The following is a 56,291-nucleotide window of genomic DNA, read 5'->3' as shown; positions in this document are numbered from 1 at the left end:
CTGACCGGCCTGACCTTCGCGGTCAGGATGGCAACCACGATCGCGCGCGGTGAGATGCTGCACGATCTCCTGATCGACGAGCTCAACCATCGCGTCAAGAACACGCTCGCCTTGATGCAGGCGATCGCAGTGCAGACCTTCCGCAGCGCCAGCCGCGACGAGCGGACGAAGTTCGAGGGCCGGCTCGGCGCGCTGGCCGAGGCGCATAATTTGCTGAGCCAGGAGAAATGGGCGGGCTCCGAGCTGCGGGACGTGATCGCCCGCGCGCTCCAGCCGTTCCTGCTGAACAATCCAGAGCGCATCCGCATGGCCGGACCCGCCGTGCCGCTGTCGCCGCGGCTCGCCGTCGTGCTGTCGATGATCGTGCACGAGATCGCCACCAACGCTGCAAAATACGGTGCGCTCTCCAACGAGACCGGCCGCGTGACGCTGGAGTGGGAGGTCCTTGCCGAGGCGCCGAAGCCCCGGCTGCGCCTGATCTGGACCGAGATCGGCGGACCGCCGGTGACGGCGCCGGTGCAGCGCGGCTTTGGCTCACGCCTGATCGAACGCAGCGCGCGCGACCAGCTCGGCGGCGAAGCAACGGTCGACTTCCTGCCCCGCGGCGTGGTCTGCACGGTGATTTGCGCGCTGGACGAGGCGCGATGAACGGAGGCCGGCAATGAAGATCACAAGGGTTCGCACGCACATTCTCGAAGCAAAGCTGTCGCAACCCTTCGCCTATTCACGCGCCTGGTACGACACGCGCGCCGCGATGCTGGTCGAGATCGAGACCGATAACGGCCTTGTCGGCTGGGGCGAATGCTACGGTCCGGCACGCATGACGGCGGCGGTGGTTCGCAGCATCGAACCATGGCTGATCGGCGAGGATCCATTGCGCACCGACGTGCTGTGGCAGATGGTCTACGCGCGCTTGCGCGATCATGGCCAGAAGGGCGTCGTGATCCAGGGGATGAGCGGCATCGACATCGCGCTATGGGACATCAAGGGCAAGCATTTTGGCGTACCCGTGCATCAGCTTCTCGGCGGCGCCGCGCGCAAGCAGGTTGCCGCCTATGCGACCGGTCTCTACCGGCGCAAGTCAGGCGATCCGCTGATCTATCTGCCGCAGGAAGCGGCTGGCTATGCCGCCGAAGGATTCCGCGCCGTGAAGCTGAAGGTCGGTTTCGGCGTCGCGGAGGACGCCGCAGTCACCCGCGCGGTGCGCGAGGCGATCGGTCCCGACGTCGCCCTGATGGTCGATGCGAACCATGCCTATGACGCGATCGCGGCGATCCGGCTCGGCCGTCTGATCGAGTGCCATGACATCGGATGGTTCGAGGAGCCGGTGCCGCCGGAGGACGTCGCGGGATATCGCGCGGTGAAATCCGCGCTCACGATTCCGGTCGCCGGCGGCGAGTGCGAATTCACGCGTTTCGGCTTCCGCGAGCTGTTCGTCTCGCATGCGCTCGACATCGCCCAGCCCGACACCTGCGCGGCAGGCGGTCTCTCCGAATGCAAGAAGATCGCCGACATGAGCGAGGCGTTCGGCATCCGCTACAATCCACACGTCTGGGGCACCGGCATCGCGATCGCCGCCTCGCTTCAGCTCCTCGCCGTGCTGCCGTCGCACACGCCTCCCTCGCTGTCGTCGCTCGAGCCGATGCTTGAATTCGATCGCACCGAACATCCGATCCGGCAGGCGATTTTGAAGGAGCCGATCGAGCATGCGAGCGGCGTCGTGCGGGTGCCCGAGGGGCCGGGCCTCGGCATCGAGATAGACCGCGAGGCGCTGGCGCGCTTTGCGGTGGAGGCCTAGCCGATCGTCTGCAACGCCGGAAACGTCTCTAGCAGCCAGATGCTCACATTCGAGACCGCGCCGGTGAGGAATCCAATGCCGGTGATCACCATCAGGACGCCCATGGCGCGCTCGACATTGACGAGGTGGCCCTTCATGCGCGCGAACAGGGTGGAAAACTGTTCGATCATCAGGGCGGCGATCAGGAAGGGAATGCCGAGGCCGGCCGAATAGACCGCGAGCAGGCCGGCCCCCTTGGTCACCGTGGCCTCGGCCGCGGCGACCGAGAGGATCGCGGCAAGGATCGGGCCGATGCAGGGCGTCCAGCCAAAGGCAAAGGCGAGCCCCATCACATAAGCGCCCCAGAGGCCGACGGGCTTGGGCGCGGTCAAGCGTCCCTCGCGCATCAACAGGCCGATGCGCGTCAGGCCCAGGAAGTGCAGGCCCATGACGATAATGACGATGCCGGCGAGGATCGACAGTTCGGCCGACCAGGCGCGGATCAGCCCGCCGATCAGCGAGGCGCTGGCGCCGAGCGCCACGAACACCGTGGAGAAGCCGAGCACGAACAGGAGCGCCGACATCATGATCGCGCGTTTGGAGACTGATGCGGGCTCTTCGCTTTCGACATGCTCGATCGTCGCGCCCGTCAAATAGATCAGGTAGGGCGGGACCAGCGGCAGGACGCAAGGGGAGAGGAAGCTGACGAGGCCGGCAATCAGCGCCGCCGGGATCGAAACATTTTGCATGATGCAGTCGGAGCCATCTCAGGCGCCGGCGCGGCGCGCGGGGAGCGCGCGCGGCGCGGAGCCGGCTCAGATGTAGCCGATGCCACCGAATGCGCAACAGAGGCGCTCAAAACCAGGGCTCCTCCCGATGCCGTCTGTGATCACAGATGCGGCACCGGGACACGCACAAATCTCGCCAAAAAGCGAAACTCGGCGGCGCGGCTACTTCACCACGCGGAGCAGCGGACGCCGGGGCTGGTCCTGCGTCTGCTTGGAAGGGGGCTGCGGTTCGCTCGTGGCCGTCCGCAGCATTTCGTCGCACAGTGCCTTGAGATCGGCACTGTCAATTCCTTTGAGCTTCATCCGCACGTCCAGGATGACAATGGACAGCAGCTCGGCCGACTCACGGCTATTGCTCTCGTTGAGCACCCTGCGGCACTCTTCGAGCGTTTCCAGCACCGACTGCAACTGTTCGTCTGAATGCGACACGGCGTTCTTTCCGCTAATTCGGCCTGTGAGACGTGGTTGTGACGACCCCTTTGGCCCCCATGGAGCGTCGAGGATAACACGAGGCCGCTACGCCCCCGAACATGATTTCAGTGTGTTTCTGCCTTGAAACCGCGGTTCCGGCGCGTATCGCGTCGCGCCGCCGGCCGTCGAAACGCTCAGTCGTAAAGCGCTCGATCGTAAAACGCTCGCTCGTAAAACGCCTGGCGTGCTGCAATTGATCCATCGTGGAAGGCACCTGCTCTCGCGCAAGGACGTTCATTGCGGACAATGCCGACAATCCCGCAGGCAAGTCACGGCTCACAACGGAACTCACGCCACACCCCTTCATACGGGCGATGGTCTGCCCGATTCCTAGCCCTTGTTCCTAGGCTTGGCAGCACCCGAATACCACCTGCGGCGTAGTAAGGATGACGTTCAAAACTCGTCGTTCCCCAACCCGCCGTGGTTGTGGTTTGCCCGAGATTCTGCCAGTTTAGCGACCCGAAGGGACTTGTATGCACTCCTTGGCGGAAAGGGGCGTTCCTCTGGAGGAACGCCCAAAGACAAACGTCAGCGGCCTCTCGGACTGGGATGCGGCGCGCATTTTCCTGGAAGTTGTCCGATGCGGAAGTTTCCGCTCGGCGGCCGAGCGCCTGTCGCTGTCGATCAACGCCGTTCGCCGCCGGATCGATGATTTCGAACGCCAGACCGGCACCACGTTGTTCACCCGCGACGTCCACGGCACCCGTCTGACCGACGAAGGCGCGCTGGTGGTCTCCGCCGTCGAGCAAATGGAGGCGGCTGCCTTCGACGTGCTGCGCACCAGCGATTCGACAGCGAACGCCCTGTCCGGCGAGGTCCGCGTCGCCGTCACCGAGGGACTTGGCACATTCTGGCTCGCCCCGCGACTGGTCGAATTCCAGCAGACCTATCCGAAGATCCTGGTCGATTTGCATTGCGCGATGCGTTCGGCCGACGTCTCCCGCCACGAGGCCGACGTCGCCATTCACCTGTCGCGGCCTTCGGCACTCGACGTCAAGCTGGTGCGGCTCGGCCGCATGCATCTGATGTTCTGGGCCTCCGAGAAATACATTTCAAAACATGGCGCGCCGCGCTCGGCGGCGGAGTTGATCAAGCATCGCCTGGTGCTGCAGTTCGCGGACCAACTCGCCGCCAAGCAAACTTTCGAGAGCTTCTTCCCCGGCGTTCCGGAACGTGACCTTCTGGTCATGAAGACCAACGTCTCGAGCGCCAACTACTGGGCGGTCGCGAATGGCGCCGGAATCGGCGTGTTCCCGAGCTACGCCATTGCGCTTGGCGGGAAGTTGATTCCACTGGAGGTCGAGCTGAACAGACCGCTGGATATCTGGTTGTCCTACCATCCTGGTAGCGGCCGGATTCCGCGCGTACGGCACATGATTGACTGGCTGATCGAAGCCTTCAATCCGGCGCGTTTCCCGTGGTTTAAGGAAGAGTTCGTGCACCCGCATGAATTCAAGGACGAGTATATGGGCGAACCCCTGACCCAGCTCTTCGGGGGGTTTTCAACCGAAGACCGATGAGAAAAAAGATGAAGACAGCGGCGAAGAGAATGAAGCAGCGCAGTGCCGGCAAGCCGGACATTGAGCTGGGCAAGCGAATCCGTCTACGGCGCGTCGAGATGAAGGTCTCGCAGGCCGAGCTCGGCGAGAAGCTCGGCGTCAGTTTCCAGCAGGTCCAGAAGTACGAGAAGGGCGTCAATCGCGTCGGCGCGGCCCGGCTTCAGCAGATCGCCACCGCCCTCGATGTGCCCGTGACCTTCTTCTATGACGGCGACAACAAGGCGCGCGAAGTCGAGAGCCTGCTCTTCCTGGACTCGGCCTTCAGCCTCCGCCTGCTGCGCGCCTACAGCAAGATCAAGGACCAGACGGTGCAGCGTCAGCTCGTCTCGCTGATGGAATCGATCGCAGCGAACGAAGCCTGAGCCGATCGGCGTTCGTGCCTTTCCGCCCGATGTTCAATCCGCCGCGTCACGGGGCGCGGCTGGATTGAACGAGACCCGGACGAGATATATCCGGCCCGCGCTTGCGCGGACTTCTCGGGGCGGCATGACCGCCCCTTTTTGTTGACCATTTTTCCCGCCGTCGCCCGCGGTTTGCGCGAACCCATTCCTGCCCTGTCGCGACCCAATCCAGAGACCGCGTGCCTTGCGCATGGGGCTCGCGATGCGCCGTGCTTGAGGGAGCCGCAACCGGGAGACGCTAGCCTCCCGCCGATTTCTCGAATCAGCCCGACGAACCGGGAATTGCCGATGCGAGCGCCCGTCCGGGCCTCGCTCTCATAGGGAAGATGGGACACATGTCGAAGCGCCATGCGATAATCATTGCCGTCGGCATGCTTGCGAGCGCCTCTGCGCTTGCTCAGACCGAGACCATTGGACAGGCCGGGCCCAAGCCGGCGACTGCGGCTGGCACGGTGCCGGCCACCGCCAATCCGGCCCACGCAGCCGCACCGAAAACCGCCGCGCCGGCGGCCGCATCTACGGCGGAGAGCCGTTCGGCCGCAGCGCTCGCGCTGACGCATGAGCCGACCTATGACGAAGGCTCCGCCCAGCGCATCAAGGATGCGGCGCTGAGCTATTCCGATCTGGCCGTGCGCGGCGGCTGGCCGACGATCCCGGCAGACGCCAAATTCGCGCCCGGCGCCCAGGGCGCCAATGACGATCTCCTGCGCAAGCGGCTGATCGTCTCCGGCGATCTTTCCGCCGACAAGGCGAGCGGCGCCTTCGACCAGGATCTCGCCGACGCCGTGAAACGCTTCCAGGCCCGCCACGGCCTCGCGCCGACCGGAACGATGACGCCGCGCACGATCGCGGCGATGAACGTGCCGGTGCAGAACCGCATCCGGCAGCTCGAGGCTTCGCTGCAGCGGCTCGAGAACATGAATTTCGGCTTCGGCCAGCGCTATGTCGTGGTCAACATCCCCGCCGCCTTTGCCGAAGCGGTCGAGAACGACGTCGTGGTAAGGCGCTATCGCGTGATCGTCGGCAAGACCGAAAAGCCCTCGCCAACGCTCACCGCCCAGATCAGCAGCGTCGTCCTCAATCCCACTTGGACGGTGCCCTCCTCGATCGCCAAGACCGAGATCTCCGCGCATATGCGCAAGGATCCCACCTATCTGTCGCGCATGCACATGGAGGTGCTCGACGCTCACGACAATCCGATCGACCCGAATTCGGTTGACTGGTCGGGCACGCATACGCCGAATTTCACCGTGCGCCAGCACAACGGCACGTTCAACGCGCTCGGCGCGGTCAAGATCGACATGCCGAATTCCTATTCGGTCTACATGCACGACACCAACCAGCGCAATCTGTTCAGCGATGATTACCGCTTCGATTCCCACGGCTGCTCGCGCGTCGACAATGTGCGCGATCTCGCCGCCTGGCTGCTGAAGGACCAGCCGAAATGGAGCCGCGCCGCGATCGACGCGGAGATCGCCAGCGGCCAGCATCTCGACGTCGCCATGGCGAAGAAGGTGCCGGTGGCCTGGATCTACCTCACGGCGTGGATGACCAAGGACCAGACCGTCCAGTTCCGCAACGACGTCTATCACCAGGACGAGCAGTTGCTGGAGGCGACCGCCGAAGAGGCGGCCTTCTTCAGCAATGCCGGCAGCCACCCGCTGACCGCGCACATGACCAGATAGATCGCGCCATGCAATCGCGGCACAGGCGGCTGCAAAGCCAGGTCCGTTGTCGCGGTTGACCCTGGCCTCGCCCCGGCCGAACATTGCGCCTCGCCAACGAAAGCGCCCGCGATGTCCGACATGTCCAGCACGACCGAAATTCCCTACGCCGACGGCAAGATCCTCAAGCACACAGCCAGTGGCGTCGGCGTGATCACGTTCAACAATCCCGACAAGCGCAACGCGATGTCGCTGGAGATGTGGGAGGGATTTGGCGAGGCGCTGACCGCCTTACGCGATGACGCTGCCGTGCGCGTCGTGATCCTGCGCGGCGGCGGTGGCAAGGCATTCGTGTCGGGCGCCGACATCAGCCAGTTCGAGAAGACGCGCCATAACGCCGCCGCTTCCGAGGAATACGCAAAACGCAGCGCCGCCCAGCGCGCGCTGCTCGCCGATTATCCCAAGCCAACGATTGCCTGCATCCAGGGTTTTTGTCTCGGCGGCGGCATGCAGGTGGCGATGCTCGCCGACATCCGCATCGCCTCCCATGGCAGCCAGTTCGGCATTCCCGCGGCGAAGCTCGGCATCGCTTATGGCTATGACGGCTTGCGGCACTTGGTGTCGCTGGTTGGCCCGTCCTGGGCACGGCTCCTGATGTATACGGGCATGCGCATCGATGCGTCGGAAGCGCTGCGCATCGGGTTGGTCGAGCGCGTGCTTCCGGAGGATCAGCTCTGGGGCGAGACCATGGCCATCGCCGAGACGATCTCGCAAAATGCGCCGCTCGCGATCAAGGCCGCCAAGCTCACCATCGCGCAAGTGTTGAAGGACGAAAGCGCGCGCGACATGGACGCGATCAGGGCGGTCGGCACGGCCTGTATGGACAGCGTGGATTTTCGCGAGGGCCGGCAGGCCTTCATGGAGAAGCGCAAGCCGCAGTTCCAGGGACAGTGATTCCGTCGCCAGCGAGCAAAATGAAACAATCCAGAGTGCCTCTGCCTGCTTGGCTCTTCGCGATGACGGCGGGCAAACTGAACATGCATTCAGGAAGATTAAATTCCCACGGCCCCGCAACACCATAGCAACCAGCTGATTTGCTGGAAGTTCTCTCGCCATCAAACGAGGGAGATTGCGATGAAACTGAAATTTGCTGTTGTTGGTCTGGCTGCCCTGGGCGGCGCCGCTCTCGCATCAGGACAGGCACTCGCAGCGATGCCGAACGGCATTCCGCAGGCCGACCGTATCGCGAGCGGCCCGGCAGCCGACGTCGATCAGGTGCGCTGGGTCTGCAACCCCTGGGGTCGCTGCTTCTGGCGTCCGAATTATTACGGCGCCTACGGTTTTTACGGCGGCCCGCGACGCTTCTACGGCGGCCGTCCGTGGGGCTGGGGCGGCCACCGCCACTGGCGTCGCTGGTGAATTGCGAGGGGCCGCGAGGCCTCTCTTCCTTGACTACAGCGCCGCAAGCACCGCCTTCGTGATGTCGGCGGTTCCGTTGCGGCCACCAAATTCCATCGGCTTGAGACCGTCGGCATAGACCTTGTCCACCGCACGCTCGATGGTCTCGCCGGCCTCGGCCGCTCCTTCGACGCCGTGCTTGTCGGCGAGCCAGTCCAGCATCATTGCAGCCGACAGGATCATCCCGGTGGGATTGGCTTTGCCCTGCCCCATGATGTCGGGCGCGGTGCCGTGGCACGGCTGGAACACGGCGTATTTGTCGCCGATGTCGGCCGACGGCGCCATGCCGAGGCCGCCGATCAGGCTCGCGGTGATGTCGGAGACGATGTCGCCGAACATGTTCTCCATCACCATCACGTCGAAATCCCAGGGACGCTTCACCAGCATCGCCGAGCAGGCGTCGACATAGAGCCGGTCGGTCTTCACCTCCGGATGACGCTTGGCGATCTCGTCGAAGATGCCGCGGAAGAACGCAAAGGCCTTGAACACGTTCGCCTTGTCGACGCAGGCCAGCGCGCCGGGCTTGCCGCGCGCCTTGCGCCGCTCGGCGAGACGAAACGAGAACTCGAACAGGCGCTCGGACGTCTTGCGCGTGATCAGCATGGTCTCGCGCGCCTCCTCATGGGTGACGACGCCCTTGCCCATCGAGGCGAACAGGCCTTCGGTGGACTCCCTGATCACGACGAGATCGATGCCGCGCTGGTCGGCGCCGACGATCGGGCTCGGCACGCCCGGAATGAGCCGCGCCGGGCGCACACCGGCATAGAGATCGAAGATGAAGCGCAGCTCGATCTGCGGCGCGATCTCGGTGTTGTCAGGATAGCGCACCGACGGCAGGCCGCAGGCGCCGAGCAGGATCGCGTCCGCCTCCTCGCACAGCTTGATGGTGGTGTCCGGCATCGACTTGCCGGCGGCGAGATAATGATTGGCGCCCGCCGGCGCCTCGGTGAAGCGAAAGCTCAGGCCGGATTTCGTCTCGATCTTGCGCAGGACTTCGATGGCCGGCGCCATGACTTCGGGACCGATGCCGTCACCGGCAAGCACGGCAATGTGGAAGGCGTTATTTGCGGACATCGGTTTCCTACTCTCTCCAACGTCATGCCCGGGATCGTCCCGGGCATCCACGCCTCGATACCAACTCCATGGCAAGACGTGGATGGTCGGGTCAAGCCCGACCATGACGACAAACTAGCAGCGTTGGTTACGGCGTCAGCACCGTGCGGCCAACCACCGCGCCCTGCTGCAGTTGCACCAGCGCGTCGTTGGCCTTGGCGAGCGGCTGCCGCGTCACGGGGATCGGCGCTATGTTCTTCGCTCGCACGAGGTCGAGCAGCTCCTGCGTCTCGCGCAAATTGCCGACATAGCTGCCCTGGATCGTCACCGCCTTGATCGGAATCAGCGGCAGCGCCCAGGTCGCACCGCCGCCGAACAGGCCGACGAGGACGAGCTTGCCGCCCTTGGTCAGGCAGTCGAAGCCGAGTTGCGTGGTGGCGGCGTTTCCGACGAGATCGAGCACGGCGCGGATGGGACCACCGGCTTTCTTGGCAAGCTGCTCCAGCGCGTCGGGCGCCTTGGGATCGACGGTCGCGAGCGCGCCGGCTTGCTCCGCCGCTTCGCGTTTCTTCGCGTCGATGTCGACCATGATCGCGCCCTTGCCGCCCATCGCCTTCAGCAGCGACAGTGCCATCAGGCCAAGTCCGCCGGCGCCGAACATCACGATCGGCGTGTCGAAGTGCTGCTCGAGCTTCTTCAGCGCGCTGTAGGTCGTGACGCCCGAGCAGGCGTAGGGTGCAGCCGACGCGGGATCGAGGCCTTTGAGGTTGAGCAAATAGCGCGGATGCGGCACCAGCATGTGGTCGGAATAGCCGCCGTCGCAATAGACGCCGAGCGAGCGCGGCGTCAGGCACATGTTCTCGTCACCGGCGAGACAGGTCGCGCATTTGCCGCAACCGATCCAGGGATAGACCAACCCGACATCGCCGATCTTCACGTCGCCCTGGTCCGACGACTTCACGTCCGGGCCGAAGGCGAGCACCTCGCCGACCGTCTCGTGCCCCATGGTCAGCGGCAGGTTGATGCCGCGGTCCTTCAGCGAGAGCGGCTTGCGGCCGTGGCCGAGATCGTAGCCGCCTTCCCAAATGTGAAGGTCGCTATGGCAGACGCCGGCGGCCTTCACCTTGATCAGCACCTGCGTGCCGGACGGTTGCGGCGTGGCCTCGTCGAACTCCTGCAGCGGCGCCTTGAAATCGGCGACCTTGAAACTTTTCATTGGCGTCCTCTCGGATATTTTTGTTGTCGTCGCCACCATGGCATGGGCGGCAGGACGAGACAAACTCGGACCTGTCTAATTTAGGCTGACGGATGATGGCAAGCCGGCCACGCGCAACGCCGCATTGCTTGCCACAGCGTGGTATCCGTCAGACTTCCCGTGAGACTTGCCGTCAGCCTTGCCCTCAGCCTTGCACGGCTGTTTTGCCTGACGGAATTGGCGCATTGTCGGTGAGCCCGATCTCCGCGCGCAGTCCGTCCGTGTGCTCGCCAAGAACGGCTATCGTCTTGCCCGGTGTTGTATCAGCACCGGTCATCCGGAACGGCAGATTGAGGACCTGGAACGAGCCGCCTTCATCCTCGACAGACGAGAGCGCCTCTCGGTGCGCGAGCTGCGGATCGGCCAGTGCTTCGGACACAGTGCGGTAGGCCGAGGCCGGCACGCCGGCCGCACCTAACGCGACAAGACAGACATCGGTCGAGAGCTGCCGCGACCAGGCCTCTACACCGTCCATCAAGTCGGCCCAATGATCGCGACGCGCGGCGTAGGTGGAGAAGCGCGGATCGGAGATCCATTCGGGGCGGCCGATCACTCCCATCAGTCCCTGAAACGTCTTCTCGCTGGCAACCGTGATCATGACATAACCGCTCGCCGTCTCGGTCGGCCCGAACATCGGGCGCGGCGGCGGCTTCACGGTGAACTGCGAGTTCTGCAACTCGATCAATGTCAGCGTCAGCATCGATTCCAGCATGGAAACGTCGATATGCTGGCCGAGCCCAGTCAGGGTGCGCTGGTAGAGCGCCGACGCGATCGCGCCGAACCCGTAGGTGCCGGTGACGACGTCGGCATGGTAGATGCCGCAATAATCCGGGCGGCTGCGGCCGGGCTGATAGGCGAGATGCGCCATGTCGTAGCCCGAGGCTGCATGGATCACCGGCGCATAGGCCGGCAGCTCGGCCGACGGGCCGCTCTGGCCGTAGCCGGAGATCGAGCAGTAGATCAACTTCGGGCTGACCGTGCGTATTCTGTCATAGTCGAGCCGCAGCCGATGCATCACGCCCGGGCGGAAGTTCTCGACCAGGATGTCGGCAGTCGCGGCCAGCCGGCGGACCGCCTCCTTGCCGTCCTCGGACTTGAGGTCGAGCACGACGCTCTTCTTGCCGACGTTGAGCTGGCCGAACACGGTGCTGCAGCCCTTGCGCAGCGGCGGCCGGGTCCGCATCGTCTCGCCGCCGTCGGTCTCGATCTTGATGACCTCGGCGCCCATGTCGGCGAGCATCCGCGCACAATGGGGACCGGCGATGGTGGTCGAAAAATCCAGGACCCTGAGGCCGGCGAAGGCCTTTGGCGTGGTCCCCTCATGCTTATCTGATAGCTGCATGCCTGCTTGCGTCCTTGAGTCACTTAGGAACTTATCGAAGTTCTCTGTTGTTGGTGCGCCGACCCTAGAGGGCGGCCGCTGAGTAGGAAAGTCTTTACCGAACAGACACGTCTCGCGGGCGGGCTTGGGAATTCCAGGGCAACTGGACCCGTTCTTGCATAGCAGCAATCGGGCTCCGGCAGAGGGCAGCAGTTCTTGAGGGTCTTGTTCGTTACGACAGAAATGGACGACTTTGTCCGCGTCGGCGGACTTGGAGCCGTTTCCGCTGCACTCCCCCGAGCCCTTCGTCCTTTCGCCGACATCCGGGTCATGTTGCCCGGCTATCGCGACATCATCGAACAACTCACGCATATCCAGGTCGTTGGCCGCTGTCCGGCGTTCGCGGAGATGCCGGCCTGCTCGCTCGGCCGCGCCGCGACCAAGGACGGCCTGCCGGTCTATGTGCTGTTGTGCTCGCAACTCTACGACCGGCCCGGCAACCCCTATGGTGACGAGTCCGGGCGCGACTGGCCCGACAACGACATCCGTTTCGCGCGCTTTGCCTCGGCCGCCGCTGAGCTGGCGATGGGCACGTTGGACAAGGATTGGGCAGCAGACCTGATCCACGCCAATGACTGGCAGGCTTCGCTCGTGCCGGCCTACCTCGCCTGGCGCGGCTCCAAGCTGCCGTCGATCCTGACCATTCACAACCTCGCCTATCAGGGCCTCTTCCCGAAGGACTCGCTGCGGCGGATCGGCGCGCCGGAGAGCTCCTTCCACATCGACGGCGTCGAGTTCTACGACCAGCTCTCCTTCCTCAAGGCCGGGCTGGTCTACGCCTCGCATCTCACCACAGTCAGCGGCACCTATGCGCGGGAGATCACCACGGATGAATTCGGCTGCGGTCTCGAGGGCCTGCTTCGAGTCCGCTCCAACGCGGCCGAACTCACCGGCATCCTCAACGGCATCGACGAGAGCTGGGACCCGCGTTCCTGCGCCCAGCTTGCCCAGCAGTTCGGCGCCGGCGACTGGGTCGGCAAGAAGGCCAATGCGGATTACGTGCGCAAGCAGTTCGGGCTTGCGGTGTCGCGCGGCCCGATGTTCGGCATCGTCGCCCGCCTCGTGCACCAGAAGGGCATCGACCTCGTGCTGGCGGCGGCCGACGAGATCGTCGATGCCGGCGGGCAGATCGTGGTCACCGGCTCCGGCGAGCCGGCGCTCGAGCAGGCGCTAATCGACGCGCATCGCCGGCGGCCTGACGCGATCGGGGTCGTGATCGGCTTCAACGAGGCCCAGGCGCGCCGCATCTTCGCCGGTAGCGACTTCACATTGATGCCGTCACGCTTCGAGCCCTGCGGGCTCAGCCAGATGTACGCCCAGCGCTTCGGCTCGCTGCCGATCGGCCACCAGACCGGCGGCCTCGCCGAGACCATTACCGACGGCGAAACCGGCTTCCTGTTCTCAAAACCTTCGCATGAATCCTTCCTCGGCGGCGTCCGCCGTGCGTTCTCCGCCTTCATGGCGCAGGACCAGCTCGACACCATGCGTCGCAGTGCGATGGGACGGTCGTTCTCCTGGAGCATCCCGGCCGGCAGCTACAACGCGCTGTACCGGAAGCTGGCGGCGGTGTGAGGCCTGCGTGTCCTCGTCATTGCGAGCGTAGCGAAGCAATCCAGACTGTTTCCGTGGCAGCAGCCTGGATTGCTTCGTCGCAAGAGCTCCTCGCAATGACGGTGGTTTGTGGCAACGGCGGAGGACTTCACCCCCTCCCGCGCACATCCATCTGCGACCGTCCGATCCAGGCACGGTTGAGGCACCGCGTCATCCAGTCGGGCTGCGGCTCTCCGCGCAGCCGCGCTTGCGCTTCCTGGTAGGGACCGACATAGCGCAGCCGGTCTGGCAACCTTGGATAGACCCGCCGTATCCATCGCAGCGCCTTCTCGGCGGATCTGGTGTCACGCTCGTCAAGCTCGAACCCGAATCCCACACGCAAGCTTTCCGGCAGCAGGCTCGCGGTGAGCGCGCGATACCAGCGCGGCGGACGCAACCACGGGCGCGCTCCACCAAAGATCTGCGCGGCGATCTCGCGCGCGGCCGGGCTGACGGTCAGCGTATCCGACTGCGTCATTGCCGCGGTGTAGGCCGCAAAGCCGGACCAGTCCGCCGGCAGATCGTGCGCCGTCAACCCGAACAACGCACCGAACAACCGACTCTCGGCCCAGTAGCGTTCGCGTTCGTCCGCCGAGAGCGGCGGCAAGACCAGATCATGCGCCATCAGCGCGGTCTCGACCAGCGTGGCATGAACCCAGCGCAGCGACGGGATGTCGTTGGCACAGTAGCGCGAGCCTGCCGCGAATGGACCGACGGTCTCGGGCATCTCGCCGACGATCATGCTGTGGCGCCGGTGCAATTGCCGCGACGACAACAGCGCGCGGTCAAGCGAACCGAACACCATGGCAAAGACGATGTCGAAGGTGCGGTGAAATCGTCCGATCGGATCAGCGAGGGTTTTCGAATGCTCGGCGATGGCGGCGGCGACCCAGGGATGCGCGAGTTGAAGGAGCAGCGCCCGGCCGGCGCCGAGAAAGATCACGGCCTCGCGGTCGATTTGCCAGGTCACCGTGTCAGGGCCGAACACGCCGGCGACCGGTCCCGCCGCGTTGGCGCGGACGGTATCAAGGGCAGATTCAAGTTCGCTCCCGGACACCACCTGCAGGGACTTTCGATTGCGGACCAGGACCGACAATCCGCAAGGCATGTGGCAATTCGATGAAGGGGACGATCGCTTGCGGCCCTACTCCGCCGCCATCGGCATCTCGTCCATATGTTCGTGCAGCACCACGCTCGCGAGCGGATCGAACTCGCCAACCCACGGCCTTCGCTCAAGCACTGACTTTGTGTGCGAATAGCCGGCATCCCAGCGCCGCATGATGCCGGACGGACTGAAGTCGATATCCTTGGTGTGGCTCTCGCGGTCGAGCTGCGGCGCAAGCAGGCGCACGACATGCATCCTGGTCGGGCAGCCGTAGTCGATCAATTCCCTCACCGCCGGATTGCTGCGCTCGCTTTCAGGCAGTCGCGCGGCGAGCTGGCTAATGACGTGGCGCAGGCGATGGGTTTGCTGCTGGCGCGTGATCTGGCTCGCGATCCGGCTGGAATATTGCACATCCTTGTGCCGGTTCAGCACCTCCGCCATCGTGGTCGGCTCGGCGCCGGCGGGATTCCACAAATGCACGGCGAGGATCAGCGAATTTTTGCGCGGATTGTCGTCGAAGACGGCCTCGGTCGGCGTGTTCGACAGAATGCCGCCGTCCCAATAGAGCTCGCCGTCGATGCGTACCGCCGGAAACGCCGGCGGCAGCGCGCCCGAAGCCATGACATGCTTCACCGTCAGCTCGCCGTCGCGGCTGTCGAAATAGCGCATCTGGCTGCTGCGGACGTGAGCGGCGCCGACCGTCAACCGTGGCGCGCAGCGGTTGATCCGGCCGAAATCGACAAGCTCGAGCAGCGTCCGCTCCAGCGGCGCCGTCGAATAGAAGCCGGCGTGATCGGCTCCGAGCGGATAGGAATCGCCCGCATGCGCCAATGGATTGGGACGGAAGAAGCCGGGAATGCCGTGGGTCAAGGTCGACCAATAGGCGAGCTTTTCATTGAAGCCGGCAAACGGGGTGCGCAGATTCCAGACCGGATTCTGCTCCATCCGTTTCCAGAACTGCTTCAGGCGCAGCAGCCGCTGGTCAGGCGCGTTGCCCGCAATGAGCCAGGCATTGATGGCGCCGATCGAGGTGCCGATGATCCAGTCCGGCTCGATGCCGGCCTCGTGCAGCGCCTGGTACACCCCGGCCTGATAGGATCCGAGTGCACCGCCGCCCTGAAGCACCAGCACCACCTGGCCGGGCAGATCCTTCGACACGCTGGTATCGCGCTTCACATCGTTCATATTCTGCTCCCTGAGAGCCCGTACCCTTGCCATGTTCGCTCCTAGCGACCCTATGTTACGCGCTCGCCTCAATGCGCGGTCCAGCCTCCGTCCACGGGCAACGCAATCCCGGTGATCGTGGCCGCTGCGTTGGTGGACAGAAATACGCTGAGCGCACCGAGCTCCTCGACGGTCGAGAAGCGCTTGTTCGGCTGTTGCGCCAGCAGCACGTCACGGATCACCTGGTCACGCGAGATTCCATGCGCCTTGGCCTGCCCATCGATCTGCGCCTCGACCAGTGGCGTATAGACATAGCCGGGACAGATCGCGTTGCAGGTAATGCCCTCTTCTGCCGTCTCCAGCGCGGTCACCTTGGTGAGCCCGACGATGCCGTGCTTGGCGGCGACGTAGGCCGCCTTGAACGGCGAGGCGACCAGGCCGTGCGCGGAGGCGATGTTGATGATCCGCCCGAACCCGTTCTGTCGCATTGCGGGCAGCGCGAGCCGCGTGGTGTGGAAGGCCGACGACAGATTGATCGCGAGGATCTGGTCCCATTTCTCGACCGGAAACTGCTCCAGCGGCGCAACGTGCTGGATGCCGGCATTGTTGATCAGGATATCCAGGCGGCCGGCCTGCGCAACCGTCGCCGCGATCATTTCGGCGATCGAATTCGGTCTGGTCATGTCGGCCGGCGAAAACCTTGCCTTGACGCCGAACTCCGCCGCGATCTGCTCGCGCGTCCGGTCGAGCTCGGCCGCCACACCAAGGCCGTTCAGCACGATGTCGGCGCCGGCCGCGGCAAGTGCCCGCGCGATACCGAGGCCGATGCCACTGGTTGAGCCCGTGACCAGCGCAACCTTGCCCGCGAGCGCCCGGGAGGCGGACGTCTGCGGTTTGACGGACATATTCACGGGCAAACTCCTTTGACATGACGACTTGTGCTGAGCCGACTGTGAAGCATCGCCGGGTTTGACGGAAATGCCCGTTGGCTTCCGAAACCATGCCTGTGCGCTATTGCGGTCGGGATGTCATTCTCCGCGCCGATCGGCTAGCTTTCGGCTGATCTTGCCGGGAGCCGATCCATGGAAATGCACCAGGTCCGCTATTTCCTCGCGGTGGCGCAACTCTTGAACTTCACGCGTGCCGCCGAGGAATGCAACGTGACGCAGCCTTCGCTGACGCGCGCGATCAAGCAGCTCGAGGCCGAGCTCGGCGGCGATCTGTTTCGCCGCGAACGGCCCGCGGCGCAATTGACCGAGCTCGGCCAGCGCATGCATCCGCTGCTGAAGCAGTGTTTCGAAGCGGCCACCGGCGCCCGATCGCTGGCCTCCTCGTTCCGGAGCGGCGAGATCGGCGCGCTCCGCGTCGCGCTGACGCATGCGATCGACCTGTCGCTCCTCATTCCGCATCTCAACCAGATCAAGCGGCAGTTCAACCGGCTCGAATTCCGCTTCCTGCGCGGCTCGAGTCGTGAAGTGGCCGAGTTCCTGAAGAAGGGCGAGGCCGAGCTAGGGATTGCCGCGGACATCGACGAGGCCTGGGAGCGGCTCGATGTCTGGCCGCTGTTCACCGAGAGCTTCGAGCTCGTGGTCAGCGACGGACATCGCCTGGCCGGCCGCAGCAGCATCGCACTGGACGATCTGCGCGCGGAGCAGCTGCTGAGCCGGACGTTTTGCGAGCATTCCGCCCGTATCTCGGCGAGCCTGCGCGAGCACGGCATCGCGATCGAGCAGGGTCACGAAATCTCGAACGAGCGCGATTTGATCGAGCTGGTCGAGGCCGACATCGGCGTCGCCATGCTGCCGCACACCTCGCCCGTTCCGGAGACGTTGACGCGCGCTGCGGTCGCCGGGCTGGACGCCCGTCGCACCGTCAGCCTCTACGGGGTGGCCGGCCGGCAGCGCACGGCGGTGGCCAATGCCGTTATGCGCATGTTGCGCGGTGCGGATTGGCGGGAGATTGCGGGGTAGCAGCCACGCTCGCTCCTCACTCTTTCAGGCCTCCCTGCTCGCGCCTTCCAACGCTTCAAGCAGATCATCGATCTCGATTCGCTTGCGGAAATCCGGATCGACGAAGCGGGCTTTCACGAGACCGTCGCGACCAACGACGAACACGGCCGGGATCGGCAGCATCCAGCCATCATTGCCGTGGAATTTCGCCATGTCCTGATAGGACAACAGGTGCTGGATCTCGGCACCGAGCCAGATCGCGAGATTGAGCGACAACGCATAGCCGTTGTCGAGGTCGGTCAGGATCGGAAATGGGGCACCAGCTTCCGCCTTGAGCTGCTGGGTGTATTCCTGCGTCTCCGGCATGATCGCGACTATGCGCGCACCCATGGACTCGACGCGGTCCAGCGCCTGGACCACCGCGCGGACATTGAGCCGGCAATAGGGACACCAATGGCCGCGGAAAAACATCACGGCGACCGGGCCGCTCTCCAGCAGTGAGGACAGCGCGACGAGACGCCCGCTCTCGTCCGGCAACATGAACGGCGGCATCGACTCGCCCGGACGCGGCGCGGTCTCGCCGCCGCCGTTTCCATTCAATCTGGTCACCAGATTGTCGACTGCCTCGCCATAGGCCGGGAACACGTCGCGGCTGGCGTCGGCATAGGCGCGGAGCTGCTCGTTCAGCGTGCCATCCATGTCACGGCAGCGCTGGAAGGCGTGTTTAAGCCGCTCGGCATCGGCCGGCGAGAGAGAGGTCATCTTGCGCTCCAGCGTTCAGGGGACGAATATTAGGTGCCCGATCCAGCCGCCCCGCAAGGGGCGGCCGTCATGCGCACGCGATCAGTTCACGTAGAAATTGCCGGTCGGGTCCAGCCGCCCCGAGGTGGAATACAGCGATCCGTTGTCCATGAAGAAGACGGTGTTCTCGGGGACTTTCTTGGCGTTCTTCATCATGGCCTCGTGGTTCTTCTCCGCCGGGGTCATGGCCATCGCCGACATCTTGCCGGGTCCGCCATACATGTAGGCCATGCCGGCCTTGAAGTCCCATGTGGCTTCCGAGAAGGCCGATGTGGCGATGACCACGAACCCAGCCGTGGCAATCAAGGTCTTGGACAATTTCGTCATGAGATGTTCCTCCGGAGTGACGTGAACGCCCGCCAACCGGGCGCCCCACCATCGAACGCCAGTCGCTCGGGAAGCGGAAATGCCAATCCCCAATCGGTTCGATAGCGAGCGCCTATCGGGCCCGATAGCGCCGGTCTATCGCAGCGAGAGCGAAAGAGCATTTCAGAACGAGCGCTCTCTCGACGAAAGTCCCAACATAGCCAGCGACCATTGCGGTTGCGGCCAACACAGGAGACGTCCCGATGTTCAAGCATCACACATTGTCGCGTGCGGTCTGGCCCGGCCTGGCCATCCTCGGCGTATTGACACTCTCGGCGCAGCCAGTCTCCGCCGGCGAATGCCCGGCCGACAAGATCAAGCCGAACGCGCAGCAGATGGTCGACTACAAGCCGGTCGGCGTCACCGACGTCACGCTCGGCGCCATCGACCTCGGCAAACAGCCGGCGCATATCGAAGGCCGCGAGCTGCGCTTCCGCAAGCTGACCATCGAGCCCGGCGGCATCGTGCCCTGGCACAGCCATGACGACCGCCCTGCCCTGATCTTCGTGCAGCAAGGCGAGATCGTCGAACACGTTTCCAACTGCGTCGATCCGATCGTGCACAAGGCCGGCGACATCCGCCCGGAGGTGTCCGGCACCTCGCACTGGTGGAGAAACCTCGGCAAGGAAACGGTCATTCTCTATGTCGGCGACGTCCGCAAGGACCCGCACGACCACAACATGTAACGGGTGCGCGACCCCAGCGCACGCGTGACGGAATGTGGCGCCCGCGATCCCCATGCTGCCCCGCATGCGGGCGCCACATTCATCAAGGGAGGCCTGCCATGACCGATCTTTCCGCGCCGATCAAACCGACCGCGATGACGATGGACGCGCATTCACCAGGTCTTGCGCTTCGCTCTCTCGTGATCGGCCTCACTGCCTTCCTGACGGTCGTCGACCTCTTCGCGACACAGGCAATCCTGCCCTCGCTGACACGTCACTACGGCGTCGCACCGGCGGCGATGAGCCTGGCGGTCAACGCCAGCACGTTCGGCATGGCCGTCGCAGGCCTCGTCGTCGGCTTTCTCAGCCCGCACATCGACAGGCGGACCGGCATCCTGCTCAGCCTGACCCTGCTCGCGATTCCGACGAGCCTGCTGGCGACTGCGCCCAATCTTGCCGTCTTCACCGGCCTGCGGGTCGCGCAGGGCCTCTGCATGGCATCCGCCTTCGCGTTGACATTGGCTCATCTCGGCGAGCAATGCAGCGCAATGGATTCCGGCGGCGCCTTTGCCGCCTACATCACAGGAAACGTCGCCAGCAATCTCGTCGGCCGGCTGGTGTCGGCCGCGATCGCCGATAGCCTTGGCCTGGCATGGAATTTCTACTTCTTCGCGGCCCTCAATCTGGCCGGTGCCGCCCTGGTCTATTTCACCATTGCGCGCGTACAGCCGACGCGTGCAACGACGTCGACGGCATCGGCGTTTGCCGCGACGATCGCGCAGTGGCAGGATGCACGGCTGCGTGCCGCCTACGGCATCGGCTTCTGCATCCTGTTCGCATTCATCGGCACCTTCACATTCGTCAATTTCGTTCTGGTTCGACCACCGCTGTCGCTGGGCATGATGGACCTCGGCTTCGTTTACTTCGTCTTCCTGCCGTCGGTGGTCACCACGTTGCTGGCTGGCAAAGTGGCGTCGCGCCTCGGAACGCGTCCGACGATCTGGGGCTCGCTCGCCATCGCCGGGGTCGGCTTGCCGCTGATGTTGGTCCCGCACCTGGGCGCGGTCCTCGCCGGGATGGTTCTGGTCGGAAGCGGCACCTTTTCCGCGCAAGCGGCTGCGACAGGATTCGTCGGACAGGCTGCGGCTGTAAACCGCGGCATCGCCAGCGGCACCTATCTCGCCTGCTATTTCTGCGGTGGGCTCGTCGGCACCGCCGTCCTCGGCCGGCTGTTCGACGCGTATGGCTGGCATGCCTGCGTGGCCGGGGTGGGCCTGGCGCTCGCTGTCGCGGCCCTGCTGACGCTCGCCTTGAAGCGCTAGCGCTTGGCCGGCGCCTCCTGCGGCGGCTCGTCGTCGGCGATGGCGCGCCAGGCGGCGCCGTCGAGATCGTCGTACTGGCCGCTTCGAAGCGACCAAAGGAAAGCGGCCAGACCGGCGAGACCGAGCATCAGCGCCAGCGGCACCAGGATGACCAGAATTTCCATCACACGATCTCCCGCGGGGCACCGCGCGCACGCAGCGAATTCAGCATCACCAGGATCGACGATCCGCTCATGGCGGCAGCCGCGATCAAGGGCGTGACGACGCCGCTGATCGCGACCGGCACCGCGAGGAAATTGTAGCCGATCGCCAGCCAGAGATTCTGCCGCATCAGGTGCAGCGCCTTGCGCGAAGCATCGATGGCGGCGACGACCGGAGCCAGCGGCCGGCCGAGAAAGACGAGATCGGCGGTCGCCTGGCTCAAATGCGCGGCCGAGATCGGCGACATCGAGACGTGCGCTGCCGCCAGCGACGGCGCATCATTCATGCCGTCGCCGACCATCAGGACCTTCATGCCCCGCTGCTTCAAGACCTCGATCCGCGCGATCTTGTCGGCCGGGGTCACGCCGGCTCGCCATTCGGAGATACCCAGCGCATGGGCCGCCGCGATCACCGCCGGTTCACGGTCGCCGGAGAGAATCTCGATGCCGATATTGCGCGCCTTCAGCGCCGCGATCACAGCCTGCGCATCGGGACGGAGGCCCTGGCGCACGGAGAGGATGAATTTTTCGCTGCCATTGCTGAACGCCACGACGGAGGCTTCGGGATCGAGATTTGTCACGTCGGAGACCAGCGTCTCGGCGCCGCAGAAGGACGGACGGCCGAGGCGAATCTCGATGCCATCGAGCACAGCGCGCACGCCCTGGCCGGCCTCCTCGACCGCGCTAACGATCGGCGATCTGGCGTCGGAGGCCTGCGCGACCGCGGCGGCGACCGGATGATGGCTCGACAGCGCGAGCCGCCCGGCAAGCTCGAAGATATCGGCGGGAATATCGGCCGCATTCATCACTTCGAGATCGGGCAGCGTCAGCGTGCCGGTCTTGTCGAAGATGACGTGATCGGCTTCCGCGAGACGCTCGATGGCATCGCCGGAATTCAGCAGCACACCCGCCTTGAACATCGCGCCAGAGGCCACGGTCTGTACCGTCGGAATGGCGAGCCCGAGCGCGCAGGGACAGGTGATGATCAGCACCGCGACGCCGGTCACGATGGCATCATGCCAGCCGGCGTCCGCGATGACCCAGCCGAGGATGGTGACGAGCGCGGTGGCATGCACCACCGGCGCGTAGAGTCGCGAAGCGCGGTCTGCGAGCCGCATGTAGCGCGAGCGCGCCTGCAGCGCATTGTCGAGCAGCCGCGTGATCTCGGCGAGCAGCGTCGCCTCGGAGGCCGCCGAGACCCGCACCCGCAAGGTCCCTGAGATGTTCATCGATCCCGCATAGACCGGCGTGCCCTGCTCGGCCGTGACATAGAGCGTCTCGCCGGTGATCAGGCTCTGGTCGATCTCGGAACGGCCCTCGATCACAGTGCCGTCGACCGCGCAGCGCTCGCCGGGCCGCAGCAGCACGATGTCGCCGGGATAGATCGCGGCCACCGGCACTTGGGATATCTCGTCGGGCCCGACGAACTTGGCCGCGGTCTCCGCCTTGAGCGCGGCGAGATTGCCCGCGACCGCGCGGGTCCGCCGCCGCATGTTCTGGTCGAGGAAGCGACCGACCAGGAGGAAAGTGAGCAGCATGATCGCCGCGTCGAAATAGGCGTGCTCGGCGTGGTTGATGGTCTCGACCACGGACATGCCGAGCGCCAGCGTCACGCCGATCGAGATCGGCACGTCCATGTTGGTGGTCCTGGCCGACAGCGCGCGCCAGGCCGAGCGGAAGAACGGCTGGCCGGCATAGGCCGCCGCCGGCAGCGCGATCAGCGCCGACAGCCAGTGGAAGAAATCGCGCTGCTCCGGCAGCATGTCCGAGACGTTGCCGGACCACACCGGGATCGACAGCATCATCACGTTCATGGTGGCGAACGCGGCGACGCCGAGGCAGCGCAGCAGGAAGCGCGATTCGGCGACCTCGGTCGCCTCCGCGCTCTCGGTCTCGTAAGGATAGGCCTTGTAGCCGAGCTCTTCGAGGCGGTCGATGAAGCTGATAGGATCGAGCGTGCCCGCCTTCCATTCCAGTGCAACGCGCCGGTCGGTGAGGTTCACGCGCGCCAGCATGACGTCGGGAATCGCGGATAGCCCGCGCTCGATCTTGGCCATGCAGCCGGCGCAGTGCACGCCCTCGACCGCGAGATCGATGTGCTGGACGCCCTCGCCCGCAGTCCGGACGTAATGCGAAAAGTCCCGCGAGACGTGCATGGCAAAATCCTTCAGTTCAGGATCACGCGGTTGCGGGACATGAACACGCGCGTTCCCCGCGCCTCGCCCTCGATCACCAGGTCCCATTGGCCCGGCACGACCGATGCGACATTGCCGCGATAGAGGCCGATGCCGGCCTCCGAGAGCTCGATGGCGAGATCGGCGCGCTTGTCGGTCGGCCGCTCCAGGCGGCCGCCGAATTTCAGTCCGGCGATCGGCTGGCCGCTCGCGTCGCGCGCCTCGACCTGAAGCACGGCGCCGCCATCGGCGCGGCGCTCGACATGGGCGTTGACCTTCCATTTGCGCGCGGCCTGGTCCTGCGCCGCCGAAATTTCGCGGTCATAGGTGAGGCCCGCGGCATAGGGGCTGTCGACGTCCGTCCCTGGCAGCGTCGCGATCGCGAGCTTCATCATGGTCGCGTTGACGCCGATCACGACGCCGAAGAAGGCGACCAGCATCAGAAACACTTTTGATCCGGTCAGCGGCTTGGTTGCCATGGCGAACTCCTGATCCTAGGGCGCGACGAAATTGTCGGTGGCGCTGGCGACTTCGCCGAGGCCGATATCGGTGACGTGAAAGTGAACCGGGATGGACTTTTCCGGATTGCCCTCCACCGGAGCGGTCACGAGCAGCCGCAGCTCGCTGGTGGAGTCGCGCGGAACCACGATCATCGGCCGGTCCGGCGTCACAGAATCGATTCCGATGACATGGATTGTCGCATTGACCGGGCCGCTCGCGTCGATCGCGATGACCCGGTCGTAACCGCTCTTGTTGAGCAGCCGCACCGTGTAGGCATTGCGGATCGAGCCGTCGCTGAGCCTGACCGCGATCGGGTTGCGGTCGTGCAGCACGTTGACGTCGAGCAGGCTGCGAGTCGCCAGCGTATAGATCATGATGCCGCCGACCGCCGCGATGATCGCGCTGTAGGCGACGGTGCGGGCCCGGACGATGCGGTAGATCGGCGCCTTGCCTTCCTGGCGGCGCTGGATGTTGACGTCGTTGTCATAGCCGATCAGCCGCTTCGGCCGGCCGATTTTCGTCATCACATTGTCGCAGGCATCAATGCAGAGCCCGCACTGGATGCATTCCATCTGCGGTCCGTTGCGGATGTCGATGCCGGTCGGGCAGACCGCCACGCACTGGTAGCAATCGACGCAATCACCAACCTGCTGCCCGAGCGCGCGCAGCTCGGCCGCCTTCTTCACCGACGTACGCTTCTCGCCTCGGTCGTAGCGGTAGGTGACGTTGAGCGCCCATTCATCGGTCAGCGCCGCCTGGATGCGCGGCCACGGGCACATATAGGTGCAGACCTGCTCGCGCATGTAGCCGGCGAGCAGATAGGTCGTCGCGGTGAGAATGCCGATCCAGACATAGGCGAGCATCGGCGCCTGGAACGTGACGAGTTCCTTGACCAGCGTCGGTGCGTCGTTGAAATAGAGCACCCAGGCGCCGCCGGTCCACCACCCGATCAAGAGCCAGATCGAATGCTTGAGCACGATCTCGGAGATCCGCTCCAGCTTCATCGGGTCGGACGATTTGTCCTTCTTCATCCGCTCGCGCCGGTCACCCTCGATCAGACGCTCGACCGCATAGAACAGGTCGGTCCACACCGTCTGCGGACAGAGATAGCCGCACCAGATACGGCCGCCGACCGAGTTCATCAGGAATAGCGCCACCGCGGCGACGATCAGCAGGCCGGTGAAGTAGTAGACCTCCTGCGGCCACAGCTCGATGAAGAAGAAATAGAAGCGACTGTTGGGAAGATCGATCAGCACCGCTTGGCTGGGAGCGCCGAGTCCGCGGTTCCAGCGCACGAACGGCAGGAAGTAGTAGACGCCGAGGCAGAAGGCCATCAGGCCCCATTTGATCCGGCGGAAGGTGCCAGAGGTGCTCTGGGGATAGACTTTCTTCTGGGCCACATAGAGCGGCCCGTTGTCATCGTCTAATGGGAGCTCTTTTGGGTTCGCGGTCCTGTTCATCGCCTGCAGCTTTTCGAGAGGTGCGATAAAACCTACACCCGACGCCGCCGCGTCAGTTGATCCAGCGCAAGCGGGGGCTTTTTTTGTTCGCCTCCGCGTGTCCCGGATTGGCTATTTTCCGCCGCCCAGCGAGTGGACGTAAACTGCCATCGCCTTGATGGTGGCGGGATCGAGCCGCCCTTCCCAGGCCGGCATCACGCCCGCGCGGCCCTGGCTGATGGTCTCGATCAGCGTCGCCTCGTCCGAACCATAGAGCCAGATCTTATCGGTCAGGTTGGGGGCACCCATCTCCGGGTTGCCCTTGCCGCCGTCGCCATGGCAGGCGACGCAATTCTCCGCGAAGATCTTCTCGCCCTTGGCCGCGTCATAGCCCTTGCGGGTCGGAAGGCCCGACAGTGCCCGGACATAGTTGGCGGCCGTGACGATCTCATCCGGCTTCAGCACGCCGTCCTTGCCGAATGCGAGCATCTGGCCTTCATGCGTCTTGGCGTGGCCGGAACGTGCGCCGAACTGGATGGTCTGCATGATCTGGTCGAGCGAACCGCCCCACAGCCAGTCGTCGTCGTTCAGATTCGGATAGCCCTTGGCACCCGCGCCGCCTGAGCCGTGACATGGCGCGCAATTGTCGCCGAACACGGTCTTGCCCTTGGCGCGCGCGAGCGCCAGCAGCGCCGGGTCCTTCTCGATGTCGGCGAGCGAGGCCGCGCCCAGCGCAACCATCTTGGCTCCGCGGATCTTCTCGAGATTGGCGAGCTCGACCGCGACATCGGCGCGTGTCGAGTAGCCGAACAGGCCCGTGGTATTGCTGGAGATCAGCGGCCAGGCCGGATACACGATCCAGTAGCCGATCGACCAGACGATGGTGAGGTAGAAGCTGATCACCCACCAGCGCGGCAGCGGCGTGTTGAGCTCCTTGATGCCGTCCCATTCATGTCCGGTCGTGGACTTGCCGGTGACGGAATCGATGTCGCTATGATGATCGGTCATGGTCTCTCACTCCTCCCGCAACGGCAGGTGTGCTGCTTCGTCGAACGCAGCCTTGTTACGGGGCCATAATGCGTAGGCGATGATCGCGAGAAAGATCGCGACGAACACCGGCGTCCAGATCGTGGTCACGAGACCGGACGCGAGATTGTCGAGTGTCAGGATGGCTTTCATCGTGGGTGCCTTCTCAGCGAAAATTGGCTTTCTCGTTGTAGATCTTGAAATCGACCAGCGTGCCGAGCATCTGGAGATAGGCGATCAGCGCGTCCATCTCGGTCGGCGTGCCGGCCTTGCCGTCGAAGTTGCGCACCACGGCCTTGGCGTAGCGCTTGGTGAAAGCGTCGGAGCCGGCATTGTCAGGATCGGCCTGGGCCTTCATGTCGGCGCCCGCATTGGCGATCTGGTCGTCGGTGTAGGGCGTGCCGACGGTCCGCAGCGTGCGCATGTGGTCGGCGATCGTGTCCGGATCGACCTCGGTCTGGCTGAGGAACGGATAGCCTGGCATCACCGACTGCGGCACGATCGCGCGCGGATTGGCCAGATGGGTCACATGCCAGTCGTCGGAATATTTGGCGCCGACGCGGGCAAGGTCGGGACCGGTGCGCTTCGAGCCCCACTGGAACGGATGGTCGTACATGCTCTCGGCGGCCAACGAGAAATGTCCGTAGCGCTCGACCTCGTCGCGCAAGGGCCGGATCATCTGCGAATGGCAGAGATAGCAGCCCTCGCGGATGTAGACGTTGCGCCCGGCGAGCTCCAGCGGCGTATACGGCCTGATCCCGTCGACCGCCTCGATCGTGCTCTTGAGGTAGAACAGCGGGGTGATCTCGACGAGACCGCCGGTCGCGATCACCAGCAGGATGCCGACGATGAGGATGATCGAGTTCTTTTCGAAGATTTGGTGGCGTGTCCAGAACGACATGGAAGACTCCTCATTCCGCCGGCTGAAGAGCGACGGGCATCTGGACTTCCTGTTCGCCGACGCGAACCGTCATCCAGAGATTATAGGCCATGATCAGCGCGCCGATCAGGAACAGCCCGCCGCCGGCGGCGCGGATGATGTAGAACGGATGCATCGCCTCGACGGTCTCGATGAAGGAATATTCGAGGAAGCCGAGCGAGGTGTAGGCGCGCCACATCAGGCCCTGGAGGATGCCGGACACCCACATCGCCGAGATGTAGAGGACGATGCCAAGCGTCGCGATCCAGAAGTGCCAGTTGACGAGCTTGAGGCTGTAGAGGCCCTTCCGATTCCAGATCCAGGGCACGAGGCAGTAGAGCGCGCCGAAGGAGACGAAACCAACCCAGCCGAGCGCGCCGGAGTGCACGTGGCCGATGGTCCAGTCGGTGTAGTGGCTGAGCGAGTTGACCACCTTGATCGACATCATCGGGCCTTCGAAGGTCGACATGCCGTAGAAGGCGATGGAGACCACGAGCATGCGCAGCACGGGATCGGTGCGCAGCTTGTCCCAGGCGCCCGACAGCGTCATCAGGCCGTTGATCATGCCGCCCCAGGACGGCATCCACAGCATGATGGAGAAGGTCATGCCGAGCGTCTGGGTCCAGTCCGGCAGCGCCGTGTAGTGCAGATGGTGTGGGCCGGCCCAGATGTACAGGAAGATCAGCGCCCAGAAGTGGATGATCGAGAGACGGTAGGAATAGATCGGCCGCTCGGCCCGCTTCGGGATGAAGTAATACATGATGGCGAGGAAGCCGGCGGTCAGGAAGAAGCCGACCGCGTTGTGGCCGTACCACCACTGGAACATGGCATCCTGGATGCCGCCCCAGGCGATGTAGGATTTCGAGCCGAACACCGAGACCGGCAGCGCCGGGTTGTTGCCGAGATGCAAGACAGCGATCGTCACGATGAAGGCGAGATAGAACCAGTTCGCGACAAAGATGTGCGGCTCCTTGCGCTTGATGATCGTGGCAAGGAAGACCAGCAGATAGGTGACCCAAACGATGGTCAGCCACAGATCGGCGTACCATTCCGGCTCGGCATATTCCTTCGACTGGGTGACGCCGAGCAGATAGCCGGTGCCGGCGATCAGGATGAAGAAATTGTAGCCTACGACGACGAACCAGGGCGCGAGATCGCCTGCAAGGCGCACGCGGCAGCTCTTCTGGACGACGTAGAACGACGTCGCGATCAGGACGTTGCCGCCGAAGGCGAAGATCACTGCGGACGTGTGCAGCGGACGCAGGCGGCCGAAGCTGGTCCAGGGCAGATCGAAGTTCAGCGCCGGCCACGCCAGTTGCGAGGCGATGATGAGGCCGACGAGAAAGCCGGCAATGCCCCAGAACATCGCCATGACGGAGGAGAACTTGATCGGCCCCATGTTGTAGTTGGGCCGGCCGTTGATCTCCGCAGGCGGCAGCGCCGCCGGTCGGTCGAGGTAACGGTTGATGATGCAGAAGACCGCGGCCAGGCTCGCCGCCGCGCTCAGCGCGGCATGGAAGGCGAAGGGCGCATCGAGCGCCTTGGCCGAGGCAATCACGCAGAGGAAGGCGGTGACCGCGAACACGACAGCCAGGCCGCTTTCACCTGACGTCATGGACTTGGAGATGGAGGGCTGGCTCATGCGGACTCTCTCTGAAAGAACACAGGGCCAGAAACCACATTCGCCCTCGCGGGGAATTGATTGAAATCAAGCTATGTGGATTTCTGTTAATGTGAGACCGATGTAGATCGCAGAGCGATATCAGTCGCTTGGGCACCGCAGAGCATAAACGGCAGCCCACCGCCTGCGTGACATGGCGGAGTCGAGAATTGCGAATCTGCAGCCGCCTCCTCAGTCGCGTGCCGTCGCCTTGAGCGCCGCGATGACGTCCTCGCGCGCGACGATTCCGATCAGCTTCTGCGCGCCGTCGAGCACGATGATGCTCCTGATGCGGTGCTCGACCATGATCTGGAGCACGCGCGTCAGCCGCGTGTCGGGGCTGACATAGATAAAGTCGGGCGTCATGACGTCGCCGATTTTGCGGGTCATCAGGTCGTGGTAGCGCGGCAGCATCTGGCTCGGCGTGAAGGCGAAGCACTTCAGGATGTCGAACTTGGTGACGATACCGACGACCTGTCCGTCGTCCTCGACCGGATAGGAATTGAAATCATCGCGCTCGAACATCTCGCTCAGCGCGAGCAGGTCGAGGTCGCGCCTCACTGTCCTGACGTCCTGCGTCATGTAGCTTTCGACGGTCTGTTCAAGGAATCTGTACACGGCGCGTCCTCTTTGATTGGTCTTGTATCGCTCCAGCGTCAGTGCGACAGCAGCACGCAGCGGGCAGATTGAGTGACCAGATATTGGGTGACGCCGCCGAGGATCAGTTCGCGGAAGCGCGAATGACCGTAGGCACCGGCGACGATCATGCTGGCGCCGACGTCGCCGGCAATTTTCTCCAGTTGCCCGACGACGGTTTCGTTCCGGGCCGCTTCGGAAACGCGCGTGATCGCGGTCACGCCGTGGCGGGCAAGCCACGCCGTCACGTCGGTCGCGCCAGCGACCGCGGCAGTGCGGTCGTCGTCACCTTCGGGAATTGCGAGGACGGTGACATCCCTGGCCTTGCGCAGTAATGGCAGCGCATCGGCGAGCGCCCGCCGCGCTTCCGGCGTATCCTTCCACGCCACCAGGACGCTGCGCAGATCGAGCCAGTTGATCCCGTCAGGCACGACCAGGATCGGTCGGCCGGCTTGCATCACCAGATCCTTTGGGCTCGCGAGCGCGAAGGCGTCGGAGAAGGCCGGGCTCTGCCCGCCGGCGACGACGATGTCGGCGCAACGTGCCTGAGCGAACGTAAAGCGCGCCGGGAAATCCATGGCGCTGCGCCATTCCACATGCCCGCCGCGATTCCTGATCGCGGCGCGGAATTGCGCCTCGAGCCTGCTCAGGCGTCGCTTGACCGAGGCTTCTCCCTCATCGATCAGTCCCTGCGCTGCGGCGCCATCGCTGTAGTAGAGCGGCGGGGCGAACTGCGCCGCAGCAACGCCGATGATCGACGCCTCAAATCGTTCGGCAAGCTCGCCCGCGACCTGAAGCCGCGCCTCGTTGGGCTGATCGAGCGCCAGGCTGACCATCACGGTCGCGTATGTCATCGGAGTCTCCGGGGCAATGAGCTTTGATCCGATCGTAAGCCCACCGCCGCCGGGGCAGGATGAGATAGATCAAAACCTTGGATCACCGCGCCGGCCGGAAATCTGCCGATGGTATAAGACATCGGAACTTGCCTCTGGCCCCTCCTTGGGTACATTGCCAACGGTAACGCTGTGCGGTTCCCCGCATCAGAATGGGAGTGATCGTTTGGCGCCGACCCGCGTGATTCATCCGCAAGATGACGGCCGGGGCGAACATTTCCGCGTTCGAATCGAAGGATTTGGCGTCGGGACCTGGGACCTCGATCTCAAGACACTGGAGTTGGAGTGGTCGGAGACGGCCAGGATCCTGTTCGGAATCGAATCTGGCCAATCGGTGAGTTACGCGCTGTTCCTGTCCCGGCTGGAGCCGAACGACCGCGAGCGGATCGAGAGTGCGATCCGACACGTCTCCGAACGGGGCGGCAGCTTCGACGTGTCGTTCAGGGTCGCGGGGGCGTTGGGCAGAGCGCAGTGGATCCGTGCGCGCGCGGGGCTGATTCGGGACGACGCCGGCGCCGCCCGACATCTCAGCGGCATCTTTCTTGACGTCGATGAAGAGAAGCAGGTCGAGGAAACCCTGCGCACGCGCGAGAGTCACCTCCGCTCGATCCTCCAGACGATTCCAGACGCCATGATCGTCATCGACGGCCACGGCGTCATCCAGCTCTTCAGCGCGGCGGCCGAGCGCCTGTTCGGCTGGGTCGAGTCGGAGGCGATCGGCCAGAACGTCCGCATCCTGATGCCGGAGCCCGACAGCTCACGTCACGACGGCTACATCGCGCGCTACCGGACCACCAGCGACCCACACATCATCGGCATCGGCCGCATCGTGACCGGCAAGCGCCGCGACGGCACGACCTTTCCGATGCACCTGTCGATCGGCGAGATGCAGTCGGGCGGCGAGCCCTATTTCACCGGTTTCGTCCGCGATCTGACCGAGCATCAGAAAACCCAGGCGCGGCTCCAGGAACTGCAGTCCGAACTTGTCCACGTCTCGCGGCTGAGCGCGATGGGCGAAATGGCGTCCGCGCTCGCTCACGAGCTCAACCAGCCGCTGGCAGCGATCAGCAACTACATGAAGGGGTCGCGGCGGCTCCTCGCCGGAAGCCAGGATCCGAATACGCCGAAGATCGAGAGCGCGCTGGACCGCGCCGCCGAGCAGGCGCTGCGCGCCGGCCAGATCATCCGCCGCTTGCGCGACTTCGTCTCCCGCGGCGAATCGGAGAAAAGGGTCGAGAGCCTGTCCAAGCTGATCGAGGAGGCCGGCGCGCTCGGGCTCGCCGGCGCGCGCGAGCAGGACGTGCAGCTTCGGTTCAGCCTCAATCCAAATGCTGATCTCGTGCTCGCCGACCGGGTGCAAATCCAGCAGGTGCTGGTCAACCTCTTCCGCAACGCGCTGGAAGCGATGGCGAAGTCGCCACGGCGCGAGCTCGTCGTCACCAACACCCGCGCCGCCGACGACATGATCGAGATCGAGGTCTCCGACTCCGGCTCCGGCTTCCAGGACGACGTCATGCCAAACCTGTTTCAGACTTTCTTCACCACCAAAGACACCGGCATGGGCGTGGGACTGTCCATCAGCCGCTCGATCATCGAGGCTCACGGCGGCCGGATGTGGGCCGAGAGCAATGCATCGGGTGGGGCGACATTCCGCTTCACCTTGCCGGCAGCCGACGAGAACTGATCCATGACGACCAAGGGAACCATCTACGTCATTGACGACGACGAGGCGATGCGGGATTCGCTGAACTTCCTGCTGGATTCAGCCGGCTTCGGCGTCACACTGTTCGACAACGCGCAGAGTTTTCTCGATGCCCTGCCCGGCCTCGCCTTCGGCTGCGTCGTCTCCGACGTGCGGATGCCCGGCATCGATGGGATCGAGCTTCTGAAGCGCCTGAAGGCGCAGCGCAGCCGGTTTCCGATCCTGATCATGACCGGTCATGGCGACGTGCCGCTCGCGGTCGAGGCGATGAAGCTCGGTGCGATGGATTTCCTGGAAAAGCCGTTCGAGGATGACCGCCTCGTCGCCATGATCGAATCCGCGATCCGCGAGGGCGAGCCGGCCGCCAGGAACGAGGCCATGGGCCAGGACGTCGCCGCTCGCGTCGCGTCCCTGAGCCCCAGAGAACGACAGGTCATGGAGGGGCTGATCGCGGGCCTCTCCAACAAGCTGATCGCTCGCGAGTACGACATCAGCCCGCGCACCATCGAGGTCTACCGGGCCAACGTAATGACCAAGATGCAGGCCAACAGCCTGTCGGAGCTGGTCCGGCTAGCGATGCGCGCCGGAATGCTCAATGATTGAAGTCAACAGGAGTTGAGGCAAGTCAAAACCCTCCGCTCGCCCTGTGCTACCAGATCGGAATGATTGCGATCAGCTCCCATCCCGAGCGGCTCCAGATGTCGTCACCCGCAAAGCCAACTGTCTATGTGGTCGACGACGATGCCGCTGTGCTTGGCTCGCTGAGGTTTTTGCTGGAAACCGACGGTTTTGCCGTACGGACCTTCAGGAACGCCACGGCGCTGCTCAATGCGGCGCGCCCGTCCGGTGCAGACTGTTACGTGATCGACTACAAAATGCCTGACATCAACGGCATCGAGCTGGCCGGGCGACTGCGCCAGTCCGAGGGCGATACCCCCGTGATCCTGATCACCGGCTATCCCGACTCGAATATCTCGGCCCGGGCGGCGGCCGCAGGCGTGAATGAAGTGATTCTGAAGCCGCTTCTGGACGAAAACCTGGTCAAACGCATTCGCCACGCCATCCAGAACCGGGTCCATAGCTGACCTACGGGATTCTACGTAAGGCAATCTCCTTAAGATATCTCGCGAAATTTTCGAGGCACCCGATACCGCGTACCTAAGCGTCATCACAACGGAGATGGCGCAGATGCTGACCCAGACCTTCAACGCCCCGGCGATCAAGACCCAGATCGGCGGCAAGATCGCACCCGCCCATCCCGTCTCCGACCAGTTCGGTGCGATCGCCGGCCATGTCGGCCTCGTTGCCACCGAGTTCTCCTACCGCAAGGAAGAGGAAATCTATGGCGAGGACGAGTCGGCCGAGTATGTCTATCAGGTCGTCACCGGCGCCGTGCGCAGCTACAAGCTTCTCTCCGACGGCCGCCGCCAGATCGGCTCCTTCCACCTTCCCGGCGACGTGTTCGGCCTCGAATCCGGCACCACCCACCGCCTTGCTGCTGAAGCTATCATCGACACCACTGTGCGCCTCGTGAAGCGCGCGAGCCTCGAGAAGGCCGCAGCCACCGACGTCCAGGTCGCCCGCAAGCTTTGGGCGATGACCGCCGGTGAGCTTCGCCACGCCGAGGACCACATGCTGCTGCTGGGCCGCAAGACCGCGATGGAGCGCGTCGCAACCTTCCTGCTCGAAATGGACCGCCGCCTCGCGGTTGCAGGCATGATGGCGCTGCCGATGTGCCGCCGCGACATCGGCGACTATCTCGGTCTCACGCTCGAGACCGTCTCGCGCGCGCTGTCGCAGCTTCACGCCCAGGGCATTCTCGGCTTCTCCGGCGCCCGCCATATCGTGCTGCGCAACCGCGCACGCCTGCACAATCTCGACGCCTGATCTCCCCTCTCCCACCCCCTCATGGCCGGCTGATTGATTCAGCCGGCCATTTCTTTTGCTGCGATCATGCCCTTGCGCCGCGTCTCCGGCATGACAAGCAGAATAAGCAGAAGTCCCGTCGCCGCGACGCCGGACAGTCCGGTGAACGCCATGGCATTGCCGAATTTATCGCTGACATAGCCGCCAAGCGCGGTGCTCAGCGACGCGCCGACGCCCATTGCCGTGCCGACAATGCCCTGCGCGAGGTTGAAATGGCCGCTGCCGAAGGCGACGTCGGCCACGATCAGCGGGATCATCACCGCGAACACCGCCGCGGTGAGGCCGTCGAACACCTGCACCAGCACCAGCAGATACGGATCGCGCACTGTCGCGAACAGCAGACCGCGAATCGTCAGCGCCGCGAATCCGATCAGCAGCAGCGGCCTGCGGCCCCATACTTGCGCCTTGCGCCCGACGCTCGGCGACAGCAGCGCCACGATCGCCTGCGGCACGACGATGCAAAAAGCGACGAGCACCGTCGCCCACTCGCTCGATCGCGCTGTCACCGCGCTTGCCATCAGCGGCATCATCGAGGCGTTCGCGAGCTGCAACAGGAGCACGCTGAGTGCAAAGACAATGAGCGGCCGCTGCCGGATCAGATGCCAGATATTGGTGTCGCCGCGATCCTCCGCCTCGCGCGGCATCTCGCCGTGACAGCGCGCGATGTCGACTTCGTGCTCGCGGATGCGAGAGAGTGCGATCAAGGTGGGAATTGCGAGCAGGAAGGTGACCAGGAACACCGACCGGCTCGACAGCAGATAGCCGGCAGTACCCATCACGGCGGCCGCAACGCCGTTGCCGAGCGAAGCAAAGCGCGCGTTGCGGCCGAGACGCTCGCCGATCGCGAGCGGGCCGACCAGACCGAGGCTGATCGCCGCGATCGCCGGTCCGAGCACGCAGCTCGCTGCCGCGTGCAAGGTGGCCGCAGCCACCACCACGGGGAAGATCGGCATCGCCGCATAGGCGAGCGCGCAGCAGCCGATCGTGGCGATCGCGAGGCCGGCGACCAGCCGCTCGGATTTCGCGGCATCGATGATGGCGCCGCCCGGCATCTGACCGATCAGGGCAACGATGCCGCCGATCGACAGCACGAGGCCGATCTCGACCTGGGTCCATTTCTGGGTCGTCAGATAGACCGCGATGAACGGCCCGAATCCGGTCTGAACGTCGGCAAGGAAGAAGATGAACCAGTCGAGGCCGCGCAGGCTCTGGCGCGACGGCGCCGGAATGCCGGCAGGCGACGGCGCCGCAAATTTGTCCTGCTCAACGCGGTCCTCGCGATCCGCATGATTCGGCTTCCTCGACAACAGCACCGGCGGCCATCCCTCCCCGCGCCTCACTGAACAGCTTGCAGCGGCTGCAGGCTGCCGGACGCGCCGAGCACCACCATCGGCGTGTCCTCCTTGTATTCCGGCGCGGCTGCGACCTGTGCCTTGGTCAATTCCAGCGTGATGCTGTCCTTCTTGTTGACGATCTTGCCGAACCGCATCGCGTTCCAGTCCACCACGATCTTGCGGCTGCCGACGCCGAGGAAGCCGCCGAAATCGATCACGGCAGCGCGCACGTGCCCGCTCCGATCGACGATGACGTCGACGATGCGGCCCATGTCCTCGTTCGCCGCGCTGAGCACGTCACGGCCAAGCACACCGTGCGCATCGCTCGCGCCGATGATCGTGACCGACGGCGGTGGCGCGGCATTCTTTGGCGTGACGGGGACCGATGACGCCGGCGGCTGCGCCGTCGGCGGTGCATTCGCTTCCGTCGAGGGTGCGGGCGACTCCTCCGCGGCGCGTGACACGGCGAGAGTCGTTCCGCAGACGATCACGACGCCCAGAGCCAACCATCCGGCGGTACGCATGCACCCTCCTTCCGGCGCGCCGCTAGCGCGCCAGCACGATCGAGACCTGAATCTGGCCACGCGTGCGCAACACCTCCAGCGCCACGTCGTCGCCATGGCGGCTGACGCGCAGGTCCACGCTGGACTCGCCCAGACGCAGATCGCGCAAGATCACCTCGTGCAGGAACGCCGGCAGATGCGGATTGCGCAGCCGGATCTCGCCGCGCGCCACGTCGAACTCGATGCCCAGCGCCGCCTCCAATAGCGTGAACGCCGTTGCGCTGGCCCAGGCCTGCGGCGCGCAGGCGACCGGATAGAGCGTCGGGCCGCGCCGCTTTTCGCGCCGGAAACCGCAGAACAATTCGGGCAACCGGCGCAGGTCCATGTAGGTCGCGGCGTCGAACAATCCCTTGAAGACATGCGCGACCGAATGCTTGAGCCCATAACGCGCGAGCCCGAGCGCGATCAGCGCATTGTCGTGCGGCCAGATCGACCCGTCATGATAGGACATCGGATTGTAACGCACCTCGCCTTGCGCGACGGTGCGGATGCCCCAGCCCGAGAAGAAATGCGGCCGCATCAAATCGGCGGCGACGAGGCGCGCGCGGTCCTCGCGGATCATGCCGCTGAACAGGACCTGGCCGGCGTTGGAGGTCCGCACCTTGCAGGGCCGCTTCTTGCCGTCGAGCGCAAGCGCATAGGTACCGAGCTCCTCGCACCAGAACGCGGCCTCGAAACGCTCGGCCAGCGTCTTGGCCTCGGCCTCGAGCTTCTTGGCGAGATCAGGCTTGCCCAGGCGGAGCGCGCAGCGCGCGGCGAGCCGCTTGGCCGCAACGACGTAACCTTGCACTTCGGCCAGCGCGAGATTGCCTTCCGCGAGCTGGCCATCAGCATGGAAGATCGCGTCGTAGGAATCCTTCCAGCCCTGGTTGGCGAGGCCCTTTTCCGTGGCGCGCTGATATTCGACGAAGCCGTCCTTGTCGGGATCACCGGGGCCGTCGATCCAGGCCAGCCCCGCCTCGATCGCCGGCCACAGCTCGGTCAATGTCGCCTCGTCGCCGGTGCGTTCGAAATAGCTTCCTGCCAGCAGGACGAACAAGGCCGTGGAATCGACGCTGCCGTAATATTGCGCGAACGGTACCTCCCGCAGCGCCGCCATCTCGCCGCCGCGCATCTCATGCAGGATCTTGCCCGGCGCGGCATCGGCGAGCGGGTCGACCGCCTTGGCCTGGAAATGGGCGAGCCGCCGCAGCACGCCCTTGGCGATTCGCGGATCGACCCACAGCATCTGCAACGCGGTGATCAGCCCGTCACGGCCGAACGTCGTCGAGTACCAGGGAATTCCTGCATAGGGATAGCGGCCCTGCGGCGTCTCCGTCATCAGCATGTTGAGGTCGGCCATGGCCTGGCACAGCACCTCGTTGAAGATGTTGTTGGAGGTCTCGATGCTGGCCGCCCCCATCGTCGATTGCCGCATCTCGCGGCGATGGGCGAGCAGGCTCCTGAAAAAGCGCGCCGGCTTCTCCGCGACCGGCCGGTTGCAGGACACGGCCACGAACAAGGATTTCGACTCATGCGGGTCGAGTTCGAGCTGCCAGGTCGCGGCATTCACCGACAACTTGGTTGGGCGCGGGTCGAAATGCAGGCCCGTGGTGCGCTCGGCGTCATCGAGACCGCGGTAATCGAACAGCACGTCGGTCGGTCCCAACAGCCGGCTCGAGCCGATGCCGCGGCGCGGGCGCCGTTCGCCGCGGACCTCGAACAGATCGGCGAAATCGTTGTCGAACAGCAGCGTCAGCGCAAAGCCGGCCGGGCGGTCGCCGTGGTTCTGCACGCCGATGCGCTGATACGCGGTGCCGCGCCACAGGAAGATCGTGCGCACGATGTGCAGCAGGTCCTTTTGCAGCACGAGGCTGCCCTGCCGGTAGATGTCCGGATTGGTGAGATCGACGGTCAGGGCTGAGTTGTCGTCGCGCAGGTTCGAGCCCAGCAGTAACGGCTGGAGATCGTCGAGCACGAGCTCGAGCCTCGCAAGGTAGCGCGTGTCGTGATGAAACAGGCCATCGGGCCCGCCGGCCGAAGCGCCGATGTCACCATGGCTGTCGAGCACGATAAAGGTGTCGTCGTGCTTGAGCGAACGCCGCGGCCGCGCTGACGGTCCCGTCATCGGAATATAGAAAGGCTGCTCCGCGACCTGGTCCACGGTCCGCGTCACAGAGACGAATTGGGTAACGGCTTCAGCCGACATCAGCAGCTCCCCTGCGCTTGTTTCGACACGCAACCGACTCGAACGCGACTATTGGTTTACGCGGCGGCTTGGGCGAGCCGGCTCATTTCCTGCGTGACCAGCTCACGATAGGGCCCGTGGCCCTGCATCAGACGCTCGGGCGACCCGTCCTCGATGATCTTACCACCCCTCAACACGACCACGCGATCGAAATTGCGCAGGGTCGCGAGGCGATGCGCGATCGCGATGACCGTCCGGCCGCGCATCAGCCGCGACAACGCCTCGCGGATCGCCTCCTCGGATTCGCTGTCGAGCGCGGCGGTCGCCTCGTCCAGCAGCAGGATCGGCGCGTCCTTCAGGAAGGCGCGCGCGATTGCGATGCGCTGGCGCTGGCCGCCGGACATCTTGACGCCGCGGTCGCCGACCATGGTGTCGAGACCACCAGGCAGACTCTCGACGAAATCGCAGCGCGCCGCAATGGCTGCGCGCAGCACCTCGTCGTCGGTCGCGTTCGGGCGACCATAGCGGATATTCTCGCGAATCGAGCGGTGGAACAAGGAAATGTCCTGCGGCACGACCGAGATGGCCTCGCGCAGGCTCAGCTGCGTCACCTTGGAAATGTCCTGGCCGTCGATGGTGATACTTCCCTCGTCGGTATCGTAGAAGCGCTGGAGCAGCGTGAACAGCGTCGACTTGCCGCCGCCGGACTGGCCGACCAGGCCGACGCGCTGGCCGGGTTGCAGCCGCAGGCTGAAGCGCTCGAAGATCTTTTCGCCGCCGGGATAGCCGAAGGTGACATTGTTGAACGCGATCGCGGCGCCGCTCTTCACCAGCGGCTCGGCCTCGGGGTGGTCGCGCAATTCATGCGGCACCAGCAGTGTGGCGATCGCCTCGGTCAGCCGCGCAACGTGCTGGGTGACGTCGACCAGCGCCACCGCGAGATCGCGCGTCGCGTTCAGTATGGAGAGACCGAGGGTGCAGACCAGCACGACGTCGCCGGTCGTTGCCCTGCCATCCTGCCAGAGCATGATCGCCCAGGCCATCAGGGCGATCGTGAGCACGACTGTGACGCCGGCATGGATAAGCCGCAGCTTCTCCAGATAGCGCAGGCTGCGGCCGCGCGCGGTGAGCTCCCGGTTCACGGTCGCGTCGAACCGCTCATGCTCGTGCCCGATGCCGCAGAAGGCGCGCACCAGCGGCATGTTGCTGATGACGTCGATCATCTCGCCGTCGACGACGGCGGCTTTGTCGGCGAAGTCGTCATGCAGCGGTTTCCCTGCGGCCGCAAGGCGGAACATCGCAAGCACCATGCCGCCGGCAATCACCATCAGGCCGAGTGCCATGTAAGGGCTGACGGTTCCAATCAGCGCGATGGCCGCAACTGTTGCGATGCACGGCGGCAACACATTCCAGACGAACATGTTTTCGACCGTGAACACCGCATTGGACGTCGCCGTGATGCGGCTCGTCAGCATGCCGGGCATCCGGTCGGAGAAGTAGCTCGGCGCGTGGCCGGTCAGATGACGAAATATGTCACGGCGTAAATCACCCGTGACACGGACGAAGGTGAAGCTGGCGGTCCAGCTCGCGATCCGCCAAAGCAAATTATCGGCGGCGATCAACGTCATGAGGAAAATGAATGCCAGCCATACGCTCCCACCATGCGAAGCGCCGGCCGACAAGCTGTCGACCAGGGATTTGACGCCATACTGAGTGCCTACTGAGCAGGCAACGGCCGCCACCACAGCGGTCAGGATCACGAGATGCGACGCGAGCCGACGCCGAAGATAGCGCAAAACAAAGGCAAACGGCCGGTGCGCATACCCAGAAAGATGATCCATGTGACTATTGACCCCGTCGTGATGATTCAAACTTTTGTTGTTAGCCGACTGAACATCGACCACTTCGCCTCGGTTCCCGGGCAACGCCATCACGACATGCGGATGCGGGCGTTCTGCGAAGATGTGATGGCAGCATCGCGACAGGCGTCCGACGTGTCGAATAAGTAACGTTCGGAAGGAGGAACTTCGCAAGTGCGGGAACGTTCCCTTGTCTGGCGTGCCGGTGCAGAACAGGCGGGGGCTTTCTACAATCATGATCGCACAGAGGAGATGGTGAGATGCGCATCGCGCAGGTAGCTCCGTTGACGGAGGCTGTTCCACCCAAGCTGTATGGCGGCACCGAGCGGGTGGTGCATTGGTTGACGGAAGAGCTGGTGGCCCTTGGGCACGACGTAACGCTGTTCGCCAGCGGCGATTCGCAGACCTCGGCGAAGCTGGACGCGTTATGGCCCCGGGCGCTCCGCCTCGACGGTTCCGTGCGCGATCCCAATGCGCTGCACATGGTGATGCTGGAGCGGGTGCGGCAGAAATGTGACGACGAGGAGTTCGACTTCCTCCACTTCCATCTCGATTATTATCCGTGGTCGCTGTTCTACCGGCAGCCGACACCGTTCCTGACCACGCTGCACGGCCGGCTCGACCTGCCGGAGCATCAACCGGTCTTCAACACCTTCTCGAAGGTCCCCGTCATCTCGATCTCGAACGCGCAGCGCCGGCCGGTGCCGCAGGCGAACTGGGTGAGGACGATCCACCACGGCCTGCCGGAGAACCTGCTGACGCCGAAGCCGGCGAAACAGGAATACCTCGCCGTGCTTGGCCGCATCGCACCGGAAAAGGGCGTCGACCGCGCCATCAAGATCGCGACGCATTGTGGCATTCCGCTCAAGATCGCCGCCAAGGTTGATCGTGCCGACCAGGATTACTATGACGAGCTGATCCGGCCGATGATCGAGAACAATCCGCTGGTGGAATTCATCGGCGAGATCAGCGATCACGAGAAGTCGGACTTTTTGAGCGGCGCGCTGGGCTTATTGCTCCCGATCGACTGGCCGGAGCCGTTTGGCCTGGTGATGATCGAGGCCATGGCTTGCGGAACGCCGGTCATCGCCTTCAACCGCGGCTCAGTGCCGGAGATCATCGACGAGGGCCTCACCGGCTTCGTCGTCGAGGACGTCCTCAGCGCGGCCGGCGTCGTCGGCCGCCTGCAGCAACTCGACCGCTCCGTCATTCGCAAGCAGTTCGAGACGCGTTTCACGGCGCGTCGCATGGCGCTGGATTATCTCGCGGCCTATCGCAGCCTCGGCGAGGAACAGGCGCCGCGGATCAAGCTGGTGAGCAGCGCGGAGTAGCCACTGTCATGCCCCGCGTAGGCGGGGCATCCAGTACGCCGCGGCAGCAGTTTGCTCACGCAACTCCCGCCGCGGAGTACTGGATCGTCCGGTCAAGCCGGACGATGACAGTAGGAACGCGGTGGCGGCTGCCCTACCTCACCACGGCCCGCTTCGGCTCGACGATCTCGAACATGCGCGGGAATTCGTCCATCAGGCCCATCAGCTCGGCGAGGCGCATCGGGTTGCCGGCGAATTTGACCTTGCCGGCGGCCACGGCCTCCGGGAAGCTGGTCAGTTTTGCGATCACCTCGTCGAGCGTCGACCGCGCCAGCGTGAAGCTGGCATCGGCATTGTGCGCCTGCATGCCCTCTGTGTAAGTCAGCGCGCAGTTCTCCAGATTGAGCACGAAGCTCTCGCCGGTGTCGGAGAAGCTCCAGTACAGCACGATGTGCTTTCCTTCCGCCTTTGGTCCGTTCAGGCGGATGCCGAGCACGTCCCAGAGCTGTGAGGTGCGCAGCGCCGCCAGCGTCTCGCGCGGCATCGGCGGGCGCGCCGGCACCTTCGGCATGCCCTGGCGCAATTCCTGCGCGCCGAACAGATAGGCATTGCGCCAGGTCGCGCTTTCAGCAGCGTAGCCGAGCTGCTCCAGCGTATCCGCCAGCAACGCACGCGCAGCCTGATTGTCCGGCTCGGCAAAGACGAGATGGCCGAGCGCCTGCGCCACGAAGCGGAATTCGCCCTTGTCGAAATCGACACGCGCCCGCGCGAGGATGACGTCGGCGCCGCCCATGTACTCGACGTACTTCTTGCCCGACTCCACCGGCGGCAGCGGGTCGAGATTGACCGGATTGGCGTCGTACCAGCCCAAATACTTTTGATAGATCGCCTTCACATTATGCCGGATGTGGCCGTAATAGCCGCGGCCGTGCCAGGCGCCCTCCAGGCTCTTGGGCAGCTGGATCGTTTCAGCGATCTCGGCCGCGGTGAGGCCGTGGTTCATCAGGCGGATGGTCTGGTCATGCGCGAATTTGTAGAGGTCGCGCTGCTGCCGGATCATCGTGCCGATGCGTTCGTGTCCCCACACCGGCCAGTGATGCTGGCCGCACATCGCCTCCGCCTTGCCATCCCAGAGCTGCAAGGCCTCGCCCAGATATTTCGACCAGGCCAGCGCGTCGCGCACATCGGCGCCGCGGAACGGCAGCAGATTGTGGAAATTGTGGGTGCAGTTCTCGGCGAGGTTCAACAGCTTGTAGCGCGGGATGAAGAAATGCATCTCCGCCGGCGCTTCGCTGTTCGGCGCCATCTGGAATTCGAATTCAACGCCGTCGATTACGCGCCGGTCGCCGGTCGCCATGATCAGGTCGGTCGGTCGCAGCAGCGCCACCGAACCTGCCGCCATCGACTTGCCGAGGCCGCAATCGACCTGCCCGCGCGCGCCCTTGGCGAGGAGCGGCCCGAACTGGTACTGCGCCCGGCGCAGCATCGCAGGTCCCGCGATGATGTTCTCGGAGACGGCATGCTCCATGAACAAGTTCGGCGCGATGATCGGCACGCGGCCGCTCGCGAGTGCATCCTCCTCCAGCACGCCGCGCGCACCACCCCAATGGTCGGTGTGGGTATGGGTGAAGATCACGGCCGCGACCGGCCGCTGGCCACGATGCCTGTAGTAGAGATCGAGCGCGGCGCGCGCGCCCTCGATCGAGGTCAGGGTGTCGACGACGATGACGCCGCTGTCGCCTTCGATCAGCGTCATGTTGGCAATGTCGAGCCCCCGCACCTGGTACACGCCGGGCACGACCTCGAAAAGGCCGTGCTGCATGTTGAGCCGCGACTGCCGCCACAGGCTCGGATTGACCGTGGTCGGCGCCTGCTCGGCGGCAAGAAAGGCGTACGGCTCGAGGCTCCAGACCGTCCGCCCTTGCGGATTGGTGATCTCCGCGTTCTCGATCGTGCCGAGGAAGCCGCGCGCGGCGTCGTCGAAATCGCGCGTGTCGGAAAACGGCAGTGCATTCAGCATCGCCGTTTGCTGCGCGATGACGGACGGCGTTGCGCCCTTCGGCTCGTTGCTGGACGTGTCCGTCATCTCGATCTCCTCCCCGCCTGTTGCGCGGCATCTAACCGCATCCCGCGGCCGATTGCCATGACGGGAGGGCGCAGCAATGCGTAGCCCCGCGCCCACAGGTGGAGAGAAGCAGCGTGTTCGCGGGCTACATGCCCAACAGCCTCGGCAGCCACAGCGACAGGCCGGGCCAATAGGTCACGACCACCAGGAATCCCAACATCGTCAGCAGCCATGGCCACACCGCGACCGTGAGCTCGGTGATACCCATTTTGGCGATGCCTGAGGCCACGTAGAGATTGAGGCCGACCGGCGGATGGCACAGCCCGACCTCCATGTTGACCGTCATCAGGATGCCGAAATGGATCGGATCGATGCCGAGCTTGATCGCAACCGGAAACAGGATCGGCGCCATGATCAGGATGATCGAGGATGGCTCCATCACGTTGCCGGCTAATAGCAACAGGAGATTGACGACGAGGAGGAAGCCGATCCAGCCGAGGCCCTGGTCGATCATCCATTGCGCGAGCGCTTGCGGCACGTTCTCGTAAGTCATCAGGAACGAGAACAAGACGGCGTTGGTGATGATGTAGAGCAGCATCGCTGAAAGATTTGCCGACGACAGCAGCACCCGCGGCACGTCTCGCAGCTTCAGATCCTTGTAGATGAACACTGCGACGATGAAGGCGTACACCGCGCTGACGGCGGCAGCTTCGGTCGGTGTGAACAGGCCGCTGTAGATGCCACCGATCACGATCACGATCAGCAGGATACCCCAGATCGACTTGCGGAACGCATCGAAGCGTTCGTAGAGGGTTGCTTTCGGCATCCTCGGATAGTCGTTACGCCAGGCCCGGTAGAACGTCGTGGCGCCAAGCAGCATGGCGAGCACCATTCCCGGCACGATGCCGGCGATGAACAGCTTGCCGACGGAGGTGTTGGTGGAGACGGCAAACAGCACCATTGGAATCGACGGTGGAATGAGAATTCCCAGCGAGCCGGAGGTCGTGATCACGCCCGCCCCGAACTTCTTGGGAAATCCCTGCGCGACCATCGCGGGCAGGATCACCGATCCGATCGCCACCACGGTGGCCGGCGACGAGCCGGAAATCGCGGCGAACAGCGCGCAGGCGACCACGCCCGAGAGCGCAAGGCCTCCGTACCAATGGCCGACCAGCGAAGTCGCGAACGTGATCATCCGGCGCGCCACGCCGCCATGGGTCAGGAAGTTGCCGGCAAGGATGAAGAACGGGATCGCCATGATCTCGAAGCTCTCGATGCCGGTAAACAGCTTCAGCGCCACCGATTCCGTCCGTACGTCGGTCAACGTGAACATGAAGCTGAGCACGGTCAGGCCGAGCGCGATCGAGATCGGCATGCCCGTGAGCATCAACGACAGCAGAAGGCCGAAAACCACGGCGACACGCAGGCCCTGCGGCATCGTGATCACGTGCGCCGAATGGGCGAAGCACACGGCGACGATCAGGACCGGCAACAACATCAGGACCCAGCCGAGCGGGCTGCGTTCGTCGCGGACGACCTGACTGCGCGTGACCGGGGCCGGATGGACCGGGTCTATTTCGACGCCCTCGACGCCTGCCATGTCGTGATGCGGCAGTTCGCCGGTGCGATAGAACGACCAGGCGACCTGCAGGAAGCGGAAGCACATCAGCCCGGAGCCGAGCGGGATGGTGAGATACACCAGCCACATCGGTGCTTCCAAGTCGTTGGATTGCTGGCCGGTCTGCCACATCTGGCCGACGAACGCGGCCCCGAAATAGCACACGATGGCAGTGAAAAGGGCGCCGCACATCAGGCCGAACGTGATGACGCGGCGGCGCGATCCGCCGGGAAGGACATTGACCAGGACGTCGACGCCGACATGGATGCCGGTGCGCACCCCGTAGGCCGCACCGAACTTCGCCATCCAGATGAACATGTAGATGCAGAGTTCCTGCGCCCAGGACAAGTCGAGAGCGGCAAGCCAGACGAACGCCGCTCGCGCGGGCGCGGCCAGCAAGGACAGGTTGCGCGCCTCCGCCCATTTGGCGATGTCGATCGACAGCCCGGCGCCATATCGGTGCAGCACGGCAACGAAGATGAGCAATGTCGCGGCCGCGATCATCGTCGCGATCAGCCATTCCTCGAGATGATCGAGCACACGATTCAATGCACGCAGCAACTTGGTCCCCTCAGCTTGGCTCATCATTCAAGAGCAACGGCCGGGAGTGCGATCACCCCCGACCGTTCATGGTTGTTCTCAAAGCGCGCCGGCGTCAGTTCATCTTGACGTCGAGTTCCTTGGCGAGGAGATCGAGCACCTCCTGCCCGACCCGCCCCTTTGCCCATTTGTAGGTCGGCTGCATCGCCTCCTGCCACGCCTTGCGATCGGCGTCAGTCAGATAATGCAGCGTGGTCTTGCCCGTCTTCTTGATCTCGGCCAGCGCATCCTCGTTTTCCTGACGCGCGATCGAATTGGTGTAGTCGGTCGCCTCGTTCATCGCCTTCTCGAGCTGGGCGCGGATATCGGGCGGCAGGCCGGACCAGAATTTCGAATTGACGATGACGGCATATTGCAGGTGCGCGTGATAGGACACCGTGATGTCCTTCTGCACCTCGTAGAACTTCTGAGTCAGGTAATTGGACGCGGTATTCTCGCAGCCGTCGACCACGCCCGTCTGCAAAGCCTGGTAGACTTCGGAAAACGCCATGATCTGAGGGATCGAACCCATGATACGGAGATATTGGTCGGCGACCTTCGATCCGGAGATGCGGAATTTGAGACCCTGGAAATCGGTCGGCTTTATCAGGGCACGGTTGGCGGAGAGCATGTGGAAGCCGTTGTCCCAATAAGCGAGCCCGGTGATGCCCTTGGTCTCGAGCTTATCGAACAGCCACTTGCCGATCGTGCCCTTCATCGCGTTGGAATAGGTTTGATCGTCCTTGAACAACCAAGGCAGGTCGAGCGCCTCGAACTCCTTGATACCGAGCGGTGCGAACTTCGCGGTCGAGGGGGCGAGCATGTGCACCGAGCCGAGCTGCAGCGCCTCGATCTCCTCCTTGTCCTTGTACAGCGTGGAGTTCGGGTAGATTTCGACCTTGACCTTGCCGTCGGTGTACTTCTCCGCAAGTTCCTTGAACTTCAGGGCGCCCTTGCCCTTGGGAGTATCGTTGGCGACGACGTGGCTGAATTTGATGACGATCGGGCTCTGGGCCTCGGCAACGGCGGGCCCCACGAGAACAGCTGCGGCGGCGACCGCAAGAAGCAGCTTGCGCATGAACGAACCTCCCAACAACCTCTAAAACCGGGTCTTTTTTGTTTTCCGATTTCAGTACTGACAGCAATCCGCCACCCGAACAACTAGACCTAAGCCCAATTTGCCGCAGCCAAGCAACCTTCAAGCTATCTTGGCCGCTGCTGAATGCGCAACCCGGCACCTGCTGCCGCTCCCGGAAACGAGCGCTTATGTCGCATTGCGGCAGTGCGATCAGCCGTTGCGCTGGGCGACCATGAACAGACGCCGGAACGGAAACAGCGTCTGTCCCGCGGCGTTCTTCGGATAGGCTTTCGCGACCCGCATCCCATAGGCGGCTTCGAACGCGGCCTTCTCGTTGCCCTGCAAGATGTCGAGATAGCGCGTCAGCCAGGTCCCCTTGGTCCACTCCTTCACGGGATTCTCGCCTTCCAGCACCTGCAGATATTCGGTCTCCCAGATGTCGATATTGGCCGACATCGGAGCAAGAAGACCGTGATAATAGGCCGGCGCTTCGACCGGCGGCGGCGTGACGAGATGCTCGACCTTGGACCGCCAGGGACCGTTCAGCGCGGTCTCGCCGATCAGCACATGCGAGGGCGCCAGAAAGTTGCGCGGCATCTGCACAGCGAGCATTCCGCCGGGCGTCACCTTCTCCATGATCGACGGAAACAGGGCCGCATGATTGGGCAGCCAGTGCAGCGCGGCATTGGAGTAGACGACGTCATATTGCTTCGTCGGACGCCAGTGGCCGAGATCCTCGTGTGACCATTCCACGTCCGGCGCCGCCTTGCGGCCGGCGGCGACCATCTCGGCCGAACCCTCGACACCGGTCACCGTCGCGTCCGGCCAACGCTCCTTGATCAGCTTGGTGACGTTGCCGGCGCCGGCGCCGAGATCGGCAATCGCACGCGGACCAGAATCCGGGATCCGCATCAAGAGGTCGACGGCGGGCCGGAGCCGGTGGCCGGAGAATTTCAGATATTGCTGCGGATCCCAGACCATCGCTCGACGCCTTTTCTTTTTCGTGTTCCCTTCAACGCGGCTCTTGGTTACCACTGCTCCTCCCGGTCGGGCAAATCAGGCTGACGGGGACAGGGCAGGAAAACGAACAGAAGAACGAACAGCCCAGCGACAAGCAGAAAAGCGAACAAGAGGGCGTGTCACCATGGATCTCGGGCTCAAATCGAAAACCGCCGTCGTCACCGGAGCGAGCGTCGGCATCGGCCGTGCCATCGCCAAGGGCTTGGCTGCCGAAGGCGTGCGCGTCGTCGGCGTGGCACGGCGCACCGACCTGCTGGCCGAGCTGGTAACGGAAGTCGGCTCCGGTCTGATCACGCCATTCGAGCAGGACGTGATGGCCAAGGACGCGGCCGAGAAGATTTCGGCGTTCGCGCTCAAAGAGCTCGGCCATGTCGACATCCTGATCAACAATGCCGGCGGAAGCCGCCCCCTCCCCGTCGATGCGCCTGACAGCCAATGGGACGAGGCGATCGCGCTGAATTTCACCAGCTACCGCCGCATCGCGCATGCGCTGCTGCCGCAGATGATCGAGCGCAAATGGGGCCGCATCGTCAACATCACCGGCAAGTCCGAGCCGGAAGGCCTCAACGCCGCGTTTGCCGCCAAAGCCGCCGTGCACGCCTGGGCCAAAGGCCTGTCGCGCGAGATCGGCGAGCACGGCATCACCATCAACTGCATCCCGCCCGGCCGCATCATGAGCGAACAGATCCGCCGCAACTACGCGCCTGATTATCGCGAGCGCTTCGCGGAAGAAGAGATCCCGGTCGGCTATTGGGGCGAGCCGGAAGACCTCGCCGCGCTCGCGGTGTTCCTGGCATCACCCGTGGCGCGCTACATCACGGGCACGGTGATCCCGGTGGATGGGGGGTTGCGGAGGTATCAGTTCTAGAACCGATTGGACTTCGTAGGATGGGTAGAGCGCAGCGAAACCCATCGACAGCATACGACGTGAACCTGATGGGTTTCGCAAGTGCTCTACCCATCCTACGGCCTACCGCCTTACTCATGCAGCAGCGTGTGCCAGTCCGGAGGCACCGCGCCGTCCGGTCCGGGCACCGGCTGATCCAACGGATGCGCGTGAGGACCTTGAAGCTTCGGGCCGGCGAAAGCCTCTCCCGTGCGATAGTCGTAAAACCATCGTTCGCCCGGCTCGAAGCTCGTGATGATCGGATGACCTGTCGCCGCGCTGTGTTTCGTTGCGTGCTGATTTGGTGACGCATCACAGCAGCCGATGTGACCGCATTCGACACATCTGCGAAGGTGAAACCACCACCCGCCCGCAGCCGAGCATTCCACGCACCCCGTTCCGCTTGGTTTGGCCGCGAGATTGATGCCACCCCTCTCAGACTTCATAGGTCAGCTCACTGAAATTGCCCGCAGCCACCACTGATGCATTCACGCCGCGATCTCCGCCACGATCGCATTTTGCCAGTGTTTTGCCCGACGGGTCAACGTCATGGCAGCGGCGAATGCCGCCGCTGCGCGGTTCGGAAATCCCTTATTAATCAAGGGGCCTTCTACTGTGCATGGGGTTGTTTTCGCGCTTTTTGTTTTGAGCCCTTAAAAAAAACAAGGCCCCCGTGACCACTCACCCCGCCTGCAAGATCTCCGCAATCGCCGCCCCCGCCGCGATCGTGCCTAGCTCGCCGCCGACATCGCGCGTTGCCCTGCCCTCGCCGATCGCTTTTGCCACCGCCGCCTCGATCGCACGTGCGGCTTCCTCGTAGCGCACCGCGCCGCTATTCTCGCCGTGCCATCCGAGCAGCAGGGCCGTGGACAGGATCAGCGAGACTGGATTGGCAACATCCTGTCCGGCTATGTCAGGCGCCGAGCCATGCGCGGCCTGCGCCATGGCGAAGCTGTCGCCGACATTGAGCGAGCCGCCGAGACCGAGGCTGCCGGAGAGTTCGGCGGTGAGATCGGACAGGATGTCGCCAAACATGTTGGTGGCGACGATGACGTCGAAGCGGTCGGGGTTGCGCACCACATGCGCCATCATGGCGTCGACGAGGATGTCGTCGACCTCAAGGCCGGGATAGGCCTTCGCCGCCTCGCGGCAGATCTCGAGGAACATGCCGTCACCGAGCTTGAGCACATTGGCCTTGTGCACGATGGTGAGATGCTTGCGCCGCTTCATCGCCAGCCGGCACGCCGCATGCGCGATGCGCTCGCAGCACAGGCGCGTGATCCGGCGCAGCGAGATCACGACATCCGATGTGACCAGCATCTCGCCATTGCCCTGCTCCATGTTGCGGTCGGCGTAAAACCCTTCCGTGTTCTCGCGCACCACGACGAGGTCGAAATCGCCGACCCGGCCGGACAGCCCCGCATAGGTGCGTGCCGGCCGGACATTGGCGTAGAGGTCGAGGTTCTTGCGAAAGTGCCGCGACGGGTTGATCTCGCCATGGGCTTCGTCCTTGAAATCGAAGGTCGCGGTCGGCCCGAGCACCAGGCCGTCGGCGGCGCGGACGATGTCGAGCAGCTCGGGGCGCACCGTCGTGCCAAATTGTTTAAGGCTCGCATGGCCAACTGCGTGCTCCTCCAGGCGCAAATCGAGCTGGAAGCGCTCAGAAGCGGCACGCAACACGCCTGATGTCGCGGTCGTGATCTCGGGCCCGATGCCGTCACCGGGCAAAACGACGATGTGCATGGCGGTCCCCTGACATTGCAGCAGCTCGCGCGATCATACGCCGGCGCGCAGGTTCATCGCCCAGCCTTCGCGCATACACAGCATGCAAGCATATGCCTGTGGAAGGCGGCCGCGCCGTAGTACATGCCAAGTCCCCTGGAGCCGGCCGCCGGAGCAACGCGCTAACGCAATGACAATCACGTTACCCGCCGGCGCGCGCGAGCCCGACCACACCATTTCCGACGGCCTTCCAGCCGCACAGCGGCGCTGGGCCATTGCCGCGATCTTCACCGCGCTGGCGATGGCGTCGCTCGACACCGCGATCGCCAACATCGCGCTGCCCGCCATTGCCGGCGACCTGCATGTGAGCCCGGAGCAATCGGTCTGGGTGGTCAACGTCTACCAGATCGCGCTGGTGGCGACGTTGCTGCCGTTGGGAGCACTCGGCGAGATCGTCGGGCACCAGCGCATCTATCTCGGCGGCCTGATCCTGTTCACCATCGCCTCGCTGTTCTGCGCGGTGGCCTGGTCGCTGGAGAGCCTGCTGGTTGCGCGCACGCTGCAAGGGTTAGGTGCGAGCGGCATCATGAGCGTCAACACGGCGCTGGTGCGCTTCGTCTATCCCGGCCGGATGCTCGGCCGCGGCTTCGGCCACAACGCGCTGGTGGTCGCGACCGCCTTCACCTTTGGTCCCTCGATCGCTTCCGCTATCCTCGCGCTCGGCCCGTGGCCATGGCTGTTCGCCGTCAACATCCCGTTCGGCCTGGTCGCGATCGGCATCGGATTTGCGATGCTGCCGAAGACGCCGCGCGCCGATCACGGCTTTGACTTTCTCGGCGCGGCCTTGGCGTCGGCCTGTCTCGGGCTGTTCATCACGGGCATCGGCAGTGCCGCGCACAATCTCTCACCGGTTGTCGTGGGCATCGAGCTGGTCACGGCCCTGGTGCTCGGCTTCATCCTGACGCGCCGCCATGCCGACCATCCGGCGCCGATGCTGCCGATCGACCTGTTCAGCCGGCCAATGTTCGCGCTGTCGGCCGCGACGGCCGTGTGCTCGTTCGCGGTGCAGGGCCTCGCCTTCGTCTCGCTGCCGTTCTATTTCGAAGACGTGCTGGGGCGTTCGCAGGTCGAGACCGGCTTCTTCATGACGCCATGGCCGCTGGTGGTCGGCATCATGGCGCCGATCGCCGGGCGCCTCTCCGACCGGCACGCGGTCGGACTGCTCGGCGGCATCGGGCTCGTACTGCTCGGCCTCGGCATGGCGCTGCTGGCGATGCTGCCGGCCAATCCTGCGATTCCCGACATTATCTGGCGGATGGTGATCTGCGGCATGGGATTCGGCTTCTTCCAGGCGCCGAACATGAAAGCGGTGATGTCGAGCGCGCCGCCGCATCGCAGCGGCAGCGCCTCCGGCATCGTCGCCACCGCGCGCCTGACGGGGCAGACGACAGGGGCGGCGCTGGCCGCGCTCTGCTTCTCGCTGGCCGGTCACGACGGCGCAGTCGTGGCATTGGCACTCGGCGCCGGCTTCGCCGTACTCGGCAGCGTGATGAGCTTTTTGCGGCTGGCGGTGGAGTAGACGGTCAAGCCAGATGTCGGGCCGCCGTCACCTCGACTGTCGCGGCCGGAATGACAGTCTCCTCGTCGAGCGCAGCGAGGCGCTCATCGATGGCAGCGATGACCTTGCGCGAGAACGGCCCGAGATGCGCATAGGCAGCGATCATCTGCACGGCGATCCGCGCCGATGTTGTGTCGCGCTTGGCGCAGTTCATGAAGGTCTGCCACAGCGGCCCGCGCGCCTCGGGAAGGGCTGTGACCACCTTGTGCACCGTTTCCATCGCGCCGATCCGGGCACGGATATCGCCTTCCGCGAGCTCCTGGCGCTGGCGAGAGCGGTCGAGCAGCGTCATCAGTCGGTCGATACGCCTTGCATAGGCGGCCGGGCTGTAGATGTGCTCCAGCACGCGCTTGTAGTCCGTCAGAATGTCGCGCAATGGACGCACCGGATCGAAGTTGATCCCGGCGGTGCACTGATCCGCGCCGATGGTCGGCGCCAGGTCGTGGCCCGGATGCAACCGGCCTTCGCGCTCCAGGCGGCGCGTCAGCTGCGTGTTCGGCAAGGCATAGAGCAGGCCGACCATGCTGACCGGGATCGCCGCCTCTTCGATGAAGTCGATCATGGCATCCGCCATCGAGAGCTTCTCATTGTCGAAGCCGACGATGAAACCCGCGGTGACGAGCATGCCCGCGGCGTAGATCTTGTGGATGCTCTCGGCGATGTTGCGCCGCGTGTTCTGCTTCTTCCGCATGGCGACCAGCGTCGCCGGATCCGGACTTTCGATACCGACGAAGATGGCGAAGAAATTCGCCTGGCCCATCAGGTTCAGGAGCTCGGGATCGTCGGCCAGATTGACCGAGGCCTCAGTCGACAATTCAAAGGGATAGCCGTGAGCACGTTGCCATTCGGCCAGCTGGGGCAGGAACAGCCGCAACGACTTCTTGTTGCCGATGAAATTGTCGTCGACGAAGTCGAGATGGCCGCGGTAGCCCATGGCATAGAGCCTGTCGAGCTCGACCAGCATTTGCTCGTTCGTCTTGGTTCGCGGCACCCGGCCATAGAGCTCGATGATATCGCAGAACTCGCAGGTGAACGGGCAGCCGCGGGAATACTGCACACCGAGATAAAGGTAGTCCTCGAACTTCAGCAGATCGAAGCGCGGAACCGGCGTCTTGGTGACGTCGGCCTGGAATTTCGGCGCAATGAAGACGCCGGAGCGTGCGCCACTGTCCCAGGCCGCGACGAATTCGTGGAGAACGCTTTCGGCCTCTCCGAGCACCTGGAAGTCGGCCCTCTCATAGATATGGGGGCTCGAGGTGGGATCGGGACCGCCCACGACCACCGGCTTGCCCGCGGCACGGCAAATTTCGATCAGGCGCAGCGTGTCGGCCTGCTGCGGCATCATTCCGCCGGTGAAGACGACGTCGGCCCAGGAAAGATCCTCGTCGCTGAAGGATTCCGTGTTGCAATCGATCAGCCGGACCGTCCAGCTCTCGGGCAGCATCGCGGCAACGGTGATCAGCCCCAAAGGGGCCGCGGGCCGCTTCACACCCAACACTTTGCAGGATTCGCCAAAGCTCCAGAAGGACTCTGCCGAGAACAGCGGATAGAGCATCAGGACTTTGCAAGGCTGCGGTACGTTCATGGAACCCCTTTTTGGCTGATTCCACTGTAGCAGAGCATTCTCGACTTGCACCCTGCCAAAAGGGACAAACTGTCGCTCACGGTTCCGGGGGCGTCGGCGCGGAAGCCAGTAGACGTCGCTCCAAGCCGTGCCGCGGGCGCCCGGGGAAGGAATCCCCGCCGGTTACCCCTCGGACTATTGATTTGAACGTTTCCAATTTGCCGGACACATTGCGCCGCTGAGTCCAGTCGGTGGATTGGGCCAATCAGGGGACTGCGATGGCAAACCTAACAATCAACGGAAAAACCTTCACGCTCGACGTCGAGCCGGATACGCCCCTGCTCTGGGCGATCCGCGAGAATGCCGGCCTCACCGGCACCAAATATGGCTGCGGCATTGCACAATGCGGCGCCTGCACCGTTCACATCGACGGCGTCGCCACCCGCTCCTGCGGGGTTTCGGTCGGCGAAGCCGCAGGCAAGAAGATCACGACCATCGAAGGGCTCGCCTCCGGCAACGCGCTGCACAAGGTGCAGGAAGCCTGGATTGCCCAGGACGTTCCGCAATGCGGCTATTGCCAGAGCGGCATGATCATGGCGGTGGCGGCGCTGCTGAGCGAGAAGCCGAAGCCGACCGACGCCGACATCGACGAGGCCATCACCAATATCTGCCGCTGCGGCACCTTCCAGCAGGTGCGCGAAGCGATCCACACGATCGCAAGCGCTTAAGGAGCCGCCACATGAACAAGCATGTCTCTCCCAGGATGAACCGCCGTGCCTTCGTCATCGGCACCGCCGCGGTCGGCGCAGGTCTCGCAATCGGCCTCGATATCCCCTTCGGCGGTCCCGCCGTGGTCCGCGCGGCCGACGGCTCCCCGGAGATCGGCGCCTGGGTCGTGGTCAGGCCCGACGACACCGTCGTCATCCGCATCGCCCGCTCCGAAATGGGCCAGGGCTCCCTCACCGGCCTTGCCCAGCTCGTCGCCGAGGAACTCGAATGCGACTGGTCGAAGGTCTCGACCGAATATCCGACACCGGGCCAGAGCGTCGCCCGCAAGCGCGTCTGGGGCGATTTCTCGACCGGCGGCAGCCGCGGCATCCGCTCTTCGCAAGACTATGTCCGCAAGGGCGGTGCCACCGCACGCGTGATGCTGATCCAGGCCGCCGCCGAGGCGTGGAAAGTGCCGGCGTCCGAATGCACGGCCGCCAACAGCGTCATTACCCACACGCCGTCCGGCAAGACCACGACCTACGGCAAGGTCGCCGAGGCCGCGGCCAAGCTGACGCCGCCGGCCGAGGTCAAGCTGAAGGACCCCAAGGACTGGAAGCTGATCGGCAAGGGCGTGAAGCGGCTGGACACCGCCGAGAAGACCACCGGCACCATGGTCTACGGCATCGATGTCAAGCTGCCGGGCATGCTGAACGCCGCGATCAAGGATTGCCCGGTGTTCGGCGGCAAGCTGAAAAGCTATGACGAAGCCAAGATCACCGGCATGAAAGGCGTCAAGAAGGTCGTCAAGGTCGGCGACACCGCGGTCGCCGTCGTTGCCGACACCTGGTGGCACGCCAAGACCGCACTGGAGGCGCTGCCGATCGTCTGGGACGAGGGCGACAACGCCAAGGTCTCGAGCGAGTCGATCGCGAAATGGCTGACCGAGGGCCTCGATAACGGGCAGCCGGCCTATGTCGGCAACAAGAACGGCGACGCGAAGGCGGCGATTGCCGGTGCCGCCAAAAAAATCGAGGCCGTCTACAGCTATCCCTACCAGAACCACGCCACCATGGAGCCAATGAACGCCACGGCGCTCTACACGGCGGACAAATGCGAGGTCTGGTGCGGCACGCAGAATGGCGAGGCAGCCTTCGCGGCCACGTTGGAAGCGTCGGGCCTGCCGGCGGAGAAGTGCGACGTGCACAAGGTGATGCCGGGCGGCGGCTTCGGCCGGCGCGGCCAGACCGACTATGTCCGCCAGGCCGTCTTGATCGCCAAGGAGATGCCGGGCACGCCGATCAAGCTGTTGTGGTCGCGCGAAGAGGACATGGCGCACGGCAGATATCACCCGATCACCCAGTGCAAGATGACCGGCGCGTTCGATGCCGACAACAATCTGGTCGCGCTGCACTACCGCCTGTCCGGGCAATCGATCCTGTTCTCGCTCCGCCCCGAAGCGCTGCAGAACGGCATGGATCCGGCCGCATTCCAGGGCGTCGCCCAGTCCGGCGAAGCCGCGTTCGGTTACTCCGTGCCGAACCTCCTGGTCGAGCATGCGATGCGCAACCCGCACGTTCCGCCGGGCTTCTGGCGCGGCGTCAACGTCAATCACAACGCGATCTACATGGAATGCTTCATGGACGAGCTGGCCCAGGCCGCAGGCCAGGACCCGCTCGAATTCCGCCGCAAGCTGATGGGCAATCACCCCAAGCATCTGGCGGTGCTCAATGCCGTGGCCGAGAAGATCGGCTGGAGCACTCCGGCGCCACAGGGCATCTATCGCGGCATCGCGCAGGTGATGGGCTATGGCAGCTATGTCGCCGGCGCTGCCGAAATCTCGGTGACCGACGGCAACAAGATCAAGGTGCATCGCATCGTCGCCTCCACCGATCCCGGCTACGTCGTCAATCCGGCCCAGGTGGAGCGGCAGATCGCGGGGTCCTTCGTCTATGGCCTCTCCGCGCTGTTCTACGGCGGCTGCACCGTCAAGGACGGCAAGATCGAGCAGACCAACTTCGACACCTACAATTCGATGCGCATCAACGAGATGCCGAAGGTGGAGTCGGTGATGGTGCCGAGCGGCGGGTTCTGGGGCGGTGTCGGCGAGCCGACCATCGGCGTCGCGGCGCCGGCGGTGCTCAATGCGTACTTCGCGGCGACGGGCAAACGCATCCGTTCGGTGCCGCTGCGCGACCAGAACATCACCTTCGCCTGAGAAACGCCGCCGCGGCCCCCCAAACCCCCCCCGGCCGCGCCCGCGGGCCGGGCGCGCCCCGGCCGACACTTGGGAGAACCCAAGTTGGCAGAAGTTCGTGAAGGACTATCAGGACGCCTTCCCGCCCAACAAGCGCT

General features: G+C 64.3%; 52 protein-coding genes and 1 pseudogene (1 of these 53 running past the window's edge). 21 read left to right on the top strand and 32 right to left on the bottom strand.

Annotated features, from left to right (window positions below):
* Both AC0L23_RS04545 and AC0L23_RS04540 read left to right on the top strand, forming a co-directional pair.
* Positions 1 to 648 carry the 3' portion of a sensor histidine kinase gene (locus AC0L23_RS04545; RefSeq protein ID WP_085362258.1) on the top strand. 810 nt of this gene lie to the left of the window's left edge, so only the last 648 of its 1,458 coding nucleotides appear in the window; the start codon falls outside the window, past its left edge; it ends in the stop codon at positions 646 to 648.
* 13 nt (positions 649 to 661) lie between these two features.
* Entirely contained in the window at positions 662 to 1,798 is a 1,137-nt protein-coding gene (locus tag AC0L23_RS04540) for a mandelate racemase/muconate lactonizing enzyme family protein (RefSeq protein WP_085362257.1), read from the top strand.
* Here AC0L23_RS04540 and AC0L23_RS04535 read toward each other — a convergent pair.
* Positions 1,795 to 2,526 carry a cytochrome c biogenesis CcdA family protein gene (locus AC0L23_RS04535; protein ID WP_085362256.1) on the bottom strand — a complete coding sequence of 244 codons (732 nt, stop codon included), beginning with the start codon at positions 2,524 to 2,526 and terminating at the stop codon, positions 1,795 to 1,797. The two genes, AC0L23_RS04540 and AC0L23_RS04535, sit on opposite strands and share 4 nt — an antisense overlap.
* Before the next feature lie 201 nt (positions 2,527 to 2,727).
* Positions 2,728 to 2,994 (bottom strand): hypothetical protein, encoded by a 267-nt coding sequence (locus AC0L23_RS04530; protein WP_018457109.1) that lies wholly within the window; start codon positions 2,992 to 2,994, stop codon positions 2,728 to 2,730.
* A gap of 515 nt (positions 2,995 to 3,509) precedes the next feature.
* Between AC0L23_RS04530 and AC0L23_RS04525 the strand changes: the two genes are divergently transcribed.
* From AC0L23_RS04525 to AC0L23_RS04505, 5 genes are all read left to right on the top strand, one after another.
* Entirely contained in the window at positions 3,510 to 4,556 is a 1,047-nt protein-coding gene (locus AC0L23_RS04525) for a LysR family transcriptional regulator (protein WP_018457111.1), read from the top strand.
* A gap of 29 nt (positions 4,557 to 4,585) precedes the next feature.
* Positions 4,586 to 4,957, top strand: coding sequence for a helix-turn-helix domain-containing protein (locus tag AC0L23_RS04520; RefSeq protein ID WP_026233304.1), 372 nt, complete (start codon positions 4,586 to 4,588; stop codon positions 4,955 to 4,957).
* A 374-nt stretch (positions 4,958 to 5,331) separates the two neighbouring features.
* Positions 5,332 to 6,681, top strand: coding sequence for a L,D-transpeptidase family protein (locus tag AC0L23_RS04515; protein WP_018457113.1), 1,350 nt, complete (start codon positions 5,332 to 5,334; stop codon positions 6,679 to 6,681).
* Positions 6,682 to 6,792: 111 nt separating this feature from the next.
* The gene (locus AC0L23_RS04510; RefSeq protein WP_018457114.1) at positions 6,793 to 7,614 is read left to right on the top strand and encodes an enoyl-CoA hydratase; all 822 of its coding nucleotides are present in this window, start codon (positions 6,793 to 6,795) and stop codon (positions 7,612 to 7,614) included.
* A gap of 180 nt (positions 7,615 to 7,794) precedes the next feature.
* On the top strand, positions 7,795 to 8,079 hold the full coding sequence (locus AC0L23_RS04505) for a hypothetical protein (RefSeq protein ID WP_085352111.1): 285 nt from the start codon (positions 7,795 to 7,797) through the stop codon (positions 8,077 to 8,079).
* Positions 8,080 to 8,112: 33 nt separating this feature from the next.
* On the opposite strand, the gene AC0L23_RS04500 is transcribed toward AC0L23_RS04505, so the two are convergent.
* The 3 genes from AC0L23_RS04500 to AC0L23_RS04490 form a co-directional block, all read right to left on the bottom strand.
* Positions 8,113 to 9,192 (bottom strand): isocitrate/isopropylmalate dehydrogenase family protein, encoded by a 1,080-nt coding sequence (locus AC0L23_RS04500; RefSeq protein ID WP_085362255.1) that lies wholly within the window; start codon positions 9,190 to 9,192, stop codon positions 8,113 to 8,115.
* A 127-nt stretch (positions 9,193 to 9,319) separates the two neighbouring features.
* Complete coding sequence (locus AC0L23_RS04495) at positions 9,320 to 10,387, bottom strand: alcohol dehydrogenase (RefSeq protein WP_018457117.1); 1,068 nt, start codon at positions 10,385 to 10,387, stop codon at positions 9,320 to 9,322.
* Positions 10,388 to 10,571: 184 nt separating this feature from the next.
* Positions 10,572 to 11,768 carry a CaiB/BaiF CoA transferase family protein gene (locus AC0L23_RS04490; protein ID WP_085362253.1) on the bottom strand — a complete coding sequence of 399 codons (1,197 nt, stop codon included), beginning with the start codon at positions 11,766 to 11,768 and terminating at the stop codon, positions 10,572 to 10,574.
* Between the two features lie 195 nt (positions 11,769 to 11,963).
* Between AC0L23_RS04490 and glgA the strand changes: the two genes are divergently transcribed.
* Positions 11,964 to 13,379 carry a glycogen synthase GlgA gene (gene glgA / locus AC0L23_RS04485; protein ID WP_085362252.1) on the top strand — a complete coding sequence of 472 codons (1,416 nt, stop codon included), beginning with the start codon at positions 11,964 to 11,966 and terminating at the stop codon, positions 13,377 to 13,379.
* Between the two features lie 127 nt (positions 13,380 to 13,506).
* On the opposite strand, the gene AC0L23_RS04480 is transcribed toward glgA, so the two are convergent.
* The 3 genes from AC0L23_RS04480 to AC0L23_RS04470 all read right to left on the bottom strand — a co-directional run bounded on the left by AC0L23_RS04480 (position 13,507) and on the right by AC0L23_RS04470 (position 16,571).
* Positions 13,507 to 14,505, bottom strand: coding sequence for an oxygenase MpaB family protein (locus tag AC0L23_RS04480; protein ID WP_210350865.1), 999 nt, complete (start codon positions 14,503 to 14,505; stop codon positions 13,507 to 13,509).
* Positions 14,506 to 14,541: 36 nt separating this feature from the next.
* Complete coding sequence (locus AC0L23_RS04475) at positions 14,542 to 15,687, bottom strand: patatin-like phospholipase family protein (protein ID WP_018457121.1); 1,146 nt, start codon at positions 15,685 to 15,687, stop codon at positions 14,542 to 14,544.
* 68 nt (positions 15,688 to 15,755) lie between these two features.
* Positions 15,756 to 16,571: a 3-hydroxybutyrate dehydrogenase gene (locus tag AC0L23_RS04470; RefSeq protein ID WP_094183368.1), complete on the bottom strand. Its 816-nt coding sequence runs from the start codon at positions 16,569 to 16,571 to the stop codon at positions 15,756 to 15,758.
* 177 nt (positions 16,572 to 16,748) lie between these two features.
* On the opposite strand from AC0L23_RS04470, the gene AC0L23_RS04465 reads away from it, so the two are divergent.
* Entirely contained in the window at positions 16,749 to 17,636 is an 888-nt protein-coding gene (locus AC0L23_RS04465) for a LysR family transcriptional regulator (protein ID WP_018457123.1), read from the top strand.
* A gap of 24 nt (positions 17,637 to 17,660) precedes the next feature.
* On the opposite strand, the gene AC0L23_RS04460 is transcribed toward AC0L23_RS04465, so the two are convergent.
* Positions 17,661 to 18,377 (bottom strand): peroxiredoxin-like family protein, encoded by a 717-nt coding sequence (locus AC0L23_RS04460; protein ID WP_085362251.1) that lies wholly within the window; start codon positions 18,375 to 18,377, stop codon positions 17,661 to 17,663.
* Between the two features lie 81 nt (positions 18,378 to 18,458).
* Complete coding sequence (locus AC0L23_RS04455; protein WP_085362250.1) at positions 18,459 to 18,743, bottom strand: hypothetical protein; 285 nt, start codon at positions 18,741 to 18,743, stop codon at positions 18,459 to 18,461.
* Between the two features lie 242 nt (positions 18,744 to 18,985).
* Between AC0L23_RS04455 and AC0L23_RS04450 the strand changes: the two genes are divergently transcribed.
* Complete coding sequence (locus tag AC0L23_RS04450; protein ID WP_085362249.1) at positions 18,986 to 19,468, top strand: cupin domain-containing protein; 483 nt, start codon at positions 18,986 to 18,988, stop codon at positions 19,466 to 19,468.
* 98 nt (positions 19,469 to 19,566) lie between these two features.
* Positions 19,567 to 20,769: an MFS transporter gene (locus tag AC0L23_RS04445; protein ID WP_085362248.1), complete on the top strand. Its 1,203-nt coding sequence runs from the start codon at positions 19,567 to 19,569 to the stop codon at positions 20,767 to 20,769.
* Here the strand turns inward: AC0L23_RS04445 and ccoS are convergent.
* From ccoS to AC0L23_RS04395, 10 genes are all read right to left on the bottom strand, one after another.
* Positions 20,766 to 20,933 (bottom strand): cbb3-type cytochrome oxidase assembly protein CcoS, encoded by a 168-nt coding sequence (gene ccoS / locus AC0L23_RS04440; RefSeq protein ID WP_007594007.1) that lies wholly within the window; start codon positions 20,931 to 20,933, stop codon positions 20,766 to 20,768. The genes AC0L23_RS04445 and ccoS overlap by 4 nt on opposite strands.
* A complete protein-coding gene (locus AC0L23_RS04435) occupies positions 20,933 to 23,125 on the bottom strand; it encodes a cation-translocating P-type ATPase (RefSeq protein ID WP_085362247.1) in 2,193 nt (730 codons plus the stop codon). Before AC0L23_RS04435 ends, ccoS begins: the two co-directional genes overlap by 1 nt.
* An 11-nt stretch (positions 23,126 to 23,136) precedes the next feature.
* Positions 23,137 to 23,622: a FixH family protein gene (locus tag AC0L23_RS04430; RefSeq protein ID WP_085362246.1), complete on the bottom strand. Its 486-nt coding sequence runs from the start codon at positions 23,620 to 23,622 to the stop codon at positions 23,137 to 23,139.
* A 15-nt stretch (positions 23,623 to 23,637) separates the two neighbouring features.
* Entirely contained in the window at positions 23,638 to 25,104 is a 1,467-nt protein-coding gene (ccoG, locus tag AC0L23_RS04425; RefSeq protein ID WP_085362245.1) for a cytochrome c oxidase accessory protein CcoG, read from the bottom strand.
* A gap of 111 nt (positions 25,105 to 25,215) precedes the next feature.
* On the bottom strand, positions 25,216 to 26,091 hold the full coding sequence (gene ccoP / locus AC0L23_RS04420; RefSeq protein WP_018457131.1) for a cytochrome-c oxidase, cbb3-type subunit III: 876 nt from the start codon (positions 26,089 to 26,091) through the stop codon (positions 25,216 to 25,218).
* Between the two features lie 6 nt (positions 26,092 to 26,097).
* A complete protein-coding gene (locus AC0L23_RS04415; RefSeq protein ID WP_018457132.1) occupies positions 26,098 to 26,262 on the bottom strand; it encodes a CcoQ/FixQ family Cbb3-type cytochrome c oxidase assembly chaperone in 165 nt (54 codons plus the stop codon).
* Between the two features lie 13 nt (positions 26,263 to 26,275).
* A complete protein-coding gene (ccoO, locus tag AC0L23_RS04410; RefSeq protein ID WP_085362244.1) occupies positions 26,276 to 27,010 on the bottom strand; it encodes a cytochrome-c oxidase, cbb3-type subunit II in 735 nt (244 codons plus the stop codon).
* A gap of 10 nt (positions 27,011 to 27,020) precedes the next feature.
* Positions 27,021 to 28,670: a cytochrome-c oxidase, cbb3-type subunit I gene (gene ccoN, locus AC0L23_RS04405; RefSeq protein ID WP_085362243.1), complete on the bottom strand. Its 1,650-nt coding sequence runs from the start codon at positions 28,668 to 28,670 to the stop codon at positions 27,021 to 27,023.
* Between the two features lie 210 nt (positions 28,671 to 28,880).
* On the bottom strand, positions 28,881 to 29,306 hold the full coding sequence (locus AC0L23_RS04400; protein WP_085362242.1) for a CBS domain-containing protein: 426 nt from the start codon (positions 29,304 to 29,306) through the stop codon (positions 28,881 to 28,883).
* Positions 29,307 to 29,344: 38 nt separating this feature from the next.
* Positions 29,345 to 30,178, bottom strand: a complete 834-nt coding sequence (locus AC0L23_RS04395) for a universal stress protein (protein ID WP_085362241.1) — start codon at positions 30,176 to 30,178, stop codon at positions 29,345 to 29,347.
* 205 nt (positions 30,179 to 30,383) lie between these two features.
* Between AC0L23_RS04395 and fixL the strand changes: the two genes are divergently transcribed.
* The 4 genes from fixL (at position 30,384) to AC0L23_RS04375 (ending at position 33,806) form a co-directional block, all read left to right on the top strand.
* On the top strand, positions 30,384 to 31,901 hold the full coding sequence (gene fixL / locus AC0L23_RS04390; RefSeq protein WP_085362240.1) for a sensor protein FixL: 1,518 nt from the start codon (positions 30,384 to 30,386) through the stop codon (positions 31,899 to 31,901).
* A 3-nt stretch (positions 31,902 to 31,904) separates the two neighbouring features.
* Positions 31,905 to 32,522, top strand: coding sequence for a response regulator FixJ (gene fixJ, locus AC0L23_RS04385; RefSeq protein ID WP_018457137.1), 618 nt, complete (start codon positions 31,905 to 31,907; stop codon positions 32,520 to 32,522).
* 59 nt (positions 32,523 to 32,581) lie between these two features.
* Positions 32,582 to 33,004 (top strand): response regulator, encoded by a 423-nt coding sequence (locus AC0L23_RS04380; protein WP_018457138.1) that lies wholly within the window; start codon positions 32,582 to 32,584, stop codon positions 33,002 to 33,004.
* A 103-nt stretch (positions 33,005 to 33,107) separates the two neighbouring features.
* Complete coding sequence (locus AC0L23_RS04375) at positions 33,108 to 33,806, top strand: helix-turn-helix domain-containing protein (protein WP_026233309.1); 699 nt, start codon at positions 33,108 to 33,110, stop codon at positions 33,804 to 33,806.
* Positions 33,807 to 33,844: 38 nt separating this feature from the next.
* Here the strand turns inward: AC0L23_RS04375 and AC0L23_RS04370 are convergent, their stop codons facing one another.
* Genes AC0L23_RS04370 through AC0L23_RS04355 form a run of 4 tightly spaced genes read right to left on the bottom strand, consistent with a single transcriptional unit; the run spans position 33,845 to position 39,750 of the window.
* Positions 33,845 to 35,158 carry an MFS transporter gene (locus AC0L23_RS04370; protein ID WP_085385888.1) on the bottom strand — a complete coding sequence of 438 codons (1,314 nt, stop codon included), beginning with the start codon at positions 35,156 to 35,158 and terminating at the stop codon, positions 33,845 to 33,847.
* Between the two features lie 23 nt (positions 35,159 to 35,181).
* On the bottom strand, positions 35,182 to 35,703 hold the full coding sequence (locus AC0L23_RS04365) for a PRC-barrel domain-containing protein (RefSeq protein WP_085385889.1): 522 nt from the start codon (positions 35,701 to 35,703) through the stop codon (positions 35,182 to 35,184).
* Between the two features lie 22 nt (positions 35,704 to 35,725).
* Positions 35,726 to 37,930, bottom strand: coding sequence for an amylo-alpha-1,6-glucosidase (locus AC0L23_RS04360; protein WP_085352219.1), 2,205 nt, complete (start codon positions 37,928 to 37,930; stop codon positions 35,726 to 35,728).
* Positions 37,931 to 37,986: 56 nt separating this feature from the next.
* Positions 37,987 to 39,750, bottom strand: a complete 1,764-nt coding sequence (locus tag AC0L23_RS04355; protein WP_085362238.1) for an ABC transporter ATP-binding protein — start codon at positions 39,748 to 39,750, stop codon at positions 37,987 to 37,989.
* On the opposite strand from AC0L23_RS04355, the gene AC0L23_RS04350 reads away from it, so the two are divergent.
* Both AC0L23_RS04350 and AC0L23_RS04345 read left to right on the top strand, forming a co-directional pair.
* Positions 39,673 to 39,918, top strand: coding sequence for a hypothetical protein (locus AC0L23_RS04350; protein ID WP_018457144.1), 246 nt, complete (start codon positions 39,673 to 39,675; stop codon positions 39,916 to 39,918). The two genes, AC0L23_RS04355 and AC0L23_RS04350, sit on opposite strands and share 78 nt — an antisense overlap.
* 110 nt (positions 39,919 to 40,028) lie before the next feature.
* A complete protein-coding gene (locus AC0L23_RS04345; protein WP_018457145.1) occupies positions 40,029 to 41,099 on the top strand; it encodes a glycosyltransferase family 4 protein in 1,071 nt (356 codons plus the stop codon).
* 133 nt (positions 41,100 to 41,232) lie between these two features.
* Here AC0L23_RS04345 and AC0L23_RS04340 read toward each other — a convergent pair whose 3' ends face one another.
* The 5 genes and pseudogenes from AC0L23_RS04340 to AC0L23_RS04320 form a co-directional block, all read right to left on the bottom strand.
* On the bottom strand, positions 41,233 to 43,164 hold the full coding sequence (locus AC0L23_RS04340) for an alkyl/aryl-sulfatase (RefSeq protein WP_085352090.1): 1,932 nt from the start codon (positions 43,162 to 43,164) through the stop codon (positions 41,233 to 41,235).
* A gap of 124 nt (positions 43,165 to 43,288) precedes the next feature.
* Positions 43,289 to 44,581: a TRAP transporter large permease gene (locus AC0L23_RS04335; protein WP_039799985.1), complete on the bottom strand. Its 1,293-nt coding sequence runs from the start codon at positions 44,579 to 44,581 to the stop codon at positions 43,289 to 43,291.
* Positions 44,582 to 44,785: 204 nt separating this feature from the next.
* A pseudogene (locus AC0L23_RS04330) lies at positions 44,786 to 45,265 on the bottom strand (TRAP transporter small permease); the annotation flags it as partial.
* Positions 45,266 to 45,416: 151 nt separating this feature from the next.
* A complete protein-coding gene (locus AC0L23_RS04325; RefSeq protein ID WP_018457148.1) occupies positions 45,417 to 46,418 on the bottom strand; it encodes a DctP family TRAP transporter solute-binding subunit in 1,002 nt (333 codons plus the stop codon).
* 210 nt (positions 46,419 to 46,628) lie between these two features.
* Positions 46,629 to 47,399, bottom strand: a complete 771-nt coding sequence (locus tag AC0L23_RS04320; RefSeq protein ID WP_085352089.1) for a methyltransferase domain-containing protein — start codon at positions 47,397 to 47,399, stop codon at positions 46,629 to 46,631.
* A 163-nt stretch (positions 47,400 to 47,562) separates the two neighbouring features.
* Here AC0L23_RS04320 and AC0L23_RS04315 point away from each other — a divergent pair, with 163 nt between their 5' ends.
* Positions 47,563 to 48,306 (top strand): SDR family NAD(P)-dependent oxidoreductase, encoded by a 744-nt coding sequence (locus tag AC0L23_RS04315; RefSeq protein WP_085352088.1) that lies wholly within the window; start codon positions 47,563 to 47,565, stop codon positions 48,304 to 48,306.
* Between the two features lie 110 nt (positions 48,307 to 48,416).
* Here AC0L23_RS04315 and AC0L23_RS04310 read toward each other — a convergent pair whose 3' ends face one another.
* Both AC0L23_RS04310 and AC0L23_RS04305 read right to left on the bottom strand, forming a co-directional pair.
* The gene (locus tag AC0L23_RS04310; RefSeq protein WP_085362237.1) at positions 48,417 to 48,770 is read right to left on the bottom strand and encodes a UBP-type zinc finger domain-containing protein; all 354 of its coding nucleotides are present in this window, start codon (positions 48,768 to 48,770) and stop codon (positions 48,417 to 48,419) included.
* Between the two features lie 235 nt (positions 48,771 to 49,005).
* Complete coding sequence (locus tag AC0L23_RS04305) at positions 49,006 to 50,067, bottom strand: isocitrate/isopropylmalate dehydrogenase family protein (RefSeq protein ID WP_085362236.1); 1,062 nt, start codon at positions 50,065 to 50,067, stop codon at positions 49,006 to 49,008.
* A gap of 169 nt (positions 50,068 to 50,236) precedes the next feature.
* Here AC0L23_RS04305 and AC0L23_RS04300 point away from each other — a divergent pair, with 169 nt between their 5' ends.
* The gene (locus AC0L23_RS04300; protein ID WP_085362235.1) at positions 50,237 to 51,625 is read left to right on the top strand and encodes an MFS transporter; all 1,389 of its coding nucleotides are present in this window, start codon (positions 50,237 to 50,239) and stop codon (positions 51,623 to 51,625) included.
* Positions 51,626 to 51,629: 4 nt separating this feature from the next.
* On the opposite strand, the gene AC0L23_RS04295 is transcribed toward AC0L23_RS04300, so the two are convergent.
* On the bottom strand, positions 51,630 to 53,249 hold the full coding sequence (locus AC0L23_RS04295) for a B12-binding domain-containing radical SAM protein (RefSeq protein ID WP_018457153.1): 1,620 nt from the start codon (positions 53,247 to 53,249) through the stop codon (positions 51,630 to 51,632).
* A gap of 257 nt (positions 53,250 to 53,506) precedes the next feature.
* Here AC0L23_RS04295 and AC0L23_RS04290 point away from each other — a divergent pair, with 257 nt between their 5' ends.
* Together AC0L23_RS04290 and AC0L23_RS04285 are read left to right on the top strand one after the other, a co-directional pair.
* A complete protein-coding gene (locus AC0L23_RS04290; protein ID WP_007594050.1) occupies positions 53,507 to 53,956 on the top strand; it encodes a (2Fe-2S)-binding protein in 450 nt (149 codons plus the stop codon).
* A gap of 11 nt (positions 53,957 to 53,967) precedes the next feature.
* Positions 53,968 to 56,154, top strand: coding sequence for a xanthine dehydrogenase family protein molybdopterin-binding subunit (locus AC0L23_RS04285; protein ID WP_085352085.1), 2,187 nt, complete (start codon positions 53,968 to 53,970; stop codon positions 56,152 to 56,154).
* Positions 56,155 to 56,291: the final 137 nt, after the last annotated feature.

The sequence above is a fragment of the Bradyrhizobium sp. MI1.4 genome (assembly GCF_055811315.1).
The sequence above is the reverse complement of the archived record's forward strand: the minus strand, read 5'-3'. Positions and strand labels throughout refer to the sequence as shown.

Excerpts from the sequence above, each read along its gene's own strand:
- AC0L23_RS04540 (WP_085362257.1), top strand. The coding sequence starts at position 662 with ATGAAGATCACAAGGGTTCGCACGCACATTCTCGAAGCAAAGCTGTCG.
- AC0L23_RS04535 (WP_085362256.1), bottom strand. The coding sequence starts at position 2,526 with ATGCAAAATGTTTCGATCCCGGCGGCGCTGATTGCCGGCCTCGTCAGC.
- AC0L23_RS04525 (WP_018457111.1), top strand. The coding sequence starts at position 3,510 with ATGCACTCCTTGGCGGAAAGGGGCGTTCCTCTGGAGGAACGCCCAAAG.
- AC0L23_RS04520 (WP_026233304.1), top strand. The coding sequence starts at position 4,586 with ATGAAGCAGCGCAGTGCCGGCAAGCCGGACATTGAGCTGGGCAAGCGA.
- AC0L23_RS04515 (WP_018457113.1), top strand. The coding sequence starts at position 5,332 with ATGTCGAAGCGCCATGCGATAATCATTGCCGTCGGCATGCTTGCGAGC.
- AC0L23_RS04510 (WP_018457114.1), top strand. The coding sequence starts at position 6,793 with ATGTCCGACATGTCCAGCACGACCGAAATTCCCTACGCCGACGGCAAG.
- AC0L23_RS04505 (WP_085352111.1), top strand. The coding sequence starts at position 7,795 with ATGAAACTGAAATTTGCTGTTGTTGGTCTGGCTGCCCTGGGCGGCGCC.
- AC0L23_RS04500 (WP_085362255.1), bottom strand. The coding sequence starts at position 9,192 with ATGTCCGCAAATAACGCCTTCCACATTGCCGTGCTTGCCGGTGACGGC.
- AC0L23_RS04495 (WP_018457117.1), bottom strand. The coding sequence starts at position 10,387 with ATGAAAAGTTTCAAGGTCGCCGATTTCAAGGCGCCGCTGCAGGAGTTC.
- AC0L23_RS04490 (WP_085362253.1), bottom strand. The coding sequence starts at position 11,768 with ATGCAGCTATCAGATAAGCATGAGGGGACCACGCCAAAGGCCTTCGCC.
- AC0L23_RS04480 (WP_210350865.1), bottom strand. The coding sequence starts at position 14,505 with ATGCCTTGCGGATTGTCGGTCCTGGTCCGCAATCGAAAGTCCCTGCAG.
- AC0L23_RS04475 (WP_018457121.1), bottom strand. The coding sequence starts at position 15,687 with ATGAACGATGTGAAGCGCGATACCAGCGTGTCGAAGGATCTGCCCGGC.
- AC0L23_RS04470 (WP_094183368.1), bottom strand. The coding sequence starts at position 16,571 with ATGTCCGTCAAACCGCAGACGTCCGCCTCCCGGGCGCTCGCGGGCAAG.
- AC0L23_RS04465 (WP_018457123.1), top strand. The coding sequence starts at position 16,749 with ATGGAAATGCACCAGGTCCGCTATTTCCTCGCGGTGGCGCAACTCTTG.
- AC0L23_RS04460 (WP_085362251.1), bottom strand. The coding sequence starts at position 18,377 with ATGACCTCTCTCTCGCCGGCCGATGCCGAGCGGCTTAAACACGCCTTC.
- AC0L23_RS04455 (WP_085362250.1), bottom strand. The coding sequence starts at position 18,743 with ATGACGAAATTGTCCAAGACCTTGATTGCCACGGCTGGGTTCGTGGTC.
- AC0L23_RS04450 (WP_085362249.1), top strand. The coding sequence starts at position 18,986 with ATGTTCAAGCATCACACATTGTCGCGTGCGGTCTGGCCCGGCCTGGCC.
- AC0L23_RS04445 (WP_085362248.1), top strand. The coding sequence starts at position 19,567 with ATGACCGATCTTTCCGCGCCGATCAAACCGACCGCGATGACGATGGAC.
- ccoS (WP_007594007.1), bottom strand. The coding sequence starts at position 20,933 with ATGGAAATTCTGGTCATCCTGGTGCCGCTGGCGCTGATGCTCGGTCTC.
- AC0L23_RS04435 (WP_085362247.1), bottom strand. The coding sequence starts at position 23,125 with ATGCACGTCTCGCGGGACTTTTCGCATTACGTCCGGACTGCGGGCGAG.
- AC0L23_RS04430 (WP_085362246.1), bottom strand. The coding sequence starts at position 23,622 with ATGGCAACCAAGCCGCTGACCGGATCAAAAGTGTTTCTGATGCTGGTC.
- ccoG (WP_085362245.1), bottom strand. The coding sequence starts at position 25,104 with ATGAACAGGACCGCGAACCCAAAAGAGCTCCCATTAGACGATGACAAC.
- ccoP (WP_018457131.1), bottom strand. The coding sequence starts at position 26,091 with ATGACCGATCATCATAGCGACATCGATTCCGTCACCGGCAAGTCCACG.
- AC0L23_RS04415 (WP_018457132.1), bottom strand. The coding sequence starts at position 26,262 with ATGAAAGCCATCCTGACACTCGACAATCTCGCGTCCGGTCTCGTGACC.
- ccoO (WP_085362244.1), bottom strand. The coding sequence starts at position 27,010 with ATGTCGTTCTGGACACGCCACCAAATCTTCGAAAAGAACTCGATCATC.
- ccoN (WP_085362243.1), bottom strand. The coding sequence starts at position 28,670 with ATGAGCCAGCCCTCCATCTCCAAGTCCATGACGTCAGGTGAAAGCGGC.
- AC0L23_RS04395 (WP_085362241.1), bottom strand. The coding sequence starts at position 30,178 with ATGACATACGCGACCGTGATGGTCAGCCTGGCGCTCGATCAGCCCAAC.
- fixJ (WP_018457137.1), top strand. The coding sequence starts at position 31,905 with ATGACGACCAAGGGAACCATCTACGTCATTGACGACGACGAGGCGATG.
- AC0L23_RS04380 (WP_018457138.1), top strand. The coding sequence starts at position 32,582 with ATGATTGCGATCAGCTCCCATCCCGAGCGGCTCCAGATGTCGTCACCC.
- AC0L23_RS04375 (WP_026233309.1), top strand. The coding sequence starts at position 33,108 with ATGCTGACCCAGACCTTCAACGCCCCGGCGATCAAGACCCAGATCGGC.
- AC0L23_RS04365 (WP_085385889.1), bottom strand. The coding sequence starts at position 35,703 with ATGCGTACCGCCGGATGGTTGGCTCTGGGCGTCGTGATCGTCTGCGGA.
- AC0L23_RS04360 (WP_085352219.1), bottom strand. The coding sequence starts at position 37,930 with ATGTCGGCTGAAGCCGTTACCCAATTCGTCTCTGTGACGCGGACCGTG.
- AC0L23_RS04350 (WP_018457144.1), top strand. The coding sequence starts at position 39,673 with ATGCGACGCGAGCCGACGCCGAAGATAGCGCAAAACAAAGGCAAACGG.
- AC0L23_RS04355 (WP_085362238.1), bottom strand. The coding sequence starts at position 39,750 with ATGGATCATCTTTCTGGGTATGCGCACCGGCCGTTTGCCTTTGTTTTG.
- AC0L23_RS04345 (WP_018457145.1), top strand. The coding sequence starts at position 40,029 with ATGCGCATCGCGCAGGTAGCTCCGTTGACGGAGGCTGTTCCACCCAAG.
- AC0L23_RS04340 (WP_085352090.1), bottom strand. The coding sequence starts at position 43,164 with ATGACGGACACGTCCAGCAACGAGCCGAAGGGCGCAACGCCGTCCGTC.
- AC0L23_RS04335 (WP_039799985.1), bottom strand. The coding sequence starts at position 44,581 with ATGCCGCAGGGCCTGCGTGTCGCCGTGGTTTTCGGCCTTCTGCTGTCG.
- AC0L23_RS04325 (WP_018457148.1), bottom strand. The coding sequence starts at position 46,418 with ATGCGCAAGCTGCTTCTTGCGGTCGCCGCCGCAGCTGTTCTCGTGGGG.
- AC0L23_RS04320 (WP_085352089.1), bottom strand. The coding sequence starts at position 47,399 with ATGGTCTGGGATCCGCAGCAATATCTGAAATTCTCCGGCCACCGGCTC.
- AC0L23_RS04315 (WP_085352088.1), top strand. The coding sequence starts at position 47,563 with ATGGATCTCGGGCTCAAATCGAAAACCGCCGTCGTCACCGGAGCGAGC.
- AC0L23_RS04310 (WP_085362237.1), bottom strand. The coding sequence starts at position 48,770 with ATGAAGTCTGAGAGGGGTGGCATCAATCTCGCGGCCAAACCAAGCGGA.
- AC0L23_RS04305 (WP_085362236.1), bottom strand. The coding sequence starts at position 50,067 with ATGCACATCGTCGTTTTGCCCGGTGACGGCATCGGGCCCGAGATCACG.
- AC0L23_RS04300 (WP_085362235.1), top strand. The coding sequence starts at position 50,237 with ATGACAATCACGTTACCCGCCGGCGCGCGCGAGCCCGACCACACCATT.
- AC0L23_RS04295 (WP_018457153.1), bottom strand. The coding sequence starts at position 53,249 with ATGAACGTACCGCAGCCTTGCAAAGTCCTGATGCTCTATCCGCTGTTC.
- AC0L23_RS04290 (WP_007594050.1), top strand. The coding sequence starts at position 53,507 with ATGGCAAACCTAACAATCAACGGAAAAACCTTCACGCTCGACGTCGAG.
- AC0L23_RS04285 (WP_085352085.1), top strand. The coding sequence starts at position 53,968 with ATGAACAAGCATGTCTCTCCCAGGATGAACCGCCGTGCCTTCGTCATC.